48 protein-coding genes, 1 tRNA gene, 2 rRNA genes, 1 other RNA gene and 1 riboswitch are annotated in these 50,416 nt (G+C 46.0%); of the genes, 13 read left to right on the forward strand and 39 right to left on the reverse strand.

Annotated features, from left to right (window positions below; genetic code table 11):
* Positions 1–287: 287 nt before the first annotated feature.
* The 14 genes from BLQ13_RS27440 to rpoE form a co-directional block, all read right to left on the reverse strand.
* Complete coding sequence (locus BLQ13_RS27440; protein ID WP_090924855.1) at positions 288–557, reverse strand: pro-sigmaK processing inhibitor BofA family protein; 270 nt, start codon at positions 555–557, stop codon at positions 288–290.
* A 57-nt stretch (positions 558–614) separates the two neighbouring features.
* Entirely contained in the window at positions 615–890 is a 276-nt protein-coding gene (locus BLQ13_RS27445) for a DUF2508 family protein (RefSeq protein WP_090924856.1), read from the reverse strand.
* A 194-nt stretch (positions 891–1,084) separates the two neighbouring features.
* The gene (gene recR, locus BLQ13_RS27450) at positions 1,085–1,684 is read right to left on the reverse strand and encodes a recombination mediator RecR (protein ID WP_062329683.1); all 600 of its coding nucleotides are present in this window, start codon (positions 1,682–1,684) and stop codon (positions 1,085–1,087) included.
* A gap of 35 nt (positions 1,685–1,719) precedes the next feature.
* On the reverse strand, positions 1,720–2,031 hold the full coding sequence (locus BLQ13_RS27455) for a YbaB/EbfC family nucleoid-associated protein (RefSeq protein WP_090924857.1): 312 nt from the start codon (positions 2,029–2,031) through the stop codon (positions 1,720–1,722).
* A gap of 57 nt (positions 2,032–2,088) precedes the next feature.
* Positions 2,089–3,834, reverse strand: coding sequence for a DNA polymerase III subunit gamma/tau (gene dnaX, locus BLQ13_RS27460; RefSeq protein WP_090924858.1), 1,746 nt, complete (start codon positions 3,832–3,834; stop codon positions 2,089–2,091).
* Positions 3,835–4,010: 176 nt separating this feature from the next.
* Positions 4,011–4,278, reverse strand: an RNA gene (gene ffs / locus BLQ13_RS27465) — signal recognition particle sRNA large type.
* 151 nt (positions 4,279–4,429) lie between these two features.
* A complete protein-coding gene (gene rpmE, locus BLQ13_RS27470) occupies positions 4,430–4,627 on the reverse strand; it encodes a 50S ribosomal protein L31 (protein WP_090924859.1) in 198 nt (65 codons plus the stop codon).
* A 103-nt stretch (positions 4,628–4,730) separates the two neighbouring features.
* Positions 4,731–6,005 (reverse strand): radical SAM family protein, encoded by a 1,275-nt coding sequence (locus tag BLQ13_RS27475; protein WP_090924860.1) that lies wholly within the window; start codon positions 6,003–6,005, stop codon positions 4,731–4,733.
* Positions 6,006–6,143: 138 nt separating this feature from the next.
* Positions 6,144–7,469 carry a transcription termination factor Rho gene (gene rho, locus BLQ13_RS27480; RefSeq protein WP_090924861.1) on the reverse strand — a complete coding sequence of 442 codons (1,326 nt, stop codon included), beginning with the start codon at positions 7,467–7,469 and terminating at the stop codon, positions 6,144–6,146.
* A gap of 500 nt (positions 7,470–7,969) precedes the next feature.
* Complete coding sequence (locus tag BLQ13_RS27485; RefSeq protein WP_090924862.1) at positions 7,970–9,223, reverse strand: UDP-N-acetylglucosamine 1-carboxyvinyltransferase; 1,254 nt, start codon at positions 9,221–9,223, stop codon at positions 7,970–7,972.
* A gap of 147 nt (positions 9,224–9,370) precedes the next feature.
* Positions 9,371–10,225 carry a class II fructose-1,6-bisphosphate aldolase gene (gene fba / locus BLQ13_RS27490; RefSeq protein WP_056698160.1) on the reverse strand — a complete coding sequence of 285 codons (855 nt, stop codon included), beginning with the start codon at positions 10,223–10,225 and terminating at the stop codon, positions 9,371–9,373.
* Positions 10,226–10,484: 259 nt separating this feature from the next.
* Complete coding sequence (locus tag BLQ13_RS27495) at positions 10,485–10,871, reverse strand: response regulator (protein WP_090924863.1); 387 nt, start codon at positions 10,869–10,871, stop codon at positions 10,485–10,487.
* A 227-nt stretch (positions 10,872–11,098) separates the two neighbouring features.
* Positions 11,099–12,703 carry a CTP synthase gene (locus BLQ13_RS27500; RefSeq protein WP_090924864.1) on the reverse strand — a complete coding sequence of 535 codons (1,605 nt, stop codon included), beginning with the start codon at positions 12,701–12,703 and terminating at the stop codon, positions 11,099–11,101.
* Between the two features lie 495 nt (positions 12,704–13,198).
* Positions 13,199–13,771 carry a DNA-directed RNA polymerase subunit delta gene (rpoE, locus tag BLQ13_RS27505; protein WP_090924865.1) on the reverse strand — a complete coding sequence of 191 codons (573 nt, stop codon included), beginning with the start codon at positions 13,769–13,771 and terminating at the stop codon, positions 13,199–13,201.
* Positions 13,772–14,251: 480 nt separating this feature from the next.
* Between rpoE and BLQ13_RS27515 the strand changes: the two genes are divergently transcribed.
* Positions 14,252–15,406 (forward strand): S8 family peptidase, encoded by a 1,155-nt coding sequence (locus BLQ13_RS27515; RefSeq protein WP_090924867.1) that lies wholly within the window; start codon positions 14,252–14,254, stop codon positions 15,404–15,406.
* A gap of 370 nt (positions 15,407–15,776) precedes the next feature.
* Here BLQ13_RS27515 and argS read toward each other — a convergent pair whose 3' ends face one another.
* The 6 genes from argS to BLQ13_RS27545 form a co-directional block, all read right to left on the reverse strand.
* Positions 15,777–17,456, reverse strand: coding sequence for an arginine--tRNA ligase (argS, locus tag BLQ13_RS27520; protein WP_090924868.1), 1,680 nt, complete (start codon positions 17,454–17,456; stop codon positions 15,777–15,779).
* Complete coding sequence (locus BLQ13_RS27525; RefSeq protein ID WP_090924869.1) at positions 17,453–17,878, reverse strand: YwiB family protein; 426 nt, start codon at positions 17,876–17,878, stop codon at positions 17,453–17,455. Before BLQ13_RS27525 ends, argS begins: the two co-directional genes overlap by 4 nt.
* Positions 17,879–18,282: 404 nt before the next feature.
* Positions 18,283–18,588 (reverse strand): DUF6171 family protein, encoded by a 306-nt coding sequence (locus tag BLQ13_RS27530; RefSeq protein WP_221790080.1) that lies wholly within the window; start codon positions 18,586–18,588, stop codon positions 18,283–18,285.
* 3 nt (positions 18,589–18,591) lie between these two features.
* A complete protein-coding gene (locus BLQ13_RS27535; RefSeq protein WP_090924870.1) occupies positions 18,592–20,073 on the reverse strand; it encodes an alpha-N-arabinofuranosidase in 1,482 nt (493 codons plus the stop codon).
* Positions 20,074–20,288: 215 nt separating this feature from the next.
* Positions 20,289–21,491, reverse strand: coding sequence for a WD40/YVTN/BNR-like repeat-containing protein (locus BLQ13_RS27540; RefSeq protein ID WP_090924871.1), 1,203 nt, complete (start codon positions 21,489–21,491; stop codon positions 20,289–20,291).
* A gap of 176 nt (positions 21,492–21,667) precedes the next feature.
* Positions 21,668–21,919: a hypothetical protein gene (locus tag BLQ13_RS27545; RefSeq protein WP_090924872.1), complete on the reverse strand. Its 252-nt coding sequence runs from the start codon at positions 21,917–21,919 to the stop codon at positions 21,668–21,670.
* A gap of 124 nt (positions 21,920–22,043) precedes the next feature.
* On the opposite strand from BLQ13_RS27545, the gene BLQ13_RS29075 reads away from it, so the two are divergent.
* Positions 22,044–22,175 (forward strand): hypothetical protein, encoded by a 132-nt coding sequence (locus BLQ13_RS29075; protein ID WP_260410934.1) that lies wholly within the window; start codon positions 22,044–22,046, stop codon positions 22,173–22,175.
* 237 nt (positions 22,176–22,412) lie between these two features.
* Here BLQ13_RS29075 and speB read toward each other — a convergent pair whose 3' ends face one another.
* Positions 22,413–23,282: an agmatinase gene (speB, locus tag BLQ13_RS27550; protein ID WP_090924873.1), complete on the reverse strand. Its 870-nt coding sequence runs from the start codon at positions 23,280–23,282 to the stop codon at positions 22,413–22,415.
* A 13-nt stretch (positions 23,283–23,295) separates the two neighbouring features.
* Positions 23,296–24,123, reverse strand: a complete 828-nt coding sequence (gene speE, locus BLQ13_RS27555) for a polyamine aminopropyltransferase (RefSeq protein WP_090924874.1) — start codon at positions 24,121–24,123, stop codon at positions 23,296–23,298.
* Positions 24,124–24,382: 259 nt separating this feature from the next.
* On the opposite strand from speE, the gene BLQ13_RS27560 reads away from it, so the two are divergent.
* Positions 24,383–26,461: a transglycosylase domain-containing protein gene (locus tag BLQ13_RS27560; RefSeq protein ID WP_090924875.1), complete on the forward strand. Its 2,079-nt coding sequence runs from the start codon at positions 24,383–24,385 to the stop codon at positions 26,459–26,461.
* Positions 26,462–26,661: 200 nt separating this feature from the next.
* Here BLQ13_RS27560 and BLQ13_RS27565 read toward each other — a convergent pair whose 3' ends face one another.
* Complete coding sequence (locus BLQ13_RS27565) at positions 26,662–27,165, reverse strand: YwhD family protein (RefSeq protein WP_090924876.1); 504 nt, start codon at positions 27,163–27,165, stop codon at positions 26,662–26,664.
* A gap of 101 nt (positions 27,166–27,266) precedes the next feature.
* Between BLQ13_RS27565 and BLQ13_RS27570 the strand changes: the two genes are divergently transcribed.
* The 5 genes from BLQ13_RS27570 to BLQ13_RS27590 all read left to right on the forward strand — a co-directional run bounded on the left by BLQ13_RS27570 (position 27,267) and on the right by BLQ13_RS27590 (position 32,393).
* Positions 27,267–29,258 (forward strand): M1 family metallopeptidase, encoded by a 1,992-nt coding sequence (locus BLQ13_RS27570; protein ID WP_090924877.1) that lies wholly within the window; start codon positions 27,267–27,269, stop codon positions 29,256–29,258.
* A gap of 10 nt (positions 29,259–29,268) precedes the next feature.
* Positions 29,269–30,123 (forward strand): hypothetical protein, encoded by an 855-nt coding sequence (locus BLQ13_RS27575; protein ID WP_139168952.1) that lies wholly within the window; start codon positions 29,269–29,271, stop codon positions 30,121–30,123.
* A 293-nt stretch (positions 30,124–30,416) separates the two neighbouring features.
* Positions 30,417–30,554, forward strand: a riboswitch (cyclic di-AMP (ydaO/yuaA leader).
* A gap of 3 nt (positions 30,555–30,557) precedes the next feature.
* On the forward strand, positions 30,558–31,028 hold the full coding sequence (locus BLQ13_RS27580) for a C40 family peptidase (RefSeq protein WP_090924879.1): 471 nt from the start codon (positions 30,558–30,560) through the stop codon (positions 31,026–31,028).
* A 362-nt stretch (positions 31,029–31,390) separates the two neighbouring features.
* Positions 31,391–31,888 carry a GNAT family N-acetyltransferase gene (locus BLQ13_RS27585; RefSeq protein WP_090924880.1) on the forward strand — a complete coding sequence of 166 codons (498 nt, stop codon included), beginning with the start codon at positions 31,391–31,393 and terminating at the stop codon, positions 31,886–31,888.
* Positions 31,889–32,036: 148 nt separating this feature from the next.
* Positions 32,037–32,393: a c-type cytochrome gene (locus tag BLQ13_RS27590; RefSeq protein WP_090924881.1), complete on the forward strand. Its 357-nt coding sequence runs from the start codon at positions 32,037–32,039 to the stop codon at positions 32,391–32,393.
* Between the two features lie 113 nt (positions 32,394–32,506).
* Here the strand turns inward: BLQ13_RS27590 and BLQ13_RS27595 are convergent, their stop codons facing one another.
* Both BLQ13_RS27595 and BLQ13_RS27600 read right to left on the reverse strand, forming a co-directional pair.
* A complete protein-coding gene (locus tag BLQ13_RS27595) occupies positions 32,507–32,800 on the reverse strand; it encodes a 4a-hydroxytetrahydrobiopterin dehydratase (protein ID WP_090924882.1) in 294 nt (97 codons plus the stop codon).
* Positions 32,801–33,012: 212 nt separating this feature from the next.
* Positions 33,013–33,306, reverse strand: a complete 294-nt coding sequence (locus BLQ13_RS27600) for a hypothetical protein (RefSeq protein ID WP_090924883.1) — start codon at positions 33,304–33,306, stop codon at positions 33,013–33,015.
* 235 nt (positions 33,307–33,541) lie between these two features.
* Here BLQ13_RS27600 and motA point away from each other — a divergent pair, with 235 nt between their 5' ends.
* Positions 33,542–34,342 (forward strand): flagellar motor stator protein MotA, encoded by an 801-nt coding sequence (gene motA / locus BLQ13_RS27605; RefSeq protein WP_090924884.1) that lies wholly within the window; start codon positions 33,542–33,544, stop codon positions 34,340–34,342.
* A complete protein-coding gene (gene motB / locus BLQ13_RS27610) occupies positions 34,329–35,147 on the forward strand; it encodes a flagellar motor protein MotB (protein ID WP_090924885.1) in 819 nt (272 codons plus the stop codon). The genes motA and motB overlap by 14 nt, the downstream gene beginning before the upstream one ends.
* A 201-nt stretch (positions 35,148–35,348) precedes the next feature.
* Here motB and BLQ13_RS27615 read toward each other — a convergent pair whose 3' ends face one another.
* Both BLQ13_RS27615 and BLQ13_RS27620 read right to left on the reverse strand, forming a co-directional pair.
* Entirely contained in the window at positions 35,349–36,050 is a 702-nt protein-coding gene (locus tag BLQ13_RS27615) for a pseudouridine synthase (RefSeq protein WP_090924886.1), read from the reverse strand.
* An 18-nt stretch (positions 36,051–36,068) separates the two neighbouring features.
* Positions 36,069–38,408: a PAS domain S-box protein gene (locus BLQ13_RS27620; protein ID WP_090924887.1), complete on the reverse strand. Its 2,340-nt coding sequence runs from the start codon at positions 38,406–38,408 to the stop codon at positions 36,069–36,071.
* Positions 38,409–38,739: 331 nt separating this feature from the next.
* Between BLQ13_RS27620 and tadA the strand changes: the two genes are divergently transcribed.
* Entirely contained in the window at positions 38,740–39,240 is a 501-nt protein-coding gene (gene tadA, locus BLQ13_RS27625) for a tRNA adenosine(34) deaminase TadA (protein WP_090924888.1), read from the forward strand.
* A 49-nt stretch (positions 39,241–39,289) separates the two neighbouring features.
* Positions 39,290–39,862 carry a GNAT family N-acetyltransferase gene (locus tag BLQ13_RS27630; RefSeq protein WP_090924889.1) on the forward strand — a complete coding sequence of 191 codons (573 nt, stop codon included), beginning with the start codon at positions 39,290–39,292 and terminating at the stop codon, positions 39,860–39,862.
* Between the two features lie 169 nt (positions 39,863–40,031).
* Here BLQ13_RS27630 and BLQ13_RS27635 read toward each other — a convergent pair whose 3' ends face one another.
* The 4 genes from BLQ13_RS27635 to BLQ13_RS27645 all read right to left on the reverse strand — a co-directional run bounded on the left by BLQ13_RS27635 (position 40,032) and on the right by BLQ13_RS27645 (position 42,115).
* Positions 40,032–41,126, reverse strand: coding sequence for a hypothetical protein (locus BLQ13_RS27635; RefSeq protein WP_090924890.1), 1,095 nt, complete (start codon positions 41,124–41,126; stop codon positions 40,032–40,034).
* A 270-nt stretch (positions 41,127–41,396) separates the two neighbouring features.
* Entirely contained in the window at positions 41,397–41,549 is a 153-nt protein-coding gene (locus tag BLQ13_RS27640) for a small acid-soluble spore protein P (protein WP_090924891.1), read from the reverse strand.
* A 22-nt stretch (positions 41,550–41,571) separates the two neighbouring features.
* Complete coding sequence (locus tag BLQ13_RS28630) at positions 41,572–41,748, reverse strand: hypothetical protein (protein WP_167375858.1); 177 nt, start codon at positions 41,746–41,748, stop codon at positions 41,572–41,574.
* A 25-nt stretch (positions 41,749–41,773) separates the two neighbouring features.
* A complete protein-coding gene (locus BLQ13_RS27645; protein ID WP_090924892.1) occupies positions 41,774–42,115 on the reverse strand; it encodes a hypothetical protein in 342 nt (113 codons plus the stop codon).
* A gap of 153 nt (positions 42,116–42,268) precedes the next feature.
* On the opposite strand from BLQ13_RS27645, the gene BLQ13_RS27650 reads away from it, so the two are divergent.
* Positions 42,269–42,616 (forward strand): hypothetical protein, encoded by a 348-nt coding sequence (locus BLQ13_RS27650; protein WP_090924893.1) that lies wholly within the window; start codon positions 42,269–42,271, stop codon positions 42,614–42,616.
* A gap of 193 nt (positions 42,617–42,809) precedes the next feature.
* On the opposite strand, the gene BLQ13_RS27655 is transcribed toward BLQ13_RS27650, so the two are convergent.
* From BLQ13_RS27655 to BLQ13_RS27690, 8 genes are all read right to left on the reverse strand, one after another.
* Positions 42,810–42,898: transfer RNA gene (locus tag BLQ13_RS27655), tRNA-Ser, on the reverse strand.
* A gap of 201 nt (positions 42,899–43,099) precedes the next feature.
* On the reverse strand, positions 43,100–44,383 hold the full coding sequence (gene serS, locus BLQ13_RS27660; RefSeq protein WP_090924894.1) for a serine--tRNA ligase: 1,284 nt from the start codon (positions 44,381–44,383) through the stop codon (positions 43,100–43,102).
* A gap of 278 nt (positions 44,384–44,661) precedes the next feature.
* Entirely contained in the window at positions 44,662–45,252 is a 591-nt protein-coding gene (gene pdxT / locus BLQ13_RS27665) for a pyridoxal 5'-phosphate synthase glutaminase subunit PdxT (RefSeq protein ID WP_090924895.1), read from the reverse strand.
* Positions 45,253–45,270: 18 nt separating this feature from the next.
* On the reverse strand, positions 45,271–46,152 hold the full coding sequence (pdxS, locus tag BLQ13_RS27670; RefSeq protein ID WP_024628815.1) for a pyridoxal 5'-phosphate synthase lyase subunit PdxS: 882 nt from the start codon (positions 46,150–46,152) through the stop codon (positions 45,271–45,273).
* Between the two features lie 180 nt (positions 46,153–46,332).
* Positions 46,333–47,724, reverse strand: coding sequence for a D-alanyl-D-alanine carboxypeptidase family protein (locus tag BLQ13_RS27675; RefSeq protein ID WP_090924896.1), 1,392 nt, complete (start codon positions 47,722–47,724; stop codon positions 46,333–46,335).
* A 420-nt stretch (positions 47,725–48,144) separates the two neighbouring features.
* A complete protein-coding gene (gene guaB / locus BLQ13_RS27680; RefSeq protein WP_090924897.1) occupies positions 48,145–49,602 on the reverse strand; it encodes an IMP dehydrogenase in 1,458 nt (485 codons plus the stop codon).
* A 359-nt stretch (positions 49,603–49,961) separates the two neighbouring features.
* Positions 49,962–50,078, reverse strand: a 5S ribosomal RNA gene (rrf, locus tag BLQ13_RS27685).
* 149 nt (positions 50,079–50,227) lie between these two features.
* Positions 50,228–50,416 (reverse strand): 23S ribosomal RNA (locus BLQ13_RS27690); the annotation flags it as partial.

A 50,416-nucleotide genomic window follows, 5' to 3' on the forward strand; every position in this document is an offset into this window, starting at 1 on the left:
AAGCTCATTTTGAATCTGACGAGATTAAAAATCTCATTTTTGATCTTGCAAGCAAGATCGATACTCACTCGTTGTTCAGTTTTCAAAGATCAAACTTCTTTTTTTCATCACCATTTTGTCTCAGCGGCGACTTTTATAATATATCATACTTCGTTTGTTTTGGTCAAGCCTTTTTTTGAAATTATTTTTGAAGTTCGTAATGAACTTCATTTGTTTCAAGTAAAGCGTGTAACCAAGCAAGCAAAGCAACGAGATATAATGTACCATATATATTGCTCGGTAGTCAACTACCCGAATAAAGAAATTTTCAACCCCAATAACAGACCAACCCCCGGGAGTCCCAGAACAGTAACTGTACCTATTGTTGCAGGATTTAAAGGGATATAAATTCCTGTTATCCAACCTGAATAATTTACGACATATATCCCAGCGGCCGCAAGCACCACATGAATTCCGATTGATGTAAAGATTGTTAATCCTAAGCGTTTTCTAAACAAAACAATAACCAGTGCCAACAGAGAGGCAACCAATATACTTCCCAGAATAACACTCTTCATACATTCCACCTCCAGCTATATATAAAATCATCTGTATACTCAGCCACCTGACTCTAATTACACACTAAGTTCTCGATCGGTAGTAGCCACATCCATCCCATTCAACCGTTTGGCCCGTTTCAAATGAATTTGGTATTTCCTCTCGGCCGCTTCAAGCACATAGATGGCATAATCGATCTCATCCTCTCCCAGAGCATCCTCAAACTGTCGCATCGCACGTTCCCACTCTTGTTTGGCCTTCTGCACATCCACATAAACCAACTCCGCCTCCAGTTTCGCAAGCTCTCTCTTCTTTCCGTCCCTTAAGCTACGCTTTTTTCGCCATATCAACATAAACACCCTCCCTTATCCATCCGTATAGCACACTCTCATACATATCAAGGAAGGGACAAACTTAGAACTTGGACATCTACTTTTATAATAAAAAAAGAGAGAGCTCACGGCTCTCTCTTGCAATATAAATCAATTTATTGGATTGTCTTCTATACGAACGACACCCTTATCAAGCTCACGCGCAACCAGATACATTAGCGCATCTCTCTGCGTCCTTCCAGCGCCTTCGAAAGTGTAACTTCATCTGCATACTCCAGATCGCCGCCTACGGGCAATCCGTGAGCAATACGGGTCACACTAATTTCAAACGGACGCACTAGGCGGGAAATGTACATCGCCGTTGCTTCTCCCTCAATATTGGGATTAGTCGCCAAAATCAATTCTTTTACCCGCTCATCACTCAAACGAGTTAACAGCTCTTTCAAGCGTATATCATCCGGACCAATTCCCTCCATTGGAGAAATTGCCCCCTGCAACACATGGTAGTACCCATCGAATTCCTTAGTCCGCTCCATAGCTACCAGATCTTTCGAATCTTGGACTACACAGATGACGGACACATCTCTCGACTTATCCTGACATATCCGGCAAGGGTCTGTATCTGTAATATTACAGCACACAGAACAGTAATGGAGATTACGCTTCACACTCACGAGCGCTTTGGCAAAATCAATAACGTCATCTTCCTTCATGTTAAGCACATGAAAAGCTAAACGAGCCGCTGTCTTCGGACCCACCCCAGGAAGACGGGTGAAGGCATCAATCAGCTTGGCTATCGGTTCAGGATAATACAATCGGTTGTGTCTCCTTTTGACAGGATCAGTTTATACTAAAATAACCCCGGAATTTTCATGCCACCCGTGAATTTACCCATATCCTGATTCGCAATTTCATCTGCTTTTGTCAAAGCATCATTCACAGCAGTCATGACAAGGTCTTGAAGCATTTCAACATCATCCGGATCTACGGCTTCAGGCTTGATCGTGATGGCAAGCAGTTTTTTATGCCCGTTAACTTCAGCAGTTACCACTCCGCCGCCAGAAGTACCTTGAACCGTTTTGTCCGCGAGTTCTTCCTGCGCCTTCAGCATTTGCTCCTGCATTTTCTTCACTTGTTTCATCATTTGGTTCATGTTATTCATATCCGTCATCTCCTTTAATATAGTTATCTCAAATTATACACATTACATCGTAATGTACTACTCTTTAATGACTACGAGATCTTCGCCAAATAACTGAATAGCTTCATCAATCCAAGGCTGTTTATCGCCTGAACCACCATCTTCATGCTCTGGTTCAAGCTTAAAATCCTCCTTTGGCGTTTCAGAAGCTCCTTCCATCGCACCAGTCCAGTCCCTAAGCATCATCGTCACAAGTCGAGCCGGACGCCCAAGCTGTTCCGAAAGCACCCGCTCAATGACATCACGATTCGCCTGTTTTTCGGTTGTTTCACGGTGGATGTTGTTCTTAAAAGCAACCAGCACATTGTCTTCGAGCAGTGAAACCGGCTCTCCATCCATAAACCAAGCATGAACCGTAACTTTCTCTTCTTTGACACGTTGCAAAATCTGGCTCCATTTTTTGCTGATCTCCGTGAATTCTGAAGATCCTTTGCGCGCAATATATTGATCCAAATTCGCCGGAAGCTTCACTGGAGCGTTCGCTCTGGACATTGGCGCACGTGTTGCCGGTCGTGCAGGAGCATTTGAAGCCGCATCCCCACCTGACAGACCACTCTTGAGCGCTCGATCTAGCTTTTTCTCCAACTCAGCAAGCTGCTGTTTCAATCGATTGATCTCTCCAGTATCAGCGGGTGCAGAAGGAGAAGTCACTCCAACCGATGAAGCTGCTCCGCCCATAGCCGGGATACTACACAGTTTAAGCAGAGCCACCTCAAACAATGTCTGCGGCTGAACTGCATATTTCATCTCACTCTGGTACCGATTCAGCGTATCGATCATCTGAAACAACTGTTCCTTCGTAAACGATTCCGCCATATCTCGAAACGATTCCGGGTTCAACACCCGATCCGTCAGTTTGTCTGCATCTGGCACCATCTTGATCATCAGCAAATCCCGGAAATAGTAGAGCAGATTCTCCATACATTTGTCTGCACTCTTGCCTTCATGCATAAAGCCCTCGATCATCTGCAAAATATGACCGACATCCCCTTTGAGCAAGGAGGATGCGAGCTTGGCAAATTGTTCTGAAGGAATACCGCCTGTCATGTCCATAACCTGCTGATACGTTACTTTCCCATCGGTAAATGAAGAGATTTGATCCAGCACACTGAGCGCATCCCTCATCCCACCATCAGATAGACGGGCAATGTACTGCAACGCATCTTGATCCGCTTCCATCCCTTCCTGTTCACAGATCAAAGTCAATCTGGCTGTCTGTTCTTCCAGAGATACGCGGCGAAAATCAAATCGCTGACAACGCGATATAATGGTAGCAGGCAGACGATGCGGTTCTGTCGTTGCTAAAATAAACATTACATGTGGCGGCGGCTCCTCCAATGTTTTGAGCAAAGCATTGAACGCCTCTGTCGTCAACATGTGCACTTCATCAATAATATAAACTTTCTGCCGGACTTCGGTAGGGGCATACTTCACCTTTTCCCGAAGATCACGGATTTCCTCGACGCCCCGATTGGAGGCAGCATCAATCTCCTGCACATCCATAACAGCGCCGTTCGTAATTCGGCGGCAAGCCTCACATTCGTTACAAGGCTCAGTTGCAGGTCCGCGTTCACAGTTTACAGCCTTGGCCAATATTTTGGCCGCACTTGTCTTCCCCGTCCCTCGGGGACCGCTAAACAAATAAGCGTGGGAGGTCCGCTGTTCACGAATCGCGTTCTGCAAGGTCTGAATAATATGTTGTTGTCCCACCATATCCTGGAACGACTGAGGACGCCACGCCCGGTATAACGCGATATGCTCCATGATGCGTTACCTTCCTTCCACTTCGCATTCGAGTCCGTTGTCGTCACCCCATTATACTATATTCCAGAGTGAATCCAAACTTTATCTGACTCATTTCATACGCGGTTTTTTAACATATCAAAAAAGACCCCTGCATTTATACTGCTGCAAAGGTCTCTACAATTTAAAAGGTTAAGCCGTGCACCTGCTATCGATATTTGCGATCCAAGCGGCACCCCTGAACAATAGCTCAGGCTAGGCAACCCTCCGGCACAAGAGTGATCTCACTTATGGCTGCTTCCTTCCGGACCTGACCAGGTTCATGAGTACTCATTGCGGAGGACCCAACCGTCAACACCACGTTCAGGGACCAAACCTCACATCGACAAAACCTCTAACAGGAATTCAACCTCGCTATAGCGGATTGCGAGTTACAGGGCACCGCTACCTCCCCATCTAGCACGGTAAGAAATAGTATAACGCAAGGTAGTCCAAAATGCAACCGGCTGGAAAATGGAAACCACACACTTCTCTGTATAAGTAACTAAAAACCCCTGCCAAAATAGCAGGGGTGATTGGGATACAATAATTAGACAATCCACAAGGAATTGTACGATTAGATTCCGTATTTCTTTTTGAAACGGTCCACACGGCCGCCAGCATCGATAAACTTCTGTTTACCTGTGAAGAACGGGTGGCACGCGGAGCAAATCTCTACACGAAGTCCTTCTTTAACCGAACCAGTCTCAAAAGTATTACCGCATGCGCAGGATACTTGACCAATCGTGTATTTAGGATGAATTGCTTCTTTCATTACCTTTCACCTCTTTCCGCCCTGAGCCTCAAGCGGACCCAGAGTAAATGGCACAACACAGCAGATTATAACACGGCCTAAACCCGGTTGCAATCTAATTCATTCAAGAGGTAATCAGCTTTTTGGGACGAGCCATCCCAGCCGGTGGAACATGCGTATACGACCCGATGACAACATCCGGCAACTCTTCCGCAAATATCTCCAGCATCTGCTTCATTCCCAATATATCTCCCTGTGCTGGCGGAATTAACTCCAGATAGCTCTCCGGGTCAATATTCAGGTTACGCATCTGAATCAATCGCAGGTTGGTGCGGCGTGCAAATTCAATCATTGCCTCGATCTCTTCCTCACGATCGGTTACACCCGGGAAGATCAGATAGTTAATGGAGGTATATACCCCTTGCTCCGCAGCGTACTTCATTGATTTCTCTACATTAGCCAATGTATATCCACGAGGTTTGTAATACGCGTTGTAATGATCATCCAATGCACTGATCGTACTCACACGCATCAGATCCAGACCTGCATCCACAATGCCGCGAATATGATCATTCAAGCCAGCATTGGTATTAATGTTGATGTACCCCATATCCGTAATGGAGCGCACTTCGCGAATAGCTTCGATGATCAACTTGGCCTGTGTGGAAGGTTCACCTTCACACCCCTGTCCGAAGCTAATAATAGATTCGGGTGTTTTCAGATGTTCCAGCATCACTTCAACGATCTCATCCACACGAGGACGGAAATTCATCCGTGTCTGAGGTGATACAAATCCACTGTCATCCGGCTGTTCAGAGATACAACCGAAACAACCAGCATTACATGAGTACGATACAGGAACGCCGCCTTCCCAACGATTCAAGAATGTGTTGGAAGACGTGAGACACTCATAACCCAGTGCACAATTGGACAGGTGGGTGTATAAACGGTTCTCTGGATACTTCTCCGTAAATCGTTTAACCCCAGAGCGCACATCGTCACGATCACAGTTCATCGGATTCCACTTCTCAGGAATATCGGACTGGGAAGCCGTAACGTAGAAACCGCCATCTTTCCAAACGACAGCCGAGTATCCAAACAACGGCAGCTTGTAATCCTTATCCGTTTTCACGTAACCCGGCAAGCACAGACGCGTAAAACCTTGCGGCAGCAGAGCCCCTACAGCTTGTGTATCACTCGGCAACGGCAACATCTCGCCTGTATCCGGGTCCATACCAATAGGACGGGTGCTTGGAAGACCAACCAATGTTGCACCGTCCGGCAGAGGAATCAACTCATCCTCCATTATCTCGACAATCATATCTCCACTACGGGCGAGTCCGTACAGGGAGGGATGATCAAAAACATTACCTTTTTCATCTGCGTATACTAAATACATGATGTTCTCCTCACATCTATTGGGTTAAACCTGACGACGAGTATATTATATTGCAGTCAGTTGATTGTACAGTCAGCCACATCTTTATCTTACAACGATCATGGCTACGTTATACGAATTCAAACTGCAGTTCAAATGTTAATTCGATGTTCCTGATGTAGCCGTTTGTCTTGGAGAACGGCGAGTTGTCGTCGTTCCAGCATTGCTGGAGGGCGCATTGCCAGCCGCGTCAAACGCAGCCAGGAACTCGGCATTCGTTTTACTGTTGCGTAGTTTTTTCAGGAAACCTTCAACGAAGTCATGGGAATCATTCATATTTTTACGAATAGCCCAGATCGTATCGAGCTCTTCCTTGCTAAGCAATACCTCTTCACGGCGTGTACCGGAACGGCGAATATCGATGGCAGGGAAAATACGGCGTTCAGCCAATTTGCGATCCAGATGAAGCTCCATATTACCCGTACCTTTAAATTCTTCATAAATGATGTCATCCATACGCGACCCCGTATCAATCAACGCTGTTGCCAAAATAGTCAAGCTACCGCCTTCCTCCACGTTACGAGCAGAACCAAAGAAACGCTTTGGACGATGGAATGCTGCTGGATCAATACCACCACTTAGTGTACGTCCAGATGGCGGAATCACCAGGTTATATGCACGAGCCAGACGTGTGATACTATCGAGCAAAATAACGACATCCTTTTTGGCTTCAACCAAACGCAGAGCGCGCTCCAGCACCAGTTCCGCTACTTTGATATGATTCTCGGGCAACTCATCAAACGTGGAAGCGACAACTTCACCTTTTACCGAACGAGACATATCCGTTACTTCTTCTGGACGTTCATCAATCAACAGGACAAAAAGTTCAATTTCTGGATTGTTAGTTGAGATGCTGTTGGCAATTTCTTTGAGGAGAAGCGTTTTACCGGCTTTGGGAGGTGCTACGATCAATCCACGTTGTCCCAACCCTACAGGGGCAAGCACATCCATAATACGTGTGGATAAATGGCTCGGGGATGTTTCAAGAACCAGTTTCTTCTGCGGATACAATGGGGTTAATGCCGGGAAGTGAAGTCTCTCCGCAGCCGCCGATGGATTCTCACCATTCACAGCGTTAACTTGCAATAAACCGAAATATCTCTCATTTTCTTTTGGCGTTCGACACTTACCTGATACAAGGTCACCCGTTCGTAAATCAAACTTGCGAATCTGTGAGGCCGAGATATAAATATCTTCTGTACTTGGCAAATAGTTGATTGGCCTCAAGAAGCCGTAACCTTCAGGTAAAATCTCGAGCACGCCCTGCATAAACATCAAACCACTTTGTTCCGCTTGTGCACGGAGTATTGCAAAGATTAATTCTTTCTTTTTAAGGGTCCCGTAATAAGGAATCTGGTATTTTTTCGCCAGCTTATAGAGGTCCGTTAATTTCATTTCTTCCAAATCGGAAATTTGCAGATCCATATAATAACCACCTATTCAATTAATGAGTCCGTGAAATGGATAGTTTCGTTAGCTAATTCAAGCCATAGAAAGCAGTTCTACCACAATCTCTTCTATCCATTGTACGGAATGTAACCGTTATAATGCAAATACATGTCTTGGTGTGTAAGCTTCCGGGTGGAATGGCCATTACATGGCATAATCCTTAATGAGTGAACTCCAAACATGGGGCGATCGATCCGGGAAGACCGGCTATGAAGCGCAGGTTCAAACAAATCCGGGGATTGGAGAAAGGGAATGATTTTCAAAAACAATATAAGAAATGATGTGTTCATAAAGCCTTATGATATTTATTTCAAAAAAAGACCCTCCGAAACAAGAACCCGTTACAGTTCATCATATCCGGAAGAGAATACAAAATCTATTAGAATAGTATACCCTATTCTACTATAGGTTATGCAGCACCGCTACAAAACACGCTTCAAGCGGAAATATTTGCGATGCTGCGCCTTATTCATTACCTATTCGGTTTCCCGCCACACGTCTGCACCAAGCAAACGTAGGTTGGTCACCAAATGATCGTAACCACGATCAATAAACTCAACTCCCGTCACCTCGGTAACTCCTTCACTGACGGTAAGTCCCGCTATGACTAGCGCTGCACCAGCACGAAGATCCGACGCTTTTACTTTAGCCGCATTCAGTGCACTGCCTTCAATAATGGCTGATCGGCCTTCCACACGGATTTTGGCGCCCATACGAACCAGTTCAGGCACATGTTTGAACCGATTGCTGTATACAAAGTCACTCAGTACACTTACACCGTTCGCTTGTGTTAATACACTGGTCATCGGGGACTGCAGGTCGGTAGGAAATCCTGGATATACCAGTGCCTTTACATCAACATGACTGTACTGCGGCTGTCCAATAACCCGAATACTTTCGTCCAGCTCCTCGATACCCACTCCCATCTCCAGCAACTTGGCCGTTAAAGCCTCCAGATGTTTGGGGATGACATTATCAATGAGTACATCTCCGCGCGTGGCCGCCGCAGCGATCATATACGTGCCCGCTTGAATCCGATCCGGAATAATGGAGTGACGGCAACCCTTAAGCTCCGAGACCCCTTCGATTCGAATCGTTTCTGTACCTGCACCTTTGATGCTGGCACCCATAGAATTCAAAAGTGTTGCTACATCTATAATCTCAGGCTCTTTAGCCGCATTTTCAATAATTGTAGAGCCTTTGGCACGAGTGGCCGCCAGCATAATGTTGATGGTTGCACCAACACTGCTTACATCAAGATATATTTTAGCTCCGCGTAGCTCTTTGGCATACAAATGGATAGAGCCATGTTCATTCGTCACGGTTGCGCCAAGCGCTTCAAACCCTTTGATGTGTTGATCAATTGGACGAGGTTCAAAATTACAACCTCCGGGCAAACCTATTGTTGCTTCTTTAAAACGTCCAAGCAGTGCTCCCATCATATAATAAGAAGCACGAAGTTTCTTCACAGGACCGTTTGGCATCGGAATGGATTTAATATCAGAAGGATCAATTTTCATCTGACTACCTTCCCAAGTCACACGTGCCCCAAGTTCCTCCAAAATTTCTGCATATACGGCCACGTCACTGAGTAATGGCAAGTTATCCAACACGACCTCTGACTCGGCAAGCAATGCTGCAGGAATAAGCGCAATGGCGCTGTTTTTGGCACCGCTTATAGTTACAGTTCCCTGTAACGGACGTCCGCCACTAATCATTAATTTTTCCATAAAGCTTAATGTCCCCCTACGTGTTTTGCAGCCGATGAACGGCAATACGTGCTGATGGCTAACGATGTAGAAATAAGGTGTGAAAATGGAAAGACACCGGCTAGGCGGTGTTCTTCCATTTCACAGTATGGAACTTTTAAAGATAAATTACGCTTTGTTGTTGGAACCAAACTCACGGATTTTACCTTTAACAGTTTCTTTGATTGCATCACGGCCTGGTACGATGAACGTACGTGGATCGTAAGCGTTTGGTTTTGCTGCAAGCACTTCACGAACTGCTTTTGTGAACGAGATTTGGTTCTCTGTGTTCACGTTAATTTTGGAAGTACCCAAAGAGATTGCTTTATCGATATCGTGCTTAGGAATACCTGTACCACCGTGCAATACGAGTGGAACTTGTACCGCGTCACGAACTTCTTCCATTTCTTTGAAGCCGAGGTTTGGCTCGCCTTGGTAAGGACCGTGAACGGAACCCAGAGCTGGTGCCAAAGTATCGATACCTGTTTCTTTAACGATGCGGATACATTCGTTCAAGTCAGCGTATTGAATACCACCGATAACGTCGTCTTCTTGTCCGCCTACAGTACCAACTTCAGCTTCTACAGAAACGCCTTTAGCGTGTGCATATTCAACGACTTTTTTAGTCATTTCGATGTTCTCATCGATGGAGTGATGGGAACCGTCGATCATAACGGATGTAAAGCCAGCATCGATTGCTTCTTTACATTTGTCGAAGCTTGAACCGTGATCCAGATGGATTGCAACTGGTACGGAAATTTTCATGTCAATCAAGAGTCCTTCTACCATTTTAACTACAGTAGTAAAGCCGCCCATGTGACGTGCTGCACCTTCGGATACGCCCAGAATTACTGGGGATTTCTCTTCTTCAGCAGCAGTAAGAATCGCTTGAGTCCACTCAAGGTTGTTGATGTTGTATTGACCAACTGCATATTTTCCTTCAAGTGCTTTGTTCAACATGTCTGTCATAGATACTAATGGCATGGTTTCAATCCTCCTAGGGGTTTGGGTTGTGTCTATGGTTTTTAGCCGAAATCACATACGGGCTTATTATACCACATCCCATGTCAAATACTAAACAAGCTTTTGCAAAAATGCTGTGCTTTGCAGCACAGTTTTCACAGACACGGCATGATGGCGTTACCATTTCCAATATTCCCTACACTAACAGGTGAAATACCCCATTTTCTCATGATTACATGTGGCTGGTGGTTGACGCAAAAAAATCCTGTATCGACAGGATTTAGCTGCATTTGTTCGCAGCGCCATTGCGAAGTTGCATATTAACGGCCACACGCATCTCATCGATATCAAACGGTTTCGTAAAATGCATGAGTGCACCGAGATCGGTAGCTTCCTTAATCATGTCAAGTTCCCCATACGCCGTCATCATAATAACTTTGATATCAGGGTCAATCTCCTTGATATGCTTCAGTATTTCAAGCCCATCCATCCCCGGAATTTTCATATCCAGCAAAACGAGGTCCGGCTTGTCCTTATTGACGATTTCGAGCGCGATCTTGCCGTTTGCTGCCTGAAATGTGTTATACCCTTCGCTGCTGAACACTTCCATCAGTAGAATACGAATACCGTTTTGGTCATCGACAATCAGAACTTTTTTCTCTTCCACGCTGTAACCTCCTAGAATTAGGAAAGCATATACACATTACATCTGGATAACTATCCCATAGTCGTCATGATAAGTATTCTACCTCTTCCAGTAAAATCCTTCTATTATCTCAAATTGACAAAGGGTAAATCAATCTACATCTTTATTAAAAAGAAAAGGACGTTTCCGCGCTATAAAAGCAGCCAGAAACATCCTCATAATACTAGGGTTTTCAATGATTCAATTTATTATTTCTCCGCGTTCTCCAGAGAAGCTTTCACAAACTCACGGAACAATGGTTGCGGACGGTTCGGACGGGAAGTGAATTCCGGATGGAACTGCACTGCCAAGAACCAAGGGTGTCCAGGAAGTTCCACAATCTCAACCAGGCGTCCATCCGGTGATGTACCGGAAATAACAAGACCTGCTTTTTCAATCGCTTCACGGTATTCGTTGTTAAACTCGTACCGGTGACGGTGTCTTTCGTATACCAACTCATCGTCGTAACATGACATCGCCAAAGAACCTTCCTGCAGCTTACAAGGGTACAGACCAAGACGCATCGTACCGCCCAGATTTTCAATATCTTTTTGCTCAGGCAGCAGGTCGATTACCGGGAACTCGGTAGCCGGGTTAATCTCCGAACTGTTTGCTCCGTTCAACCCAACGATGGAGCGTGCATATTCAATGACAGAAACCTGCATACCCAGGCAAATTCCGAAGAACGGAATATTTTTTTCACGGGCATAACGAATTGCCGATACTTTGCCTTCAATACCGCGATCACCGAAGCCACCAGGAACAAGAATACCACCAATACCATGCAACATGTCGCCTACATTCTCATCGGTAATATCTTCAGAAGGAACCCAGCGGATCTTCACGTCCGCATTGGATGCAAACCCTGCATGTGACAGGGACTCTACAACACTCAGGTACGCATCATGCAATGCCACATATTTACCAACGATTGCAATCTCGACCGTACGCTCCAGCTTGCTGATCCGGTTCACCAGACCTTCCCACTCGCTCATATCCGGTGCAGGAGTAGTCAGTTTCAGATGGTTAACCACGATTTCATCCAGACCCTCTTCACGAAGGTTAAGTGGTACTTCATACAACGTGCTTGCATCACGGCATTCAACGACTGCATTCTCGTCAATATCACAGAAAAGTGCGATTTTGGCCTTCATGTCCTTGGACAGCTCATATTCCGTACGACAAACGATAACGTTTGGTTGGATACCAATGCTACGCAATTCCTTCACACTGTGTTGTGTCGGTTTTGTTTTGACTTCACCCGCTGCTTTGATATATGGAATCAGTGTAACGTGAATGTACATCACGTTGTCACGACCTACATCACTCTTGATCTGACGAATCGCTTCCAGGAATGGCAAACTCTCGATGTCACCCACCGTTCCGCCAATCTCGGTAATAACAACATCCGAACCCGCTTCACGTCCAGCGCGGAATACACGCTCTTTGATCTCGTTTGTGATATGTGGAATGACTTGAACTGTACCGCCCAGATACTCTCCGCGACGCTCTTTGCTGATTACAGAAGAGTACACTTTACCTGTCGTGACATTGCTGTTTTTGGAAAGGTTGATGTCGATAAAACGTTCGTAGTGGCCAAGGTCCAGGTCCGTCTCTGCGCCATCATCCGTTACGAATACCTCACCATGTTGATAAGGACTCATCGTTCCCGGGTCAATGTTGATGTATGGATCAAATTTTTGGATTGTTACTTTGAGTCCTCTGTTCTTCAGCAATCTGCCCAGCGAGGCTGCTGTAATCCCTTTGCCCAGGGAGGACACAACTCCGCCCGTCACGAAAATATACTTTGTCACTGTTATTACCCTCCTAATATAAGTACAGAAATTCAGGCGATATATGGTGTTATCGTAACCCGTTTCCCAGGTAATCATCGTTAAAAAGAGCAATGGCAGAAATTAACTGCATCTGCGAACTGCCCTTTCCAGCGAAGACGGCTTTAACTAACACATCATTCCTGGCAAAAAATAATGCAAACTTTCCGGGAGCCTTCATCCACGCTTGTCCCACTACAAACCTCGTCGGTAGTTCCATTTTCTTTGTTTGAACATACAAAAAAACAGGCCGAAAAGGTTTGGCCGGAAGCAGTCGGAAAAGTAATCGTTTGGCATCATTCTGCCTCTAAAAATACAAAAAGAAAGTACTCCCGCAGGACGGGGCACTTTCTCTAAAAAAACATAAATATATTGTCGCTCATTCATAAGCCCATGCAATAGTTTACCCGTTACCCCGCCTGCTGTCAAGGCTGACTATCGGGGAAAAAACGGGCAATTTTTCGTCAGCAAAAAGGATTACCGATTATCGGAATCGTCGTCAAATTCATCCTCGTCTTCGGACTCTTCTTCGTCTTCTTCGAGGTCTTCGTCTTCCAAATCGTCATCTTCAACCAGCACTTCTTCTTCACTGTCTTCTTCATCGAAGATGTCGTCATCATCGTCATCATCGTCATCATCTTCGTCTTGATCATCATCTGTGCTATCGAAGTCTTCGTCACTGTTGTAGCTGTCGTCCTCTTCACCGAAGTCTTCGTCTTCCAGATCATCATCTTCATCGTTGATGATACGCGGACGCTTCGCACCCGTCATGGAATCTTCTGTTCCAGCAACCGGATACCAGCGTTTCAATCCCCAAAGACTCGTACCGACGCAAGCAAAACGGCCATCGATATTAATTTCGGTATACAGCTGGGCGATATACTCGTTGATCTCTTCATCTGTCATTCCGCGCTGTTTCGCTACCTCATTCATCAAATCCCGGTAGTAATACGGCGTGTTTGCCGCTTTCAGCACCATAAAGGCCAGATCCACCAAAGGGATCTCTCTTACCTTTTCTTTATCAATTTTCAAATTGAGCGAGGTACTCACTGAAGACACTTCCTCTCACACATAATTCGCTTTATATCCCCTGCAAACTGGATCGTTACGTATAACATATCCATTAACAAACCTAAGTAAAACCTATTTAGCGTTAAAAAGCAAGTTTTTATGTAAGCATGTCCCATATTTACACATCCGTCCTTTGATCCATATCCCGATCTCCTCACTTCGAGAGACAGAATGATAAGGAAGCAATGAATAATATGTACGCTATCTCTATGAACAAAAGCCCAAACCATATGTAAAAGACGGAGTCCCCTCCGCCTTCTGACTGTATACCCTCGTAGGATTACTCCTCACCAGGTTCCCCGCAAGAGCCCTCTAGCCCTCCATCCATCATATGTACCTGCGCCCGTTTTGACACGGAGAGAATGTGTTTTTATAAAAAAAGGGCAAGTTCCCCATGCGCCGGGATGAGCGCATTCATAGAATACCTCAGCATGTTCATCCCGAAGGGGGCAGCCCATAATGGACTATACCGGTTTATTGCATCAGTTGATTGACGGAATGAGATGCCCCGAACCTGAACACGGGGGACGTTATCTGATTCGATTCGCCAAACCGCAGCAGTACGAGGCCTGTCTCGTTGAATTATCCCGAATGCGCAGTGAATTCACCGATCTGGGAGGCGTTCGAACCTCAAGGCTTGCCAGAACTCTCATCGCTCCTGTCCAGAGCCCGGACGTGTTATATCGATACGGGGACGACATTACGTTAGAGGAAGACACTCCTGTCTCGCTGCATTCTACTGCACTCCACAACAAACCTAGCACCCCTCAAGGCATACCTTGGGGTGTGAAACAGATCCGAGCCCCTAAAGTATGGTCTGTTTCGACAGGACACCGGATCAAAATTGGTGTTATTGATACAGGAGCAGATTACCATCACCCTGATCTACGATACTCCCTTGCCCGTGGCATTAATCTGTTGAACCGAAGCTTGCTTCCCCATGATGACAACGGTCACGGTACCCATATTGCAGGAACCATTGCCGCAGCCAACAGTACCGAAGGCATGATCGGCGTTGCCCCGCGTTCATTAATCTACCCCGTCAAAGCCTTTGATCACAACGGCTCCGCTTATGTCTCGGACATCGTACTCGGCATCGACTGGTGTGTACGCAACAAGGTGGATATTATCAATATGAGTTTCGGTATGAAAACACGAAGTAAATCTTTGCTTGATGTGGTCAACCGTGCATATCATGCAGGAATCGTCATTGTGGCTTCGTCAGGAAATGACGGCAAGCGCCGCAGCATCGATTATCCTGCTCGATATCCGCAGACCATCTCGGTTGGGGCTACCGACAAAAACAGACGTATTGCTTCATTCAGCAATCGCGGTGCTTATGTGGACGTCTATGCACCCGGGGACAAAATTGTGTCCTCCTGGGTGCAAGGCAAGCACCATGAGATGAGTGGAACATCCATGGCAACCTCCCATGTGAGCGGCGCAATCGCGTTGCTGCTCGCCAAACATCCCGGCTTGTCTCCAGCCGAGATCAAGACGCTTGTGAAGCGCGCGACGGTTCCGTTGCGTGCCCGTAAAAGCACCACCGCGAAGAGTAAAGTCCGCGGTGGCGAGCTAGACGCCCTCAAGCTGATGCAAGAGGGCGGGGGGTGACTTGGCGGCGCATGCTACACGCCGCCAGCACCTGTGCTGCGCAGCAACGGGTGCCGGCCACTGCCGGGCACGCCTTGCGCAGCAGGCAAGAGCGAGAGCAGGCACAACCGAGCCTGCTCTTGAAGCAGTGCCCTGCGGCTTTGCCGATGGCAGGGCACTGCTAGGTGCCCGCGGCAGGCGGCAAGCCTGAGCCCTTTACGGGTACTTGGCGAGCATCGCCAGTACCCGTAAAGGCCAGGTGCTGGCCACCGCCAGCCACGGGCACAAAAAAGTCTCCATGCCCGCGCGCGTTAGCAACTGCTCGCGCGGGGCATGGAGACTTTGCCTTCGGCCGAGCGGCAGGAAGCTGCCCGCTACTTGGCCGAAGGGATTACATTTTGTCTGGTGCGGATACGCCCACCAGACGGAGCGCTGTTGCGATGACGGTGCGAACGGCACCGATCAGCGCCAGGCGCGCCTGGGTCTGCTGCGCGTCTTCGGTAATGACGCGATCAGCCCGGTAGTAACTATGGAACAGGGATGCCAGTTCGTAGACATAACGAATGATGCGATGCGGCGCATAACCTGTAGCCGCTGCAGCGATCTCTTCAGGTAATTCTCCCATTTTACGAAGAAGGTCATACTCGTGCTCGGTAGTCAGCTTGGACAGATCGATCTGTGCCAGTGGCAACAACTCGATACCTTGCTCTTCGGCTTGACGATACACACTGCACACACGTGCATGTGCATATTGTACGTAGAATACCGGATTTTCATTGGATGTCGAAATCGCCAAATCCATGTCAAAGTCCAGATGGGAATCCATGCTACGCATCGTGAAGAAATAACGAATGGCATCAATGCCAACTTCGTCCATCAGATCTTCCATCGTTACAGCTTTACCTGTACGTTTGGACATTTTTACTTTCTCGCCATTTTGGAACAAGCTAACCATCTGTGCAATCAAAACTACCAGCTTGTCCGGATCGTTGCCCAGCGCTTGCATTGCTGCTTTCATACGCGGAATATAGCCGTGGTGATCCGCTCCCCAAATGTTGATCATCGTGTCATAACCACGGGAGTATTTATCGCGGTGATATGCAATATCCGGTGTCAGATAGGTATACGTACCGTCGTTTTTGATCAGAACGCGCTCCTTGTCATCACCATATTGCATCGTTTTCAACCAAGTTGCGCCGTCTTTTTCATAAATCTCGTTGCGGTCACGTAGCTCGTCCAGCACGCGAAGCACTTCACCGTTATCATACAGCGATGTTTCGCTGAACCAGATATCGAAATTCACACGGAAGCGGTTCAGGTCGCGTTTGATCTTGTCCAGTTCTTTCTCCAGACCATAATCACGGAAGTATGCTGCGCGATCTCCCGGGTGCATAGACAGCAAGCTGTCTCCTTTTTCAGCAACCAGTTCCTTCGCGAAACCTTTAATGTCTTCACCATGGTAGCCATCTTCCGGCATTTCAGCTTCTTGACCCAGCTCTTGCAGATAACGCGCTTCAATAGAACGGGCCAGATTAAATACCTGGTTACCCGCATCATTAATGTAATATTCACGAGTTACATCGTAACCTGCGTAATCGAGGATGTTGCACAGGGCATCCCCTACAGCTGCTCCGCGGGCATGGCCCAGATGCAGACTGCCTGTCGGGTTGGCGCTGACAAATTCCATCTCCACCTTTTTCCCCGCTCCAACATCAATTCTTCCGTAGTTCTCGCCTTGCTCATGCACCAAGTTAAGCACGGGATAGAGATAACTCTTGTTCAATTTGAAGTTAATGAATCCTGGTCCTGCAATCTCCGCCTTTTCAATTCCGGCTTCTGCAAGATTCAGGTTAGCGATGATTTCCTCGGCAATCTGACGAGGGTTCCGTTTGGCAATCTTGGTCAACTGCATCGCTGCATTGGTAGCCAGATCACCATGGGACTTCTCGCGCGGCACTTCAAGTGTAATAGCTGGAAGCTCTTCCTGTGTTACGATGCCAGCAGCAACAATCGCATTGCCAATGGCTGTACTTACCCGTTCGTTAATCGTATCTAGTGGATTACGTGTCATGAATTTGGTTCCTCCTGTATATGCAAACTAATCGCAAAATGTCCGGCTTCTTCATCAAAGCGGTAAAAGTCGTAGCTCCACGCTGCGCGTGCGCTCAATCCCTGAATGGAAAGTTCCAGCTTCTGTGTATGCGTGGACAGGGCAAACGACATATATGGTGAACGGTAGAAACCTGGAAGCTTTCGGTTTAATTCAAACGTCTGCTCCGACTCCACCTCACCATGACGTATAATCTTGATGGATTGTCCGCCCAGCTTCAATGTTGTACGAGTGATGCCTCCCTCGGGTCCAGCCTGTGGCTCTTCGTAACGAACATACAAGTATGCTCCCTTGACCACAGCTTCTCCCTGCATTTCCTGCAGTACATCTTCCCCTTCATAACGGCTGTGCAGCCGGATCTGAACCGGTCGCATCTTCGACATGAATGTTAACCTCCATTATATTCGAGGCGACGCAAAATCAGGACAGCTGGTGAGAACAGCCCTTCCTGAATGGTTGTGTCGCTATACACGCTCATATTCCGAATAAACTTGCTCTCCTACACTCTACTGTATAACTATATCCAGTTCACCCGCTCAATTCAAATCCAAATTCAGAGTTTTTTTGTTATGACATCAAAAAGGAGAGCTGCACACGTATCGTGCAGCCCTCCCTTAATTCACATCTATCTCGTTATCTTGCTTCATCATCTGGCTGTCTGACTTCATTCACTTTGCCACTTTGCTTCATTGGGCTTGCTCTCTTACTACATTATAATGAAACGTATCTAGGCAATATAACAACATACTTGTTTACCCAGTTTCAAACATAAAATGATGAACTCTGTTCATGCCCACTGCGATGCATACGGATAGGGACAGGTGGAATCGGCCAGTTTCGCGCGCACTTGTACAAGGCAGCCGCAGTGCCGGCATGTTGTTCCATATTGCAGATCAGGGCAGCCTGAGCAGATCGCAAGGCGACGCTCATACTCCTCATCCTCTACCGTAGTGCGTGAGCGTGAAGCGATCTCCACCAGACGAGCCATTTTGGCATCACTGATATGAATATCATACTGGCTGTCACAACCCTTACAGGGTTCGTTTCTTCCCTCACGGGGCTGCTGTTGGTATTGGTGATTGCTAGGCTTCATACCTTAACCCTGAACAGCGACCACACCAACGGAAGCCGGAGGTAACACAAAACGCAATGTATTATTCTCCAAAACAAGCCCTTCCCAAGCTACAAGTTTCACCTGATCTGGCTGTTCAAACGTATTAAATGCCCCAAAGTCAGTGTTATGGAGCAACTGTCCCGATACGCTTGCCGCTTGACCTGCCTCCAGTTGCACGACTACTTCAAGCTCATCCGTATGACTGATATTACATCCTGTCACATGAATAACGCCATCTTTGTTCCGTGATGCAGACAGACTAAGTTGCGGAATCGTCTCCTCACCAAATGTATACCCCGGGCTCTCATAACTGAGATCCAGACGCTGTGCATCCATATGGACCTGATACATATCGAACACATGGTACGTCGGCGTCAGGATCATTTTATCCCCTTCAGTAAACACAAGCGATTGAAGTACATTAACGATCTGAGCCAGATTCGCCATATGCACCCGTTTGTTATGCTGATTGAAGATGTTCAGGTTCACCGCCGCAAGTACTGCATCCCGCATGGTATTCTGCTGGTATAGAAAACCCGGATTGGTTCCTGGTTCAACGTTGTACCATGTCCCCCACTCATCTACGATAATGCCTACTCGGCCTTCCGGATCATATTTGTCCATGATCTCGGAGTGCTTTACAAGTAATTCATCCATAAACAGCGTTTTTTTCAATGTAGTGAACCATTCAGCCTCTCCAAAACCGGTAGCATTCCCTTTATCTTCCCATACACCTGTCGGAATCGTGTAATAATGAAGGCTAATGCCATCCATGAAACGGGCTGCTTCTCTCATCAACACTTCCATCCACTCATAGTTGCTGTCGTTCGGTCCACAAGCAATTTTGTAAATCTGATTTTCTGAATAATTACGTACATATGTAGCGTAACGACGATATTCATCCGCATAATACTCTGGACGCATGTTGCCACCGCAGCCCCAGTTCTCATTGCCGACGCCAAAATACTTCAGCTTCCACGGTTCTTCCCGGCCGTTCTGCTTCCGCCAGTTCGCCATAGGAGACTCACCATCAAACGTAATGTACTCTACCCACTCCTGCATTTCCTGCACGGTTCCACTGCCTAGGTTGCCGCTGATATAAGGTTCTGCCCCCAGCAGTTCACACAGCCTCATGAATTCATGTGTACCAAAATGGTTATTCTCTTCCACGCCACCCCAGTGGGTATTAATCATGCGTGCACGTTCACTTTTTGGCCCTACACCATCCTTCCAGTGATATTCATCAGCAAAACAACCACCTGGCCAGCGAAGCACAGGAATGTTCAGCTTCTGAAGTGCCGCAAGTACATCGTTCCGAATACCTTCCGTATTTGGAATAGGTGAATCTTCACCCACCCAGAGGCCTTCATAAATACAACGTCCCAAATGCTCGGAAAAGTGACCATATATATTGCGATTTATTAATCCTTTATCTGAATCAGCCTTTAAAATAACATTAACCATTATTCCAACCTCCTTGAAATATGTTGTCAACGCTTACAATAACCCGTTTTGAGACAGGTTTCAACCCTTTTGTTTCCTGAAAAAAAAGCCCTTTTCCATATTAAATCTCAGGAAAAGCGCCCAATATGAGGTTACATCATTTAAATTCAATTAAAAATACACATAGATCGTTTTTACTATGAATTAGCTAATACATTAATTCATTTTATAATTTGTTAATTCTGTTCTGAGCGAAATGAAATTTTTGCCGACCAGGTTATTCCACCGTCCGTTGTCTCATAGACGGCAGGCCTGTTCTCACTTGTGACAACGAGCCAGCCGATCTTGGTTGTAGGGAACGAGATACGGGAGCTGTAGCCTTGAGCTTTCAGATCAATGTTTTTCCACGTGGAACCTGCATCAAAGGATCGTCCAATTCCAACCTTGTCCGCAGCAGGTGATCCAGCAGAGAGATATGCAGTCTGGTTACCAATCAGTGCCATGTTGCCTGGATGCCCACCGGGATTAGCCGGTCCGGTTCCTTTGCCATCTTGATTGGCACCGGGGGCCGGCCCTGCGCCTGCTGTCGATTGAGCGAAAACCTGCCTCCAGCTCTCTCCTTGATCACCACTCGCATACAGGGAGTAGGATTGCTGGGACATGCCCGCATCCCCATATAGGATAGCCCATACCTGAGATCCATTTGCATACACGTCTGCTCCGTTCCATGTACCGGATTTCACCTGAAGAGCTGTATTCCAGCTCTTGCCTCCATTACTTGTCTTCTCGATCTTATAGCCTGTCCCAGGTACAACTACAACAGCATATCCTAGTTTGTCTGTAGTGAACGCAGCGGCCCTCGTGTTGGCTGGTGTAGTTATTTTACTCCATGTCACACCGCCATCGGCAGTTCGATACGCACCGTTATAGCTGTATCCGTAACCGTTATTTTTATCACTAAAATCAATCCGCTTGAACGGCGGAACACCTGGTGTACTCAGTCTCTTCCAGTGTGAACCTCCATCGTCCGTACGTATGAGATACGTTAGTGAGGAGCCCTTCACGCCCGCCAGTGCATACCCTGTAACGTTATTTGGGAAGTTTAATTGTTCGAACTGCCACTGTCCCGTGTATATGGGTTGCCAAGTACAGCCTGCATTCGAAGTTCCAATCAAGAATCCTTTACCTGCCGCCCGTCCTGTAGTTTGATTTAGAAAATTGATATCCGTGAATTGCAATTGCTGCTCTTCCACGCCACTGCCTTTTTTCAGTTCTGATGTCAGTCCATGATCTCCTGTGCCACATGTTGCGGTTGAAGGTGCTGCGCTAGCATCAGGTAAAGTATGAGCCTGTCCCATTCCCCATAATAGTGTAAGCACTAGAGTTATCACACTTGCTCGTTTCCATGTCTTGGTGTTCTTGGTTGTCTTGATTCTCATTGGTAACACCTCCTTCTATCGTTTTACCCCAAATCGCGCATCATAACGTAACAATTCGGGTGAAAGCAGATGACAATTTTGCAAGATAAAAAACAAAAACCACCTTTACCCATGACGGAGTTCATCTGGTTAAAGGTGGTGTGCAATACGTTATGTGTCTCTGTCTCCATTCATTCTTATGACAATGAATAAGACTGAATAGCCATCATAACAAAACTGATACTTAGGATCAGACATAAAGCGAAAGAGATTTTACTGGATTTATATTCCCTGATGGCATAAGCACCAAATAACATTGCCAGATTTACAAGCATAAAGCTGAAATTAAAATAACCTATCATGGCTACAACCAGTTGAATAATAAATATGGTTGTAATGGTAACAAACCATTTGGGGAACATACTCAAATGTGCTCGAATGGCGTACATATAATCTCCACCTCACTTCTATAGAGTAATAGGAACGTATGTGCTATAATTAGAGGTATGGACTTATGATTGAGTGTGGATGTTTTATGATCACGGCGTTGCTGTCCGAAAGGGGGTGACGTCGATGGTCAAACTTGTGGCGTTGCTTGATGTAATCCGGTGGATTGCTGCGATCCTCAGCATTGTGCTGAGTGGACGAAGGCTTTACCGTTGGTTGCGTAAAAAGTTTCGTAACAAGCAAAAACCCACCTCATAAGGTTGATCGCCTGACGGTGGGTTTTGCTTGAATAGCATTATTTAATTCATGCACGCCGTGGCAATCCACAGCCTTTCGGGTCCTAAGAGTCATTATCGCGCCAACGATAATGACTCTTTATTTAGTATATGGTCGAACCCGCAGACCCTATACTTCACGACCACAATATATTAATTAAATATATTACTATACTTCTGTTTCCAGTATAACATAGCTCGAAACAGAAGTTAAGTTCACTTACTTCACGAATCCAAGCAGCATTTCACGAATCAACTTGGCAGCTACGATCTGTGTCTGTTGTGTCGGATCATAGATTGGTGCTACTTCCACCAAGTCACAGCCAACAACGTTCACATCCGATCCAGCAATCATGTGAACCGCTTCAAGCAGTTCTTTGGATGTGATTCCGCCAGCTTCCGCTGTTCCAGTTCCTGGTGCAGCAGACGGATCAAGCACGTCGATGTCGATCGTTACATAAACTGGACGGTTGCCCATTTTCGGAAGAGCTTCCTTCATTGGAGCCGCTACTTCAAACGGGTAGAAGTTAATGTTCTCACGACCATACTGGAATTCCTCGCGGGAGCCGGAACGGATACCGAATTGATAAATATTTTGACCGCCCATCAGTTCAGCAGCTTTACGCACAGGTGTGGAGTGAGACAGAGGCTCGCCTTCATAGTGTTCACGAAGGTCTGCGTGTGCATCAATGTGGATCAGAATGAGATCCGGATATTTCTTGTACATCTGTTGAATCACGGGCCATGTCACCAGATGCTCGCCGCCCAGGCCAATCGGGAACTTGTCATCTGCCAGCAGGTTGCCGATGTACTCATGGATAACCTCAAGGCTGCGTCCCGCGTTGCCGAACGGCAAAAGCAGGTCTCCCGCATCAAAATAAGTCATATCCACGATACTTTTATCCAGATACGGGCTGTACTCTTCAAGTCCAACCGATGCCTGACGGATATGAGCCGGGCCGAAACGGGAACCCGGACGGAAGCTAACGGTATAGTCCATCGGCATACCGTAGATGACCGCTTTGGAATTTTCATAATCCTCAGAGCTGCAAATAAATACGTTTCCTGAATAAGCTTGATCCAGTTTCATCTTCATTTCCCCTTTATTTCGTTAAATCTTCCACGAATTTTGGAAGTACAAATGCCGCTTTGTGCAGACGCGGAGAGTAATACTTCGTATCCATCTCCGGAATTTGAGCCTCGTCTACCTCAAGTGGATCATGCCTTTTACTGCCCATGGTAAATGTCCATAGACCACTTGGGTAGGTTGGAATATTACAGCCGTACACATGTACGATCGGGAAGATTTCTTTGACATCTTTGTTCACCTTCTGGATCAGATCCGCCTTAAACCAAGGGTTGTCCGTCTGGGCAACGAAGATTCCGTCTTCTTTGAGTGCTTCATAGATCCCCTGATAGAAACCGCGCTCGAAGAGCGGAGCAGCTGGGCCTACAGGTTCTGTTGAGTCTACGATAATAACATCGTACTCATCTTTATGTTCAATGATATGCATGTAACCATCGTTAACGAGCACTTCAACGTTCGGCTCATCAAGCTTGCCGGCGATTTCAGGTAAATACATTTTGGAATATTCGATCACTTTACCGTCAATTTCGACGAGAACTGCTTTTTCTACAGCCGCATGTTTGATGACTTCACGGATTACACCGCCGTCACCGCCGCCAACCACCAGCACTTTTTTCGGGTTTGGGTGAGTGTTCAAGGCCGGATGTGCCGCCATTTCATGATATACAAACTCGTCCTTAACCGTCGTCATCACCATGCCGTCCAGTACAAGCATATTGCCGAATTCTTCGGTTTCAACCATCGCGAGATCCTGAAAATCCGTTTGCTCCGTGACGTAAGTCTGCTTAATCTTAGCGGTAATGCCGAACACAGGGGTCTGCTTCTCTGTAAACCACAATTCCATGATCGCTACCTTCTTTCCGTAAAAGTAATGAGTGATCATTTTAAAATGCATAATCACTGGTCTGTTCGTCCACACATGCTTTAGTATGTTGTGCCGAACCCTACCTTTTCATTACCCTTTTGCATTATACGCGATAGACGATTCAACTGTAAAACGGTTTTCAGGCCAAAATTGGCTAGAATTTGTTCACTTCGCAGCCCAATTGAATATCCCGGTTATTCCCGTCCCATACTGGAAAGAAAAGAGAGGAGCCCGTTCCATGAACAAGCAAAGTGTCAAGACCCGCAAACGCGGGTTCCGTGTACTCCAATTCATCAAATATCTATCCATACTTACGGCGCTCGGCCTGATTGCCACAGCTGCCATTTTGGTATATCTATACGCAACCAGTCTGCCCCTTGCTGACTCGGATCGCAACTCAAGATTACTAGACAGTCAGGGTGAAGTCATCGCCACCTTCTCCGCTGGCGGCAAGGATTCTATTCCCGTACAACTTCAGGATATTACCCCTGATTTGGTGAACGCTACACTAGCCGTAGAGGATCGTAAATTCAGGCAGCATTTCGGATTCGACATTCAGGGCATGGGACGAGCTGCCCTTGTCAACATCCAGCACATGCGAATGTCTCAGGGAGCCAGTACGCTAACACAGCAGCTTGCGCGTAACCTCTACCTATCCCATGAGAAAACCTGGACACGCAAAGCCAAGGAAGCCATGTATACCGCTCAGCTTGAGATGAAATACAGCAAAGATGAAATTTTACAGATGTACTTAAATGAAATCTATTATGGGCACGGTGCCTACGGCATTGAGGCAGCTGCGCAGATGTATTTTGGCAAATCCGCAAAGAAACTTGATCTGGCCGAGAGCGCTATGCTTGCGGGTATTCCGAAGGGACCGACTTATTATTCTCCCTACAATCATATGAAAAATGCCAAGGATCGACAGAAGATTGTGCTGAAATCCATGATTGAAACGGGTAAAATTACGCAAAAACAAGCGGACTCCGCCTACGAAGAAATGCTGAACTTCAAACCCGAGGGTGAGCGCAAGACGGTGGAGAACGCACCGTATTTCCGCGACTACATTCGAAGTCTTGCAGTGAAGGAGCTTGGCATCAGCGAAGCGATGCTGGATCACGGCGGGCTGAACATCTACACGACACTGGATTTACGAGTGCAGAAGGCTGCGGAAATGGCGGTTGTCAAAGGTATGGATGCGAAAAGCGAGCTGGAGACCGCACTCGTGTCGATTGACCCGCGCACCGGTTACATTAAAGCGATGGTTGGTGGCAAAAATTATCGTACCAATCAGATCAACCATGTGCTGACAACAACACGCCAGCCGGGATCAGCCTTTAAGCCGATTATGTATCTCGCTGCTCTCGAATCGAAGCAGCTTACCAGTGCATCTATTTTCAACAGCCAGCCTACCTTGTTCCATTACGATAATGACCGCAAAACGTACAAACCCGGCAACTTCGGCGATAAATATTTAGGTGAGATTGATCTTCGCCAAGCCATCGCTGCATCTGATAACATCTACGCGGTCAACACGATTATGAAGATCAGTCCAGAACAAGTCGTAAACATGGCTCAAAAGCTCGGTATTACAAGCAAGCTGAGTCCTGTCCCTTCTCTTGCACTGGGTACTTCACCTGTCAGTCCGCTGGAGATGGCCTCCGCCTTCTCCGTTATTGCTGCTGGAGGACAACGGACACCACCCGTAGCTATTTTACAAGTGACGGATGCGGCAGGGCGTGTATTGTATGAATCTCCGCAGACCAAAGCAGACACCGTGGTGGAACCGGCAGCAGCCTACGTACTGACACGTCTGATGGAGAGTGTTTTTGAGAATGGAGGCACAGGCAATCGGGTATCTGCCACCATCAAACGTCCGGTGGCTGGCAAAACAGGAACAACCAATACGGATGCCTGGTTGGTTGGATTCACCCCAGAGCTGTCTACCGCTGTATGGGTGGGCTATGATCAGGGCAAGGCGATCTCGACATCCGATGGCCGCCGCGCAGCCCCGATCTTTGCTCAGTTTACGGAACAAGCCCTTGCAAGTGTCCCCCCAAAAATCTTCTCTGTACCTGATCAGGTCGTGAGTGTCTACATTAACCCGGAAACCGGAAAACTCGCTGGTAACGGCTGCGAAGAGAAACGGCTGGAAGTGTTTATTCAGGGAACGGAGCCGACTGAAGTCTGCCGTGGCGAGACGGAGCCACTGGACAATCCTCAGGACGATAAGGCGCGCGAAGCACAGAACCAAAAAGGGGTACAGGAGCAGAAGCGTTCCTGGTGGAGTGATTTCAAACGCTGGTGGGTAGAATGACAGAATGACGTATATCCGTAATGACTTGATTGCGTCAAGAAGATGGCCGGTTTAACAGACTCCATATATTTACATGGAGGATTCATAAATATGCAGGCGACTGTATGAAGCCTTCGCTACATCTTCATCACAGAAATAAAGCAAGCCCCGAAACCGGATAACCTGCCGGTTCGGGGCTTGTTGCTTTTTTCTTTTTCCCGTTAGGCAAGTGCCTCTTTTAATTCATCCGGGGAAGCATTCCACCATTCTTCATTATGAGAGATCAGAAGAGTCTTCAGTGCCGCTTTGTCTTGCGGTCCCAGCTCATCCAGCATAAATCGGCGTTTCATCGCATAATCCATCCGGTTGACGTGATCCGCGAGCAGCTTCCACCCCCGTTTGGCTTCCGTGTCAATCCACATCTCACATGCCGTTGCCCCGCCATACAACTGTCCTTGCTCTGTACGATCCACAGCAACCCATACCAGCCATACCTGACGTCCATTCGGAACGTCTTCACGATTCGTTGAAAATTTAATGCCTCGTTCCACTTTACTCTTCGCGTGCATGGCACCGATGTCGATTTTCGCTTCGCCCTGGTCAATGATGACCGGAGAAAGATTGTTCAGATCAATAGAGCCTGAACCAAAGCCTTTATGCTTGCTCTTTGCACTCACGATATTCAAGGCAATCTGTTTCTTGCCGTTTTGCTCATTTTGGTCCATGTTCATAGCCTCCAAGAGTTGATACAAATATTTTAACTAATAATTGGCCCAATGCAAACATATACATGCTGTAGATGCTTGTCAACGGGAGGTATTTAACGATGATTCCACGACGCGCCAAGAGCTGGCTCATCATATCCCTGGCCTTATGCCTGTTTGCCGGAGGGGTATGGATCACACTCGGTTACAATCGCTCCATTTCATCTGAGTTACCCGTACTCACTCCAGAATCGGGCAAGTCTCCAGCCAAAAACGGAGCACCCGCCCCCCCGGAAAGTGTACAATCCCCTACAGCCGAGGTATACAGCAAACGTGTGGTTGAATACCACATGGATGTGAAGCTAAACGAGGGGAACAAACTGCAAGGCACACAGACCATAACATGGACTCATCCGGGCAAAAAAACGGTGAACGAACTGTATTTTCATATGTACCCTAATGCATTCTCCTCTGCGGATACTACATTTATGAAAGAATCGGGCGGTAAGCTTCGCGGCGATGTCATGCCTACAGATGGTTATGGCTCCATGAAATTTACTGACATGCAGACGGAGGATGGGCTTTCTCTGCTACACCGGATGCAGTATGTACAGCCGGATGACGGGAACATCAAAGACAAAACGCTGATTAAGGTACGTCTCCCTAAACCCGTCAAGGGCGGGGAAAGCATCACAATACGCACATCGTTTGAAGTAAGTTTACCCAAAATTTTCGCAAGGATGGGCAAAACAGATGATTTTGTCATGGCAGGCCAGTGGTTTCCTAAACTCAGTGCTTACGAGCCTGTTGGAAGACGGGGCCGTACCATAGAAGGCTGGAACCTGCATCAGTATCACGGGAACTCCGAGTTCTATGCTGACTTCGGTATCTACAGTGTGCGTATCCGAGTACCCGAAACATACAAGGTGGCAGCAACCGGATTCCCCACGCAGCAGGCAACCTTGAAGAATGGTGAGAAAGTGTATCAATTTTATGCCGATGATGTGCATGATTTCGCTTGGGCAGCCTCACCTGATTTTGTGTATGCGGAGGAACCCTTCTCTGCCCCCAACGTGCCCGGTGTACGCATTAAACTCTACCTTGATCCGGCACATCAGGATCTGAAGGAGCGGTATCTCTTTGCTGCCAAAGCCGCATTAACGAATTACAGCAAGTGGTTCGGTCCCTATCCTTATGCCACCTTATCTATCGTGGTTCCGCCAAAAGCCGCAAACGGGGCCGGAGGCATGGAGTACCCAACTCTCATTACAGCCTTTGGGGCCGATGACACAACACCGGGTTACGATCTGGAACGCACCGTTGTTCATGAAATTGGACATCAATACTTCTACGGCATGGTTGCGAGCAATGAGTTTGAGGAGGCCTGGCTGGATGAAGGGTTCACCTCCTATGCAGAAGATAAACTGATGGAACAGGAATACGGATTGATTCCGAATCTACCGGTACAATCAGGTCTGATCACATCTCCGGCCCCTCTAACACAGCCCTCGTGGAAGTTTGACTCACAGAATCAATATGCTTCCAACGTGTACACAAGGGGCAAACTGGTACTACTCGGCATTGAACAGCAAGTCGGAGCGAAGACCATGGAACGAATCCTTGCGACGTATGTAAAAAAGTATCGTTTTAAACATCCCGCAACGGGTGATTTTCAAAAGGTGGTTGAGCAAGTCACCCGCACCTCCTGGGCGGATTACTTTGACCAATATGTCTACCGGAACGGCATGGCCGATTTTGCTGTAGAGAAGATCAACGTTTCTTCTATAGAGAAGGACGGCAAAAAAATGTACGAGTCCTCTGTCACCATTGTCAAAAAGGGCAGTGACTTTCCCAAGGTTCCTGTTCGAATTGCGTTTGAGGACGGCCATACCGTAACCAAACACTGGGATGGCCACGAGGATCGCGTCACCTATAAACTGACATACACATCTCCTGTCACCTGGGCCATGACTGACCCTTTGTATGACATCGTGCTCGAAAATCGCCATATGAACAATTTCCTGAGAACCGGACTGGACGAGCAAGTCAAATCCCGCTGGAACATGAGTGCTACGAAACTAATTGAAGCCATATTCGGAGGTCTGTCATGGTGAGGTGGAGACAGTGAAAGCAAAAATTCGTGAAGGCTGGTTTCTCGTCCGTCAGCATATGTTTATTGCCGCACTCTTGTTTATCTATCAATTAACTTGGGGTTATTTCATCTACCGGTTGGTTCAATCGGCTGTCGTTCCTCTATTACTACGTTATCCAACGGATGATGTCGGCGAGCTAAGCACACTTTTATTCAAAATGGAAAGCCAGCTCAGCCTGTCCGGTCCGGAGGTCCAGCGTTATCTGTGGATTTTGGGCGGCATGTTATTGCTTCGCCTGCTGATCAGTCCACTTATTCAGGCCGGGTTACTCTACTCCCTGCAACATTATCAATCTACTGAAGAACGCATTCCTTTTATTCGGGGCATCAAAACGTTATGGAAACCCATGATATTGCTACACACGATACGTACCTTTCTCATGTTCTTGCCTGCGTACTGGCTTCTTCCCAAATTGTATTCTACAATAATGGACAGTTTTCATTCTCTTCATTTATTACTTCCCGGCATTCCATATATAGCAGGCTGGATTATTTATGGCTGGATCGTACATCATGCAGTGCTCTACATGCAGTTTGGTATTTCTGACCCGGAAGCAGAAGGGCGAATCCACGGGACGCTCAAGGGACTGTGGATTGCTGTGCGCCGCATCTTCGCTGTTATCGGTGTTGCGCTGGTGTTGGGAGTTGTCCATTTGTTGGTCTTTGGTGCATTCACTTCCGCCTCCTGGTTCTTGACAGGACTATCCGGATTAATCCTGCAACAAACCTATCCGCTTGCCCGAAGCCTACTCAGTATGTGGAAAGTATGTAGTCATTTTCGTTTATGGCAGTCCACATCTACCAGACATGAAAATCATATACGTTGAACTAAAATGTTACATGCCGTCTGAGATCGCTTTCAAAAATAAAGAAATGTTACCATCTCATGTTAAACATTTCATTGGTTATTACGTATAAATACGCAAACCTCGACCTTTCCCCGTCAAAGGTCGAGGTTTTTTTTGTTAATTTTACTGCTAAACGTTGCCAAAGTACTAAGCCTCTGGTACAATAAGCGCAGTGAGTTTTTAGTAACAACTTTGTAATCTTTAAATCCTTATTTGTAACAACTTTAAATTAAATCCTTAAAATTAAATTTTCTTTTCATTTTTCAGGTGCATAACTAGCATAGCCAAATTCCTGGCACCTGGGAAGCGGGGGAACCAGTTATGGGTGAATTGATCTTGAAACAGAGGGATCATAGGGGACCTTCAACCGAATCCTTAAGCTAACCTCGCAGGCGTTGGAAGGGGTATATCACTTGTTTAAGAAGAAACTGACCGCAGCAGTACTTAGCCTCACATTTGCATTATCACTTGGAGCAGGCAGCGCATTTGCAGATTCTAAGATGGATAAAGTAATTGATTCAGCAATGGGAACTACATACAAAAGCGGAGGAACAACGCTTGACGGTTTTGACTGCTCCGGATTCACACGGTATGTATTCGACAAATTAGGTATTGATTTGGCTCGTCAATCCAGCTCCCAATACGACATGGGTGATTCTGTATCTCGCATGGAGATGAGACCTGGAGATCTGGTGTTCTTCAACACAACAGGTAAAGGTATATCACACGTAGGCATTTTTGTAGGAAGTGGCAAGTTTGCACATTCTTCTTCTTCCAAAGGTGTAACAATCAGCTCTTTGAGTGAGAACTACTGGGCTAACCGCTACGTTGGCGCTAAACGGATCATGAGCACGGACGATTATGAGTCACTGGCCCTTGACTAGGTACAAGCTGTAATCAACATGATGTTGGAACCATGTAACTCTACTGTAACGAAATACGAAGTATAAACAGAACCGCCCGGTACATTCTCCGCAGGAATGTATCCGGCGGTTTTTTTATGCTTTCTGACTCTGTGTAGTTCCCGATGTTGCAAGTCATGGTGTGTATGTGAACTAACACGTTCGCCTGCTTTCGTTTGTCCGTGCCCTTATCATGTTTTTACCCAGCCTGTTATAATATAAACGGAATGATCACGACTTTTGTTTCAATTTTTATCTGATTATAGGAAGACTTGCCTAATACACAGCTCTTTTGTAGAGTGAACAATGACAGGGATATCGGAGAAAGGAGCATACACTGTTATATGAAGAATGAAGCCTATTTGATACTTCATGTTGTACCGATGCAAGAAGAACATGCTGAACTTATATGTGGCTGGAAATACGACCCACCTTACAATATCTATAGCTGGCTACCTTGGGAACAGATGAAAGCACTCGAAGTCGAGTTTGGTGATGCACAGCTCAGACAACAACAATATGCCATTATCCTGGATCAACATGACCAGGTTTATGGATTCGCACAATATTTCCCGCTCCAGCATGTCACACGTATTGGTCTCGGTATGCGCCCCGATCTGTGTGGGCAAGGTCTCGGCAAAGCATTTGTTACTGCGATTGTACAAGAGGCCATCCGCCGGAATCCATCCAATGAAATTGATCTTGAAGTACTGACTTGGAATAACCGCGCTATCCAGGTATACCTGAAGAGCGGATTTGTCATCCAGGATACATATGAACGCCAAACTCCTAGTGGTTTAAAGCCCTTCCATTGCATGGTTTATGAAGGCCCAAGAGAGTAAACTCACGATTAAATGGTTTCAATTTGTCTCTCTTTTGTGATTAGTTCAAAAAATTACCACAAAATGCTATGATGTAACGACGGCTTCCGTTATAATGATAGGGATTAGTTTGAGTTAGATGATCTTTCATTCTGGGGGGACATAAGGGATGCACAAATGGATCATGAGCGGGGTATTTTTTGCAGCATGTGCTTTAGCTATTGTTTTAATGTTTACGCTTCCAGGTAAAGAGGAAGTGGAGCAGGAAGCCAAACCAAGCATGCCTGAAGTGGCTATGGATGCTGGACAGGCTGAGACGTTAGTGAAAGCCAACTGTATTTCCTGTCACGGCGATCAGCTCCAAGGTGGCGTAGGCCCAGCTCTTGCAAACATCGGTAGTAAAGACGATGTGGAGAAAATCTATTCCACCATTGTCAAAGGTAAAGGCGGCATGCCTTCATTCAAAGGCAGACTGCAGGATGAGGAAATTGCCCACATCGCGATGTGGCTGGCAGAGAAGAAATAAGCATTTTTGCGCGCAAGGCATCAAAGAGGCTCTCATCCTCCCGTTAGGGAGGCAAGAGCCTCTTTTGGTATGCATGACAAACATCATCCTGCAGACGACGTTGATGCAGATTATTATGTTCTCATTTTCTCAAAAGCTTCGTTGTACTGCTCTGCTTCTTTGATGTCTACCGATGTAATGCCACCTGCATCCCAAGACGTAAGACGCAGTGTAACCGTTGTATAATCAATAGTAATAAAAGGGTGATGATTGAATGCTTCCGAAATCGCAGCGACTTCATCCACAAAAGCAATCCCTTTCATATAGTTAGAAAACACAAATTTGCGGACAATCCACCGTCCCTCTTCCAGTTCCCAGCCTTCCAGCCTTCCCAGATGAGCTTCGACTTCCTCTTGCGTAAAAACCATGCGTTATCTTCCTCCCCATATGATGAGACATCGCGGACTTACATCCACATGACCATCGGCACCTTTACATGCTGCCCATACAGCCTAAAAGGCAGGCCACCGCCCAGCGGCGCCTTTTTCATGAGTATCATCTTACCACGTCAAAGCACCAAAATCCATAGAACAGATGGCTCAGTGCCTTGAAGCGCAAGGTTTTATCGTCACTACACATGTTAAATTAGAGGTACAAAGGTTAGCTCTTCTTCTCCAATCAAAATATGGATCCGGTGTTGGTCTTTATCATGGATCACCACACCGCTCCCAACCGGAATGACGGATTCCTCTCCAAGCGCGTAGAACAAGTCCTCCGCCAGTGCTTCATCTACCTCGAGCTGTTCCGGTTCCCCTAGTCTCCCCCACTCTTCCGCATCCATTTCAAAGAAAACATAGCGATCCGGTATGCGTCCTATGGCCACCGTTAAATCTGTCAATATTCCTTCATAATCACGTCCATGCTTTACGCCCATTGACTTCTCACTCCCACTCACCTTGTAAAAGGCGGATTTGATCTTATTATACCTGAAAATAACCCTTAAAAAAAAAGCCCATCTGGTCGATAAATACTATACATGACCGTTTCATTCGTTTTCGGTAGCCATGGAGGTTGCCAGACATGCAACGGATTGCAGCAGAACCTTCGTCTGGAAGCCCGAATTCTGCCGCCTGAAAGGATTCAATTTTATCTCATGGATGAGGTGTATGATGGAAATTTCAACGATTATCGGACTAGTTTTGGGGTTAGTCTCCCTTGTACTCGGTATGTTTTTGAAGGGTGCTCCGCTGATCAACCTCGTTAATAACCCGGCAGCATACGTTATTATCTTCGTTGGTACGGCAGGAACCATCTTTATGGCGTTTCCTATGTCTGAAGTTAAGAAGATCCCGAAGTTATTCGGTATCCTTTTCAAGAAGCAAGAACTGATTGACCGCGTTTCTCTAATTGGCACATTTATGGACTGGGCTTCCACTACCCGTCGTGAAGGTTTGCTCGCTCTGGAATCAAAAGTAGAAGAGATTGATGATCAGTTCCTTCGCAGCGGTATGCGGATGATTATTGACGGTAACGACCAGGAATTCGTCAGTGATGTACTGATGGAAGATATTCATGCGACCGAAGAACGACATCGCGGGGGCGCACTGATCTTCGCTCAAGCGGGGATGTATGCACCAACCCTCGGGGTTCTAGGGGCCGTCGTAGGCCTGATTGCGGCACTCGCTGACCTCAGTGACATGGAGAAGCTCTCTCATGCGATTGCAGCGGCATTTATCGCAACCCTTCTGGGTATCTTCAGTGGTTACGTGTTATGGCACCCGATGTCCAACAAGCTGAAGCGGATGTCCAAGAAAGAGATGGAAATCAAGTTGATGATGGTTGAAGGACTCTTGTCTATTCAATCTGGCGTATCTACTATTGCCATCAACCAAAAGTTATCCGTATTCCTGACACCTTCCGAACGTAAACAACTGGAAGAGAAGGAGGGATCATCAGGTGAAAAAGGGTAAAAAACACGAACCGCATGAGGAGCATATTGATGAAAGTTGGCTGCTTCCCTATTCCGACTTAATGACCTTGTTGCTCGCCTTGTTCATCACCCTGTTCTCCATGAGTTCACTGGATGCTGCCAAATTCGAGCAAATGGCCTCAGCACTAAGTAGCGCGCTCAACGGAGGTTCCGGCGTTCTGGATCACACGTCAATGAATCCAACGGACTCCAGTACAGACCTAGGCAAAAACAAGGAAGTACCGGAGGTAATCACAAAGAAAACTCCTGCGCAGATTACGGATGCCCAGATGGCCCAAAAAGAACAGGAAGATCTGGAAAAACTCAAGAAGCGACTCGACAAGTATATTTCTCAGAATGGACTATCAGACCAACTGAATACCAAACTCAACCAGTCTGAACTTAAGATCACCATCAGTGATAAAGCGTTGTTCTCCTCTGGGCGAGCAGATGTGAAGCCTGAATCACGTTCACTGGCCAAGGCGATCTCTAGCATGCTGCAAGAGTTCCCTGAGTATGAAGTTGTCGTATCCGGCCATACCGATAATATTCCCATTTCCAATAACCAATATAAGGATAACTGGGATTTGAGTGCAGATCGTGCTCTGAACTTTCTGAAAATTCTGTTGCTGAATCCGCAGCTTGATCCTTCCAAGTTCACACCTAGTGGATACGGGGAGTATCATCCAATCGCCAGCAACGATACAAATATCGGAAGAGCACAGAATCGGCGTGTAGAAGTGTCCATTATCCGGAAGTATCAAAGTAACAATGCGAATGTAAAATCCGTGAATGGCGGCAATTAGCAGTCCTTCAGCACGGAATGAGTTTAAGACCGTTCTCCTTGAAACTGATGGAGAGCGGTTTTCCTCTTTTTTGAGGCGTCGAGTATATGGGTGTCCTTCTGTATTTAAACTAAAAAGCATTGTCTCCTCTTAAAGGAAACAATGCTTTTTCATTCGTGCTAATATTAAGGCGGCCTTCACCCGTTTCATATTCAGTAATCCTTATTCTAGTGAATAGTCCAGTAAGCTGCCCAGTTCTGCTTTTTCAGCAGATGTAAGCTCCCGCCATGTTCCTGTTGCCTGCTCTCCAAGATGAATGTTCATGATACGAATCCGCTTCAGCTTGCGAACCTCATATCCGAATGCACTGCACATCCGCCGGATTTGACGGTTCTTGCCTTCCGTCAAAATAATACGGAACACACGGTCTGTCATTCTAGTTACGGTGCAAGGCAGCGTCATTTCACCTAGGATTTTAACACCGGTGCTCATTCCCCTGAGGAAGCTTGGTGTGATTGTCCGATCAACCGTTACAATATATTCCTTTTCATGACGACCTTCGGATCTCAAAATCCGATTCACGATGTCCCCATCATTCGTCATCAGAATTAAACCTTCCGAATCCTTGTCTAGACGTCCGATCGGGAAGATCCGTTCATGATGCCCAACAAAATCAACGATATTCCCCTGAATATGCTGTTCAGTTGTACTTGTGATTCCCACGGGTTTGTTCAACGCAATGTACACATGCTTTTTCTTCTCACTAATCGGCTTCCCGTTGATTCGAACATCGTCGCCTTCTTCTGCTTGACTGCCGAGCTCCGCCTTAATGCCATTAATGGTCACCTGACCACTTTCAATTAATTTGTCGGCTGCTCGGCGGGAGCAGTAACCTGTCTCACTAATAAATTTATTAATACGCAAAAGGTCATCTCACCTCATCTAGTTCTCTTCATCTGGTTGTTGTTCTTCCGCTGATGGATCTGCCTCCTGTAACTGTGTCTGCACTTCAGAAGCCGGCAGTTCAATAATGACAGTGGTTCCCCTATTCATAGCACTCTTAATATCCATCATGCCCTTATGGGATTGAATAATTCGCTGACTTACCATGAGGCCGAGTCCTGTGCCGGATTCTTTGTTCGTGAAGAACGGCTCACCAAGCTTTGCCATCATTTCTTCCGGGATGCCAATACCTTCATCCTTAATTTCAATCCTAACTCGGTTGGCCTGCTCGTTAACCTTCAGCTTGATATGGATGCTTCCTCCATTCGGCATAGCTTCCATACCGTTTTTGAGGACATTGATGAATACTTGCTTTAACTGATTCTCTTCACAGTGTACCATAGCTGAATCCGATGATGCATGCAACACAAACTCAACCCCGTGCAGATGTGCCTGACTATCCAGCAATGAGATAACATCCCCAAGAATGAAACGAATATCCCGCTCTTGAAAATGAACTGCTTGCGGCTTCGCCAGAATCAAAAACTCGCCTACGATCAGGTTGATTCGGTCAAGCTCAGATAACATCAGATCCAGATGGCGATGATTTAGCTTGTTGCTCTCCTGTTGAAGCTGTAGGAAACCGCGCAACGTTGTAAGTGGATTTCGAATCTCATGGGCTACTCCGGCGGCTAGCTGTCCAACAGTCGTTAGCTTCTCCGACCGTCTAAGCAGCTCTTCCATCCGATTACGGCTTGTAATATCCCTTGAGACACTGATGAGAGCTGTAATCTCACCAGCCTCGTCGCGTACAGGCGCCGTACTTACACTGACTTCAACCCGGGTTCCGTCTTTTTTCATCCAAATCGTTTCATTAGACGTAATCGACATGCCTTCAATAAGCTGTGCATGCTGCTGCTTCATTTCTTCTTCCGCTTCAGGAGGAATAATCTTGAGCGAACGTCCTTCCACCTCACGGCTACGAAAACCATATAATTGTTCAAATGCACGGTTAACCCGTAGCACTTTTCCTTCAAGGTCTGTTATATGAATTGCATCAGCTGTCTGATTAATGATAGACTCCAGATGCTCCTTCACTGCCCGGTTCTCTTCATACATCTGCTTTAGACGACTTGTATAGTGACCCAGATTTCGAATCATCGCATTAATCCGGTTGGCGAGCTGTCCCAGCTCATCCTTGCGTTTAATCTTCAGACGGAAATCAAAATGCCCATCCGCCACATCATTCACCTTTCCCAAGATCGATTGGATGGGACGTGTAATGTAACCAGCAAGCAAGTAACTGCCAAAGATCACAATCTCCAGCAAGACCAGAGATATCGAAGCATGGCTGACCAGCTGTTCAGATACCATCGAGGATATTTGTTTGTAATCCATGACAATACTGATCACATATGAAGACTCATTCGGTGTGAAAATCGGAATAAAACTCTTCAAAACCTTCTGATCATGTGTTTCACTCACGAAAGACACATTCTGCCCTGTGCGAACAGCTCGCACCACAGCACGATGGTCTTCATCTACCGAGCCATACTGATATGTACCAAAACGGATCGGTCTGTTATTCAGTTTGCTGAAGTTCGTATCTCTTCCATCATCGCTCATATCCGGGCTCGCAAACGTCAACGGATTAATGCCTGTAATCTCCAAAATGGAGGGATTGACTTCACGGATTTTATTTAAGATTTCATCCGGGCTAGAGATCTTCACATAGTCATCTACTTCAGTATTATTATAGAAGGGGTTGATTATGTAATTTCTCTTTCCATCATGGTAATAACCCCAGATATCAATATCTGTAGGACTGGACGTCGAATACTCGAAACCATCTGACCAGAAATGATCAAGCTTCTGCCCCTCGGGAATCGTTACCTGATGCTTCTCAAATAACTGCTTAAACGCCTGATACCAGTACGTCATTGATTTCGTGGAGAGCCCTATCTCCCTTGGATCAGAGGACCTGTTAACCACAATGTCATCATCCGTCTGTTCCAGGAGTGAGATATGGGATACACCTACTTTTTTACTCAAACGAACCAGATCTTCATTGGTAATGTTCTTGATGTCTGGATCTAATTCCTCTGCTGCCATAATAGAAGCAAGCCACAGATTGTTTCCAATCTGTCTTTTTACATAATCTGCACTGTACTGATTTTGTTCGACAGAAATTGCGATCTGTTTCGCTGTGAGTACCATCTTGTTCTCACTATCCTGCCTCAAATTCTCTTCTGTAGTATAATAACTCAGTGCGATATTTAATACCAAAATAACGAGCACCGAGCACGACATAATCATGGATAATTTCGTTTTAATAGACAAATTCGTTCTTCACCTCTCGGCTTATGCCCTCTGGCGATATATGGCAAAACCTATACCCATCATAACGCTTGTATGACTATTTGAAAAGGATAATCGCCCTTTGCCCGAAAGTTACCACTCTGGCTGAATAGATCGAATATTGTTGTTTGTTCACTTTTCATGAAATGCAATGAGATGTATCACTGGATTTGTTCACAAATCCACAGGGTTGTGGATAGTATGTTTATAACTATGTGATTAACTAATAGTTATCCACAAATCTGTGCACAGCATGTTAACAAACCGAATGTTTGTTCGCTGAATAACTGTTAAAGAAGGGAGTTTTACGCCTATGAAGGATGATTTTCCCCAGCCTGATCTCACAGTGCTGCCCGAGGAAGAGCTGCATGAATATTGGATGAGGCAGGCTATTGCAGAAGCCCAGAAAGCAGAGGCGCTTGGTGAGGTACCTATCGGAGCCATTATTGTGCGTAACAACGAGATTATCGGCCGCGGATATAATCTGCGGGAAACCACGCTCGATTCTACTGCCCATGCGGAGATGGTGGCCATTCGAGAGGCAAGCGAAGCCATTGGAGCTTGGCGCTTGCTAGACTGTTCACTGTACGTTACTCTCGAACCTTGTCCAATGTGCGCCGGTGCGATTGTGCAATCCAGGGTTCCGCGCGTAATCTTCGGTACTGCGGATCCCAAAGCAGGATGTGCAGGGACATTAATGAATTTACTTCAAGAACCGCGCTTCAACCATAGAACCGAGGTTATCCCTGATGTTCTGCAACCGGAGTGTTCTTCCATGCTGACGCAATTTTTTAGACGTTTACGTAAAAAATAATATACTAACTTCATTGAAAAAAAATGTATAAGAAAGGATGTCTGTTGCAATGGCACTAACACTATACGACACTGCTCATGGCATAAGTCTTCGTTTACTCGACATCAAAGATGCACAAGCCTATCTTGAACTGATTGAGCTTACCCGCATCCCTTATCAAGCAGTTGAACCAATTCGCGAAAATGATTTTTACACGCTTGAAGCTCAGACCCGGCGCATTGAGGATCGCGTGCGAGCTGCTGACGAGGGTACCGGTTATCAGTTCGGTATCTTCACGATTAAGGATGACCTCCTCATCGGGCAAGTCAGTCTGAACAATGTTGTGCTCGGCGTTGCTAATTATGCAGATATGGGTTACTTCATCCATCCGGACTATCAAGGCGGTGGACGAATGACTGCTGCGGTAAAGCTGGCTGTGGCCTATGGGTTTCGTGCTCTGAAGTTAAACCGGGTGCAGGCCGCTGTATTGCCATCAAACCAGGGTTCTAAGCGGGTACTGGAGAAGAACGGATTCCAGCCTGAGGGGATCGCTCGTAAATATTTGAAAATTAACGGGGTCTATCAGGATCATCAAATCTACGCCGTGCTTGCCGAAGATTTGGGAGATGAATTACAGCGCTAAGCCCATTGCCGCGCCCTCAGTGATTGTCTACATAATAAACACCACATCATTCCTTGTGTACAGGAGCGAGCGGTATTTATACAAATAAAACCCGCCTAGATACTAGCAGGAAAAGAGCGTTCTCTGCTTGAGTATCAGGCGGGTTTTATTTGTAGATCAGGTTTAGATCTTAATATCCGTAAGAGGAGTTCATCAATTGCTCGAACTCTTCCATCGTAATTACATCGTCACCCGTTGGGATGTTGATTTTGAATTCAGGCTTTTCGTTAATTTTAGTGTATGTGTTCGAACCAGTGAAGGCCAATTTCATTTCGTCTTTGGTATCTTCCGGTTTGATCAGCATGTCAGCGACCATTTTTTGATAAACTGGGAAGTCGTTTTTATCCAACGCAAAATCAATGTTGAATGTGTTGATTGTCAGAACGTTTTTCAATTTATCCAGATCTTTAGTCATTTCAGCTTGATCTGCTTCAGAGATTTTCAAATCTTCTTTGGCTTTGTCAATATCTGCTTGGCTCAGTTGCAACATATCTCTGTACTCTTCTTTAGAGACAATATCCATCACTTTAGGAAGTGCTTTGGTTACCAGTACAGTAACTGCTTCTTTCACATTGTCATTGTTTACAGAGAATTGTACAACCTGCTTCGCGTCTACACCTTCAGGCAACTTTGCATCTTTGGTGTCGAGGTTTTTGAAGAACTTAGCTTCATCATACTCACCCAGTACCGCATCCATGATTTCGTTGCTCAGCTTTTGTGTTTTGGCTGCGTCCAGTGCATCGGGGTTAAATTCTGTACCCTCTTGCTCCGCCAGCTTTTTCAAGTCGAATTCAATAAATTTGCCCACCATATTTTCCGGAATCGGGAAGAATGGGATGTTTGGCACTTTTATATACAATTTCTCTTTGGTCATTACCATAGGAATGTTAAAAGTCATCCCCATATCGCCTTTAAGCTCGATGCCAACGGTCATCTCTGTCTGCATTGGCTCGCTTTGGTATACACCTGTGACATTCAGTTGTGCGTCCTTCAGCATGCTCATAAACTGGGTCATGCTTTGATCGGTCTGAGATGCATCACCAGGTTTATAGCTCAACTCATTAATTGTAAAGTTGGAACTCATTTCGTACGAAGTTAATTTAGAAGCATTCGCTGCAGCCGTCTTCAATGCCTCTTTTGGTTCTTGCTTGCTACTACATGCTGTTAAAGCCAAAGATACGGTTAACAACAACGTAAGAAGAAGCGCCCCCATGCGTTTAGTCATTTGTTTCTCTCCTCTCGTGATAACCCCAAAAAAATAATTCAATACCAATGATATACCATCTCGGCCGATACTGAAACCTAATTTGGGAAAATTGTGATTTTTCCTCTTGAAAATGGCTAGAAAGACCTATGTAAGGTACGGGATGATCTGACTGCTAGTCTTTCCATATGTATGAATACGCAAAAGCCCCCTGTTAGGTAACAAGGGACTTTCGAAATGAAGTGATTTTTTATGTTTGGTACTTATCTTTTGCACGAGAACATTATAGGGTTACCCCTCCGGATTTAGATGATCCACATGGTTCTGATTCTTCACTTTTTTAGAGCCAGACAATGGTTCCTGCATGGAAGAGCGCTTGGATGAATGACGTTGCTGATGGTTATCCCGAGCTTCGGGTACAGGAATTGCTTTTGGTTTACTCATATAAGTGCCTCCTCATCATAGGTTAGGAATGAGATGGGTCTCTATCTTCCGTTTTATCATGATTTAATGCATCCTGATGGCGGCGATCATTGGAATCTTGCTGTATTTGCTGCGCATGATGGCTGTTAACACCAGTTTGTTCGAGATCTCCAACAACATTTTGCAGGTTTTTATCCACGCCCGATTTGGCTTTAGTCATTCCATTCGACCCCTTTTGGTTCGTGTTATGATTTCGTTATCGATTGCAGTGACTGAGCACACTCGTGAATATGCCGAGTGTAATCATGCGCCAGTTCCTGAATCGGCTCTGTGCGCTCATCCGTTGTTCGCCCATCCCGTTCCACGTCAACTAGCTCTACACTGACCTCACGGGAATCAACATATTGGCATTTAAAATCAAAAGAGTACATTTCGTGACCTGCTGTTGCAATGTGTATCCGAATCGCCTGATGATTTGCTTCGTCTGCCATAACCTGTGCCTGATCACCCACATTCAAGACCTCAGGCAAACGCTCCTGCCAAGCACCTACAAGTTCGTTCTGATCAATGTTTAGTTCGCGGTTCATCTTTACCACCTCCACTTCTATAACGTGCGGAGAAGACGTTGTTTTTATGCATGAATGAATCTGGCCATACCATAAACTTCATTAAAATGATTACAAATTCAATTGTGCATGATACAATCATTTCATTATATAGAGTTAGGAGGGAATCATCTATTGAGAGTTGCCACAGGCATCATCTTCGCGTTTTGGCTTGTATTCATGTTCTTTAAGTTTCTGACAACACAACCTGTAGGTTATGATGGAGAGACTACACGCATATTAAGCGGAGGACTAATCTTCGTTCAATTCATTGCATGGGCTTTTATTTTCACATTACCATTTACAACCTTTTCAATTCTAGTCGTAGCAGAAGTGATAGCTTTGTTATTAGCAATAACGTATCAACCAGGCTATTCGGTCTTTGCGGTCGTTAACCTAATCTTCCTTATTATGAGTTTTGCTGCACATAAAGAATTGCAGAAGAAAATAGCAGTATCTAAAAAGCAAGCCAAAACTACATAGGTTTCGTTTAAAGGCATACCGTTTTAGGTATGCTTTTAATTTTCTTCATAAAAACACCCCTACGAGTAACTCCCGTTAGATTTATCTCTAAAGGTCACAAACACAAAAAACGCACCAGACCGCTATTCAACAGTCTAGTGCGTTTCAAACATAATCACCGCAAATCCATATGCGGCGTGTCATTTAAAAGTTATGGCGGAGAGGGTGGGATTCGAACCCACGTGGGCTTGCACCCTAACGGTTTTCAAGACCGCCCCGTTATGACCGCTTCGGTACCTCTCCAAAAAATATTTTATAAACTTGCCACGAAAAGTATCATACCATAGATTAATGATGGAATGCAAGTATTTTTATTTAAAATTTATGCTAAAACCGGATTTTAACAGGCCACCAGCACTGTAACACATCATCCAACCCACCCGCCATCCTCAAATGACGAGTGGAATAAGATGATTCGTTAATTATGCTATCTCAAACTTCGTACTATTTACGACGAGCAATGACTTCAATCCCACCCATATATGGACGCAATGCTTCTGGAATAATCACCGTTCCGTCTTCTTGCTGATAGTTCTCCAGAATGGCTGCTACTGTACGTCCCACTGCCAGTCCTGAACCGTTCAGTGTGTGTACAAATTCAGGTTTCGCCTTAGGCTCTCTGCGGAAACGGATATTGGCACGACGTGCCTGGAAGTCTTCGCAGTTAGAGCATGATGAAATCTCACGGTAGGTATTGCTCTCAGGCAGCCACACTTCAATATCATATGTTTTAGCCGAAGTGAAACCCATATCTGCCGTACAGAGCGTCAACACACGGTAAGGCAAGCCCAGAAGTTGTAGCACACGCTCTGCGTTTTGTGTCATTTTCTCCAGCTCATCATACGATGTCTCTGGTGAAGATAACTTGAGCAACTCCACCTTATTGAACTGATGCTGACGAATCAAGCCACGAGTATCCCGTCCAGCCGAACCAGCCTCTGAGCGGAAACAGGAACTATATGCGACAAAATGCTTCGGCAGATCATCGGCATTCAAAATTTCTTCACGGTGGTAGTTCGTTACGGGTACTTCTGCTGTTGGGATCAGATAATACTCGGTATCTCTAAGCTTGAACAGATCTTCCTCGAACTTCGGCAACTGGCCTGTTCCAAACAAGCTGTCCCGGTTCACGATATATGGAGGCAAAATTTCTTCGTATCCGTGCTGATCACTGTGCAAATCCATCATAAAGTTAATCAGTGCACGCTCCAGACGCGCTCCAAGTCCTTTATAGAAGGTAAAACGTGAACCTGTCACTTTGGCTGCTGCTTCAAAATCAAGGATGTCCAGCTCCTGTGCAATCTCCCAGTGGGCTTTTGGCGTGAAAGAGAATGACTTCGGCTCCTCCCAACGACGAATTTCAACATTATCCTCTTCGGATGTACCTACAGGCACACTTTCATTTGGAATGTTAGGAATTGCCATCGTGAGGTCATTAATTTTAACCTCAAGCTCGCGTACTTCCTCATCCATTGCTTTAATTCGATCGGAGACCTCGCGCATCTCGACAATCAAATCATCGGCGTTCTCACGATTTTTCTTCAGTCTGGCTACTTCTGCGGACACTGTGTTACGGCGACTCTTCAGATTCTCACTCTCCTGAAGCAATTCCCGTCGCTTTGCATCGAGCTCCGTAAACCCAGCAATCAGGTCGAGCGATTTGCCACGATTATTTAATGCTTCTTCTACACGTGCATATTCATTCCGCAATATTTTCACATCAAGCACTGCGTACCCCTCCTAATAAACCTACATTATAGAGCCTCATGTCAGGCCCGTTCTCAATACATTCATTTAAAAACACAATAATATCTATTATAACCTACAATGTGCTAATAACCGAAAAAACAACCTATGTCCCCGGTTGCCACCTCCGCTGCGATTCCGCTATGCAGCAGTTACAAGCAACATGAGGCATCCGTCCAGATGCAGCTGCCTCAGTAGCCTAGAACAGACAACTGAGGAGTGCTCCGATGACCGGGAGATCATAGGTTGTACATCATACTTTATTTTGCTTCTACCGATTGTTTATATGCCCTTGCCATGTCTACAAAGTAAGCATGTAGACGGTAGTCATCCGTCAACTCTGGATGGTAGGAGCAAGCCAGCAAATGTCCCTGGCGTGCTGTCACAATCTCATCGTTATAAGTGGAAAGAACCTCGACCTGTTCGCCAACACTCTCAATTAACGGAGCGCGTATAAATACAGCCCGTACCGTCTCATCGATACCTTTTACAGGCAGGTCTGTCTCAAAGCTCTCTCTCTGTCTCCCAAAAGCATTACGAGAAACGGTCATATCCATAAGCTCCAGATGAGCCTCTTCCTGACCTTGAATACGCTTGGCCATAACGATCAGACCCGCACAGGTACCGAATACCGGCTTTCCAGCTGCGGCGAAGGCACGAATGGCTTCCATGAACCCATACTTGCGCATAAGCTTTCCGATGGTTGTGCTCTCTCCACCCGGTAAAATCAAGCCATCCAGCTCGTCTAACTGCTGAACCTGCTTAATGGCTACACCCTCAGCTCCAGCACGTTCAATACTGCGTATATGTTCTGTAACAGCACCCTGAAGCGCCAAAACGCCGATCTTCATGTCTGAATTCCCCTTCTCTTACCAGCCGCGATCCTGCATACGCTCGGAAGGTGCGAGTTTGGAAATTTCGATGCCTTTCATTGGTGCTCCCAGGTTTTTAGAAACCTCGGCAATCAATTTATAATCGGTATAATGTGTTGTTGCTTCAACGATCGCACGTGCGAACTTCTCCGGGCTGTCCGATTTGAAAATACCAGAACCTACAAATACACCGTCTGCTCCAAGGTGCATCATAAGTGCAGCATCTGCTGGAGTGGCTACGCCGCCCGCTGCAAAGTTAACCACTGGCAATTTTCCGTTCTCATGCACATCCAGCAGAAGCTCATAGGCAACGCCCAGATTCTTCGCTTCAGCATACAGCTCGTCTTTTGACATATTGGTTACTTTACGAATTTGGCCGTTAATGAAACGCATATGACGAACCGCCTCAACAATGTTGCCTGTTCCCGGCTCACCTTTTGTACGAATCATAGATGCTCCTTCACCGATCCGGCGAAGTGCCTCACCCAGGTCTTTCGCTCCACATACAAACGGTACAGTAAACTCATGTTTATCAATATGGAATACTTCATCCGCAGGAGTCAGTACTTCACTCTCATCCAGGTAATCCACACCCAGTGACTCAAGTACTTTAGCTTCTACGTAGTGACCAATACGTGCTTTGGCCATAACAGGGATCGTAACAACTTTCATTACTTCTTCCACAATCGTTGGATCGGCCATACGAGCCACTCCGCCTGCTGCGCGAATATCAGAAGGAACACGCTCAAGTGCCATTACTGCTGTTGCACCTGCTGCTTCCGCAATTTTAGCTTGCTCAGCGTTCATGACGTCCATGATTACGCCGCCTTTTTGCATTTCAGCCATACCTCTTTTAACGCGTGATGTTCCCGTTTCCATATTCCAAGCCCCCCGTAGTGTATGTGTTGTCTCTCATTTTCAAAAAGCATATGATACTTTTGAGCAAATGAAAGAACCTTAGACTTTTATACTGTAATACGTAGAATTCTAACTTGATATTTTACCGGAAAAAGCGTAAATATACAATCCACTCATTCAGTATTAGTTTGTATTTTTCGGTTAAAACAAGTTTTTGATTCCATCGAACAGATCAACGAAGAAGTCTTTGATCGCACGGAAGAATAGGCGGAACCAGCCACCCTTCTCAGCCTCTTCGGCTGTAATCAGGTTTACCGTTTTTTCCTGAGGTTCCATTCCCTCTGCTTTGTAGGTGTAAGTGACCGTACCAACCTTAGTACCTGCTTTGATTGGTGCAACCAGTTTATCCGCTTCGGTTACACTCGCTTTGAATGTTACGTTCAGGTCTTGAGTACCTTTAGGAACAACAAAACTTACTGCATTGTCGGTTACGACAGGAACTGTCGTCTCTTTCCCTTTTTTCAGAGGTACCGTTTCCCAGCCTTTAACTTTGGTTTTACCTGCAACAGCCTGTTTTACTTCAAAATTATCAAAACCATAATCCAGCACCTTTTTCGTTTCTCTAAAACGTGCGGATTCAGAATCGGTTCCCATCACCACGCTAATCAAACGCATACCGTTACGCTCAGCCGTACCCGTAAAGTTATTGCCTGCGTTACTCGTATGGCCTGTTTTCATACCATCCAGACCTTCGTAAGCGTAGCTTTTGAAGTTGGTTATATTTTTATTCGCTTCCAGCATCCAGTTATAATTGATAATAGGTGCTTTGTCGTTCGGACGGAATTTGTAGGATTGAATCGTTGTAAAATCTTTGTAGTCGGGATGATCTCTGACGATATATCTACACAAAATAGCAGCGTCTAAAGCGGACATCACCGTTTCCTTGTCTTCTGCTGGACGGAATTCAGCTGGCATATCTGCACGATCCAGACCAGTAGAGTTAATGAAGTGGGTATCCTTCATACCCATCCGTTTCGCTTCCTCATTCATCATTTTTACGAATTCAGCTTCCGAACCGGCAACATACTCGGCCAATGCCACGGTAGCATCATTGGCCGATCCAACAGCCATGGCGATATACAGATCTTTTACCGTATGCTGGTCTCCTTCTGCAAGGAAAATGCGTGATCCGATACTTTTAGCTGCGTTCTTGCCAACCGTAACTACTGTATCCCAACCAAACTTCCCTTGTTTCACCTGTTCTGCAACGATATACTCTGTCATCATCTTCGTCATACTTGCTGGCGGCATCGCTTTATCCGCATCAACTGACAGTAAAATCTGGCCTGTAGAAGCTTCCATCAGGACTGCCGATCTTACATCAAGTCCAAGCGAGTCTACTGAAGGGATACTAACGGCCTTTGCTGGCGTTTTCGTTGTTGTAGCTGCCGCAGTCAGAACCTGACCAGAGTCACTGGCAGCGGCCATAACAGGCATCACTGCAGACATGCATAGCATGTTAAGGAGCATAACGGAGGCTACGCTCTTTTTGAGAATCTGACGTTTTTTCTTATTCATGTGTTTGGCTTTCAATGATGAATACTCCCTTCGGTCTGAAGCTTCTGAATAATGCCTCAGTGCAGCTCAAGCTGCTATTTTCATAGTCCCTGTCACTGTGTCAATGGATATGTGATTCTCTGCTGAATGCGCTGTATCGAAATGAGCAAGTTCGTTGCTCTAATATTCAGATCATTTGTCACTTCGCTCGCATCTTGCTGAATGCTTATCTTATGTAAAACGTAATAAACATTCTTTCTAGTATGATAAGTCATAACTGGCTTACCTTGAGTTTTATAAAAAATTCATGGATCACGTCAAAAAATCGCCGCAACGCCCCGTTCCATCCTAGGACGGTCACCGCTTGTTCTATTCTATCACAGGGGTATCCGCAAAAAAAGACAAGCCCGGCGAAAATCGCCGAGCCTGCCTTGGAAATCATTAACTCACTTCAGATTACAACGAGTAGTTAGGTGCTTCTTTCGTAATCTGCACATCATGTGGGTGGCTCTCACGAAGGCCAGCGCCTGTAATACGGATAAAGCTTGTGTCATTACGCAATTGATCCAGATTACTCGTTCCGCAGTATCCCATACCCGAACGCAATCCGCCGATCAACTGATGAATTGTATCAGACAAAGGACCTTTGTATGCTACTCGACCCTCAATGCCTTCAGGAACCAGTTTTTTGTCATCATCCTGGAAGTAACGGTCTTTACTGCCTTGTTTCATTGCAGCCATTGAACCCATACCACGATATACTTTATAACTACGTCCTTGGAAGATTTCCGTTTCTCCTGGACTCTCTGCTGTTCCTGCAAACAGGCTTCCCAGCATTACCGCATGAGCACCTGCAGCAAGAGCTTTGGTGATCTCACCAGAGTATTTAATACCACCGTCAGCAATGATAGGTACGCCGTATTCACGCGCCACGCTTGCACAATCATATACGGCTGTAACCTGAGGAACACCTATGCCTGCAATAACACGAGTTGTACAAATAGAACCTGGTCCAATACCTACTTTAACAACCGAAGCTCCTGCTTCAATCAGATCACGTGTGGCTTCACCCGTAGCAACGTTGCCCGCAATGATAGTGAGCTCAGGGAAACGTTCGCGTAACTTGCGAACCGCTTCAATAATGTTAATATGATGTCCATGAGCTGAATCTACTGTAATCAGATCCACACCCGCTTTGACCAAAGCGTCTGCACGTTCAAAAGTATCTTTGGAGATACCAATTGCCGCACCAACCAAAAGGCGACCTTGAGCATCCTTGGCAGCTTGCGGGAACTGAATGGCCTTCTCGATATCTTTAATTGTGATGAGGCCCTTCAATGTGTTGGACTCATCCACCAATGGAAGTTTTTCAATTTTATGCTTCTGCAAGATACCTTCTGCCTCTTGCAGTGTTGTACCCACAGGAGCTGTAACCAAATTCTCACGCGTCATGACTTCACTAATCTTGATGTTGAAATCATGGATAAATCGCAAGTCACGGTTTGTCAGAATGCCTACGAGCTTCTGATCTCCTTCAACGATAGGCACACCAGAAATCCGGTATTTTGCCATAACTGCCTCAGCATCAGATACCAAATGTTCAGCTGTAAGTGAAAAAGGATTGGTAATAACACCGCTCTCCGAGCGTTTAACCCGATCCACTTCTTCAGCTTGCTGTTCAACGGACATATTCTTATGAATAATGCCAATACCGCCTTCACGCGCAATGGCAATCGCCAGTGTTGCTTCAGTAACAGTATCCATCCCTGCACTAATCAAAGGAATGTTCAATTTGACGTTATCGCTCAAACGAACGGATACGTCTACTTCTTTAGGCAGTGTCTCGGATTTCCGTGGCACTAGCAATACATCATCAAAGGTGAAGCCTTCCTTACCAAATTTATCTTCCCACACGCAAGTGTTCCTCCTTATGTTTGCTCAGCTTTACGGACCAAAACCCGAAGATTCCAGGCTGTATTGTATGCCGAAAATTCGTTTTCTGAAAATATATTATTGTCCATCTTAGCAAAGCGATATTTAGAATGTCAAGGGAAACTCCTTGGAACAATCAGGTGTGCTTCCCCTTGTATACAAATGTGTTTCTTAGGTGGACAGCTTTGATAATATAACAAAAGACGTCCTTTTATTCAGATCGGACGCCTGCTTTTATTGTTATGTAGTTTAAGTATTCCTTAATTGAAGATTTTTATGTTCTTCACGATTTTGATAAAAATATAAAAACCACCACCGAACATCATCGGCAGTGGTTCTTTGCTTGGCGGCGTCCTATTCTCCCAGGACCCTGCGGTCCAAGTACCATCGGCGCTAGAGGGCTTAACGGTCGTGTTCGGGATGGGTACGTGTGGAACCCCTCCGCCATCGCCACCAAACGCGATTGGTCGAAGCATAGCTTCTTCCATTCATTCAGAATTGAAAATCATACACACATTCCGTGATGTACCGATTTTCACTTCATTCAGAGTGTTGTTCTCTGAAAACTAGATTCGAAACGAAACCTACGCGACTCAAAACTTGCATATTGGATAAGCCCTCGACCGATTAGTACTGGTCAGCTCCATGCATTGCTGCACTTCCACCCCCAGCCTATCTACCTCGTCGTCTTCAAGGGGTCTTACATACTGGGAAATCTCATCTTGAGGGGGGCTTCACGCTTAGATGCTTTCAGCGCTTATCCCGTCCGTACATAGCTACCCAGCGGTGCTCCTGG

Origin of the sequence: Paenibacillus polysaccharolyticus (assembly GCF_900102085.1) — a bacterium.
In the GTDB taxonomy this organism is placed as follows: domain Bacteria; phylum Bacillota; class Bacilli; order Paenibacillales; family Paenibacillaceae; genus Paenibacillus; species Paenibacillus polysaccharolyticus.

Coding starts and splice junctions, on each gene's coding strand:
- BLQ13_RS27440 (WP_090924855.1), bottom strand. CDS start 557: ATGAAGAGTGTTATTCTGGGAAGTATATTGGTTGCCTCTCTGTTGGCA.
- BLQ13_RS27445 (WP_090924856.1), bottom strand. CDS start 890: ATGTTGATATGGCGAAAAAAGCGTAGCTTAAGGGACGGAAAGAAGAGA.
- BLQ13_RS27455 (WP_090924857.1), bottom strand. CDS start 2,031: ATGAATAACATGAACCAAATGATGAAACAAGTGAAGAAAATGCAGGAG.
- dnaX (WP_090924858.1), bottom strand. CDS start 3,834: ATGGAGCATATCGCGTTATACCGGGCGTGGCGTCCTCAGTCGTTCCAG.
- rpmE (WP_090924859.1), bottom strand. CDS start 4,627: ATGAAAGAAGCAATTCATCCTAAATACACGATTGGTCAAGTATCCTGC.
- BLQ13_RS27475 (WP_090924860.1), bottom strand. CDS start 6,005: ATGTATTTAGTATACGCAGATGAAAAAGGTAATGTTTTTGATCATCCC.
- rho (WP_090924861.1), bottom strand. CDS start 7,469: ATGGATCTGCAAATTTCCGATTTGGAAGAAATGAAATTAACGGACCTC.
- BLQ13_RS27485 (WP_090924862.1), bottom strand. CDS start 9,223: ATGGAAAAATTAATGATTAGTGGCGGACGTCCGTTACAGGGAACTGTA.
- fba (WP_056698160.1), bottom strand. CDS start 10,225: ATGCCATTAGTATCTATGACAGACATGTTGAACAAAGCACTTGAAGGA.
- BLQ13_RS27515 (WP_090924867.1), top strand. CDS start 14,252: ATGGACTATACCGGTTTATTGCATCAGTTGATTGACGGAATGAGATGC.
- argS (WP_090924868.1), bottom strand. CDS start 17,456: ATGACACGTAATCCACTAGATACGATTAACGAACGGGTAAGTACAGCC.
- BLQ13_RS27525 (WP_090924869.1), bottom strand. CDS start 17,878: ATGTCGAAGATGCGACCGGTTCAGATCCGGCTGCACAGCCGTTATGAA.
- BLQ13_RS27530 (WP_221790080.1), bottom strand. CDS start 18,588: ATGAAGCCTAGCAATCACCAATACCAACAGCAGCCCCGTGAGGGAAGA.
- BLQ13_RS27535 (WP_090924870.1), bottom strand. CDS start 20,073: ATGGTTAATGTTATTTTAAAGGCTGATTCAGATAAAGGATTAATAAAT.
- BLQ13_RS27540 (WP_090924871.1), bottom strand. CDS start 21,491: ATGAGAATCAAGACAACCAAGAACACCAAGACATGGAAACGAGCAAGT.
- BLQ13_RS27545 (WP_090924872.1), bottom strand. CDS start 21,919: ATGTACGCCATTCGAGCACATTTGAGTATGTTCCCCAAATGGTTTGTT.
- BLQ13_RS29075 (WP_260410934.1), top strand. CDS start 22,044: ATGGTCAAACTTGTGGCGTTGCTTGATGTAATCCGGTGGATTGCTGCG.
- speB (WP_090924873.1), bottom strand. CDS start 23,282: ATGAAACTGGATCAAGCTTATTCAGGAAACGTATTTATTTGCAGCTCT.
- speE (WP_090924874.1), bottom strand. CDS start 24,123: ATGGAATTGTGGTTTACAGAGAAGCAGACCCCTGTGTTCGGCATTACC.
- BLQ13_RS27560 (WP_090924875.1), top strand. CDS start 24,383: ATGAACAAGCAAAGTGTCAAGACCCGCAAACGCGGGTTCCGTGTACTC.
- BLQ13_RS27565 (WP_090924876.1), bottom strand. CDS start 27,165: ATGGACCAAAATGAGCAAAACGGCAAGAAACAGATTGCCTTGAATATC.
- BLQ13_RS27570 (WP_090924877.1), top strand. CDS start 27,267: ATGATTCCACGACGCGCCAAGAGCTGGCTCATCATATCCCTGGCCTTA.
- BLQ13_RS27585 (WP_090924880.1), top strand. CDS start 31,391: ATGAAGAATGAAGCCTATTTGATACTTCATGTTGTACCGATGCAAGAA.
- BLQ13_RS27590 (WP_090924881.1), top strand. CDS start 32,037: ATGCACAAATGGATCATGAGCGGGGTATTTTTTGCAGCATGTGCTTTA.
- BLQ13_RS27595 (WP_090924882.1), bottom strand. CDS start 32,800: ATGGTTTTTACGCAAGAGGAAGTCGAAGCTCATCTGGGAAGGCTGGAA.
- BLQ13_RS27600 (WP_090924883.1), bottom strand. CDS start 33,306: ATGGGCGTAAAGCATGGACGTGATTATGAAGGAATATTGACAGATTTA.
- motA (WP_090924884.1), top strand. CDS start 33,542: ATGGAAATTTCAACGATTATCGGACTAGTTTTGGGGTTAGTCTCCCTT.
- tadA (WP_090924888.1), top strand. CDS start 38,740: ATGAAGGATGATTTTCCCCAGCCTGATCTCACAGTGCTGCCCGAGGAA.
- BLQ13_RS27630 (WP_090924889.1), top strand. CDS start 39,290: ATGGCACTAACACTATACGACACTGCTCATGGCATAAGTCTTCGTTTA.
- BLQ13_RS27635 (WP_090924890.1), bottom strand. CDS start 41,126: ATGACTAAACGCATGGGGGCGCTTCTTCTTACGTTGTTGTTAACCGTA.
- BLQ13_RS27640 (WP_090924891.1), bottom strand. CDS start 41,549: ATGAGTAAACCAAAAGCAATTCCTGTACCCGAAGCTCGGGATAACCAT.
- BLQ13_RS28630 (WP_167375858.1), bottom strand. CDS start 41,748: ATGACTAAAGCCAAATCGGGCGTGGATAAAAACCTGCAAAATGTTGTT.
- BLQ13_RS27645 (WP_090924892.1), bottom strand. CDS start 42,115: ATGAACCGCGAACTAAACATTGATCAGAACGAACTTGTAGGTGCTTGG.
- pdxT (WP_090924895.1), bottom strand. CDS start 45,252: ATGAAGATCGGCGTTTTGGCGCTTCAGGGTGCTGTTACAGAACATATA.
- pdxS (WP_024628815.1), bottom strand. CDS start 46,152: ATGGAAACGGGAACATCACGCGTTAAAAGAGGTATGGCTGAAATGCAA.